Genomic DNA, 57,671 nt, shown 5'->3' on the forward strand with positions numbered 1-57,671 from the left:
CTGACGGAGCTGCGTGCACGGCCCCCCGGGCCGGGCGCGCAGCTCCGTCAGACGCCGACTTAAAGGCGATCCCGCCCGCGACGACGAAGTCGGCGCCATCAAACACAGCGTCCCGCCGCGCCGACGAAGTCGGCGCCAAAAACAGAGGATCGAGACATGCGTGTTCTTGGCTACTTGGACGGTTCCGTGGCCGACCCGGACGACCCGGCGATCAAGGTCGCCGACCTCGGCCTGCTCCGCGGCGACGGGGTGTTCGAGACGGTCCTGATCGAGGACGGCGAACCGCGGGAACTGGACCTGCACCTGGACCGTCTGGCCCGGTCGGCCCGGATGACGGAGCTGCCCGAACCGGACGACGCGCAGTGGGAACGGGCCATCCGCGCGGTGATCGACCACTGGCCCGACGACAGCGAAATCGCGATGAAACTCATCTACACCAGGGGATTGGACGCCGAGCCCGACTCCCCGCCGACGGCCTTCGCGCTCGGGCTCGAGATCAGCCCGAGGATGATGCGCGAGCGGACGGAGGGGATCGCCGCGATCACCCTGGAACGAGGCGTCGAACCGGGCCTCGCCGAACGTGCGCCGTGGCTTCTGCTGGGCGCGAAGACGTTGTCGTACGCGGTGAACATGGCCGCCCTGCGCGAGGCCGATCGTCGTGGCGCGTCGGACGTCATCTTCACCGCGACCGACGGTTCGGTGCTGGAAGGCCCGACGGTGTCGGTGGTGCTGGTGCGCGGCCGGACGCTGTACACGCCGCCGCCGATCATCGGCATCCTGCCCGGGACGACGCAGGCCGCGGTGTACCGGGGTGCGGAGAGGGCCGGTTTCACCGCGAAGATCGAGACGCTGACCGCGGACGATCTGTTCTCGGGGGACGGGGTTTTCGTCGCGTCGTCGGTGCGCAAGCTGACCCGGGTGCACACCCTGGACGGCAAGGTGCTGCCCGACTCGACCGAATTGCACCGCGAATTGAGCGCGGCTTACGAATCGGTGTACCGGTAAGGATCTTGCTTGCCCGGCGTCGGTGCGGGCAAGATCGGGAAGGACAATTTCGCCCGCTTCGGGATTCCCGGCGGGCGGCGGGGAGGGAATATTCCGGTTGGCCTCGACGCGACTGCCGCTCCGGTGCGGTTCCGACGGCATTCGCGTCCGGGGCGGCTCGGGGAGACTCGGGGAGGGGATTCGATGAGCGACCCGGTTCTGCGGCGTGTCTCCGGTGCGCTGGGGCTTCTCGGTGCGGGGGCGCAGACCGTTCCCAGTCTGCTAAGGGGTCCCGGTGCGGGGCGGCGGGCCGTTCCGTGTTGAGCGGGAGTTCTCGGTGCGGGGCGGCAAGCCGTCCTCTGTCGGGCGGGGGTTCTCAGTGTCGGACCGCAAGCCGTCCTCTGGCGGCCGGGGTTTCTCGGTGTAGGGCCGCAGACCGTCCCCTGTCGCCCGGAAATTCTCGGTGCGGGGTCCGTGCCGTGACCGCTCCTTCCGCCCCTGCGCCCTCCGCAGCTCCCGAAGGCGGCGCCCCGCTGCGTCCCGACCCGATCCTGGCCGTCGATCCGTCCGTGAGAACCGTTCCCCGCCAGCCGAAACGTCCCGTCGCGGAGGCCGCCTCATGACCGCCCGTCCCGCTCCCGCGCCTCCCCGCCGCGGGACCCCGTTGCGTCCCGCGCTCATCCTCGTCGGCGTGCTGCTGATCGCCACCAACCTGCGCGCCGCGATCACCACCCTCGGGCCCATCCTGAGCCTCGTCCAAGCCGACCAGGGGCTTTCTTCGGTAGCCGCCTCGGTTTTGGTCAGCGTGCCGCTCATCGCGTTCGCCGTGTGCTCGCCGATCGCGCCCAAGGTCGCCGCGAAGCTGGGGCTGGAGCGGGCGCTCGGCGCGGCGGTGCTGCTGCTCGCGGTCGGGATCCTGGTGCGATCCACGCCGCCGCAGGTGTTGCTGTGGACCGGAACCGTGCTGCTCGGGGTTGCGATCGCGATCCTGAACGTCTTGCTGCCCGCGCTGGTCAAACGCGATTTTCCCAGTCGGATCGGCCCGATTACCGGGACGTACACGGCGGTCCAGTCCGGGGTCGCCGCGATTGCCGCGGGGGTGGCGGTTCCGCTGGCCGGGCAGCAGGCCGGCGGGTGGCGGTTGTCGCTGGGGATCTGGGCCGGGCTCGCGCTCGTGGCGCTGGGGGTTTTTCTTCCGCGACTGCGGAGGTCCGCGGCCGCACCGGCGCTCGCGCCGGCGGTTGGTGCGGCACGGCCGTGGACGAGTGCCTTGGCTTGGCAGGTCACGGTTTTCATGGGTCTGCAGTCGCTGGCGTTCTATGTGCTGGTGACCTGGTTGTCTTCGATCGAGCACGCTGCGGGCATCAGTTCGGTGACTGCCGGGTTTCATCAGTTGCTGTTCAATCTTTCCGGGCTGGCCGGGAGTCTGGTGTGTTCCGCGCTTGTCCATCGGTTGCCTGATCAGCGGGCGGTCGCTGTCGCCGGGTCGTTGCTGTTGACGGCGGCGTTGACCGGGTTGCTGGTCGCGCCTGGGGCCGCGGTGGTGTGGGCGGTTCTGGCCGGGTTCGCCGGCGGGATCACGTTGGCGTTGGCCTTGTCGCTGTTTGGGTTGCGTACCAAGGATTATTCCGTCGCCGGGGCGTTGTCCGGGATGGCGCAGTCGGCGGGTTACACGCTTGCCGCGGTGGGGCCGATCGCTATCGGCGCGATTCACGACGCTACGTCGTCTTGGACGCCCGCTCTTGGGGTGTTGATCGCGTTGGCGCTGGTGCAGACGGTGTTCGGGGGGTTGGCTTCCCGACCTCGAACGATCGGGTGATCGTTGCGCTGAAGCAGGATCGCGGGGACGGTCCGGACAGGCGCGGTCTGCCGGATGGGTGGACAATAAGGACATGATCAACGTCCTCGTCGCGCATGCGGGCAAGCGCGGCGCTACGCGCGAGATCGCCGAAGTCGTCGGCGAGGAGTTGCGTGCCGCCGAGTTCGCCGTTGACGTGCGGGACGCTGGCGAGGTCGACCGAGTCACGGAGTACGCCGCGGTGGTGGTCGGCAGCGCGCTTTACTACGCGCGGTGGCGGCCCGAGGCGGTGCGGTTGCTGGAGCGCAACACCGAAGCGTTGCGGGCGCGGCCGGTGTGGTTGTTCCACAGTGGACCGTGCGGGCCGGGTGCGAATCTCGCCCGGGTGAGCTTGCCCGCTCGGGTGACGTTGCTGGCGGCCGCGATCGACGCGGGGCGCACCGAGACGTTCGGCGGGCGGCTTGACCCGGCGCTCGCGGACGGCGTCCTGGAGAAGCTGATGGCGCGGGGCAACCGAGCGGGGGACTTCCGCGACTGGGACCGGATTCGGGCGTGGGCGCGGGACATCGGGCGCCGGATTCTGTCTCGCGTCCCGATCTGAGCCGGGTCAGGACGCGCCGAGCACCCGTAACACCGTGGTGGACAGCTCTTTTTCGGCGTCCTCCGGGGAAAGCCGTCCCGCGTCGGCCTCTCCCGCGGCGGCGTGGCCCAGCTGGATGATGACCGTGACCAGCCAGTCCACGGGGGGCTGACGGTCGAACTCGCCGGCGAGCTGCCCGCGTTCGACGATCCGCCGCAATCGGTCGGCGACTGGTTCGTGCTGCTCGCGGCCGTCTTCCGCGGAGGATGCCGTCGAACCGAACCGGCGCAGCAGCATCGGGTATCGCGAGGACGCTCGGCGGGCGGCGTCGAGCACTCGCAAGATCGCGTCCGCCGCGGGTCCGGTGTCCGGGCCTGCGGCGTCCATCGCGTCGACGGCTTCTTCGGTGAGCCGGTCGAGTACGGCGGCCAGAAGTCGTTCGCGGGAAGGGAAATGGGCGTACACGGTCTGGCGGGTCACGCCCGCCGTCGTGGCGATGCCCTCGACGCTCGCGTCCGGATCGGCTTCCAGCACGCGGAGCGCCGCGTCGAGGATCGCGGCGCGGCTGCGCTGGGCGTCGGCGCGGAGTTTCGACATCTCTTACACCTTGTCAAATTTAGCTCGAGCGGATATCTTACAGTGTGTCAGAGTTCGCCTGGGAGGGGTTATGGACACGCTGGAACGCACCGATCCGCATGCTGATCCGAAGGAGTTCATCGCGCGCTTCTTCACGTCGTTCACCGACGATCTGGTGCGCACCGACGAGGACGCGGCGACAGTGGTCGATCGCTATCACACGCACGACGTCGTGCAGATCGCCGACGGGGTGCGGATCGACCGCGACCGGCTGGTCGCGCATTGCCGTCCGGTGCGGAAAAACCGGCCGGACAGCCGGATCGAAGTCCACGAGGCGATGGCCGACGGCGACCGCGTCGCCGCGCGGTACACGTTGCACGTACGTCAACGAGGAAAGGAGCTTGAGATCGAGGTGTCGTTCTTCGGGCAGTTCGCCGCGGACGGCCGGATGCGCGAGGCGCACCTGCTGACCCGTTCGGCGAAAACGTCCGAGTAACCCGATTCCTCCGCTTTCGCTTGGTATGTCAGGGATATCCTGAGTCCACATGCGACTCTTGCCTCGTCGCCACGCCGGGTGTAGACCAAGCCGGTGACCGAAAACGCAGCCGGGGGCAAGGAAAACGCAAGCTCAACGCCGATCAGCGAAACTCGTTCCTCGCCGCGTGGCTCGGCTGGAGCATGGACGCCTTCGACTATTTCCTGGTCGTGTTCGTGCTCGCGGACATCGCGAAGGACAAATCGTTCGGGGCCACCGCCACGCAGCTGGCGTTCATCACCACCGCGACGCTCGTGATGCGCCCGGTCGGCGCGCTGCTGTTCGGGCTGTGGGCGGACCGGTCCGGGCGGCGCATCCCGCTGATGGTCGACGTCCTGCTGTACTCGGCGGCGGGCGTGCTGTGCGCGGTCGCGCCGAACTTCACCGTGCTGCTGATCCTGCGGTTCATTTACGGCGTCGGCATGGGCGGCGAGTGGGGCCTGGGCGCGGCGCTCGCGATGGAGAAGATTCCGGTGGAGCGGCGCGGGTTCTTCTCCGGACTGCTGCAGGCGGGCTACTCCGCCGGGTACCTGCTGGCCGCGCTGGCGTACCTGCTGTTCCACACCGCGCTCGGCCTGGAGTGGCGGTGGATCTTCGTGCTGAGCATTTTCCCGGCGCTGATCAGCCTGCTGATCCGGGCGCGGGTCAAGGAATCCGAGGTGTGGGAGGCGGCGCAGGAGAAGATGCGCGTCACCCGGACGTCGGTCAAGGACGTCCTGTTCAACCCGAAGGTGCTGCGCCGGTTCGGCTACCTCGTGCTGCTGATGACCGCGTTCAACTGGATGTCCCACGGCACGCAGGACGTCTACCCGACGTTCCTGAAGGCGACCGACCACGGCGGCGCCGGCTTGAGCGCCGCGACCAGCACGTGGATCGCCGTGCTGTACAACGTCGGCGCGATCATCGGCGGACTGGTCTTCGGCTCGCTGTCGGAACGCTTCGGCCGCCGGATGACCATCGTCGGCGCGGCGGTGCTCGGCCTGCCGATCGTCCCGATCTTCGCCGTCGACCACGGGGCCGGGATGCTCGCGCTCGGCTCGTTCCTGATGCAGGTCATGGTGCAAGGCGCGTGGGGCGTCATCCCTGCGCACCTCACTGAGATGTCCCCGGACGCGATCCGCGGCTTCTTCCCCGGAGTCACCTATCAGCTGGGCAACCTGCTGGCCGCGCTGAACCTGCCGATCCAGCAGAGCATCGCGCAGTCGCAGGGTTACACGGCCGCGCTCCTGTGGACGGTGATCCCGGTGCTCATCGCGGTCGCCGTGCTGACCTCCCTGGGCAAGGAGGCGAAGTCCATCCGCTTCGGAGGGGAAGGCGCGACGACCGCGCCCGCCGGAACGTCCTGATCCTTTCCGCCTGCTGGTCCGGGCGACCTTGCCGTCGAACAATCGCCGATATATCGTGGGCATATCGGCGATCGTTCGACGACCAAGGAGGAGCACATGACAAGGACCGCAGGCGGAGGACACCTGTTCCAGGGCTTCGGCGGCCCGGAACGTTTCGGCGGACCCGGGATGCCGTTCGGCTTCGGCCGCCCCGGCCCAGTTCTCCCTGGTGACGGGGGCCGAGGCGCACCCTTCGACCAGCCGCCCCCGCGCGGTGACGGGAGTGGCCGACATCCGGGCGGGCCAGGGGAAGGACACGGATGGCCCGGGGAGGGCGGCCCGGGCGGGGAGCACGGGCACCCGGACGGGTTCGGCGACCTGGACGCCTGGTTCGGACGCGCGAGCGGACCCGGCTGGGCAGGATTGTTCGGCGGGCGAGGCCCGGGCTTCGCCCAGCACGCGGTGTTCGGCGGACCGGGTGCCAGGTTCGGCCAGACCGGGCTCTTCGGAGCACCTGGAATCAGCTTCGGCTGGCCCGGTCACCCGGGGCATGAGGGCGAGCCGGGCGACCGCCATGGCTGGCTGGGCGAACCGGGGGAGGGTCAGGCGCACCCCGGTCCTTCGGGGGAGCACTCCGGCCATTTGGGTGATGAGGGCGGGCACCCTGGGTCCCTCGGCCATCCCGGTCGTCCGGGCGAGTCGCCGCACCACGCGGGTCATCCCGGTGGTCCCGGCGAACCGGAGGAGGGTCACGCGCAGCCCGGTACTCCGGGGGAGCGCCCAGGCCATTTCGGTCATGCGGGCGGGCACCCCGGGCACCTGGGCCTTCCCGGTCGTCCGGGCGAGTGGCCCTATCACGCCGGGCATCCCGGTCATCCGGGTGAGCACCCAGGACATCCAGGGCACCTCGGCGGCGAGGAAGCCTGGGGCGACACCGTCTTCGAAGCCCGAGGCGGCTTCCCTCCGGGGCCTCCCGGTCCGCCTGGGCCTCCCGGGCCGCCGCATCGGCCGGGGTTTTCCGGGTTTCCGGGGTTCCCTGGCTTCCCCGGGTTTCCCGGCGGGCCAGGAGGACCCGGCGGCCCAGGCGGACCGGGAGGTCCGGGCGGCTTCTTCGGCGGCTCGCGGCACGGCGGACGAGGCGGGCGCGGGCCGGCCCGTCCGGTGCGTCCGGCCGTGCTCGCCTTGCTGGCCGAGGAGCCCCGTCACGGTTATCAGTTGATGCAGGAGATCCGGCGCCGCACGAATGACGAGTGGCGGCCCAGTCCGGGCTCCATCTACCCGATTCTGCAGCAGCTCGAGGACGAAGGCCTCGTCCGCACGGCGGAAGAGGGCGGCCGGCGCGTCGCGCATCTCACCGAAGCCGGGCGCGAGCACGTCGCCGGGCGGGAGGAGGAGTTCGCGGCGCTCTGGGAGTCTCCGGCGCGCGAGGAGGAACCGGGAGCTGACCGCTTCGCCGCGCTGTACCAGCAGATCGGCGAGCTGGGCGGGGCCGCGGCGCAGGTCGCGCACGCCGGCAGCGAGGCGCAGTTCGCGGAGGCGCGCAAGGTCCTTCGCGAAGCGCGCCGCCGGTTGTACGCGTTGCTCGCGGACGACGACTCCGAAGAATAAAACCGCGGCCGGATGAGTCCACAAAGGACTCATCCGACCGCGGTACCTCGGGGCACAACCAGTGGTGGTCCGAGCGCGCGTGTCGGTTGTTGGACGCCGCCGTAGTGCGACGGGTCCAATGCGGCCATGCCATCGTTTGTCCACCTGCACGTCCACACTGAGTACTCCATGCTGGACGGTGCGGCGAAGATCGGTCCTTTGTTCGCGGAGGCGGCCCGGTTGGGGATGCCCGCGGTGGGGATGACTGATCACGGGAACATGTACGGCGGGGACGAGTTTTTTCAGACGTCGAAGAAGCACGGGATCAAGCCGATCATCGGTATTGAGGCGTATGTGGCGCCGGAGTCGCGGTTTCACAAGAAGCCGGTGTTCTGGGGGCAGTCGAACCAGCGGGGTGCGGACGAGCTGGGCGAGGGCGGCGACGTCTCGGGTGCGGGTGCGTACACGCACATGACGATGCTGGCGGGGAACGCGACGGGTTTGCGGAATTTGTTCAAGCTGTCGTCGCTGGCGTCGATCCAGGGGTATTACCGGAAGCCGCGGATGGATCGGGAGCTGATCGCGGAGAACGCGGCGGGGATCATCGCGACCACGGGCTGCCCGTCGGGCGAGGTGCAGACGCGGTTGCGGCTGGGCCAGCGCGAGGCCGCGATCCAGGCGGCGTCGGATTACAAGGACATTTTCGGGGCGGGGAATTTCTTCCTGGAGCTGATGGACCACGGGCTGCCGATCGAGCGGTCGGTGCGCGAGGGCCTGCTGGAGATCGGGAAGCTGCTGGACCTTCCGCCGCTGGCCACCAACGACTCGCACTATGTGACGAAGGACCAGGCGGACACGCACTCGGCGTTGTTGTGCGTGCAGGCGGGGAAGACGTTGAACGACCCGACCCGGTTCAAGTTCGACGGGGACGGCTACTTCCTGAAGTCGGCGGAGGAGATGCGGGAGTACTGGGACAAGGAGGTCCCGGGCGCGGCGAACAACACGCTCCTGATCGCCGAGCGGGTCGAGTCGTACGAGGACGTGTACACGCACAAGGACCGGATGCCGGTCTTCGACGTCCCCGAAGGCCACACCGAAGCCACCTGGCTGCATCACGACGTAATGGCCGGGCTAGCGCACCGGTTGCCGGACGGGGTACCCGAAGAGTATCGGGAGCGCGCCGAGTACGAGCTCAAGGTCATTGTGGACAAAGGGTTTCCCGGATACTTCCTGATCACGGCCGACCTGATGACGCACGCCCGCGAGGCGGGAATCCGGGTCGGGCCGGGTCGCGGGTCGGCGGCAGGATCGCTGGTCGCGTACGCGCTCCGCATCACCAACCTCGATCCGATCCGGCACGGTCTGCTCTTCGAACGCTTTCTGAACCCGGAACGAGTGTCCATGCCGGACATCGACATGGACTTCGACGACCGCCGCCGCGGCGAGATGATCCGGTACGCCACCGAGAAATACGGCTCCGACCGGATCGCGCAGGTGATCACTTTCGGTACCATCAAAACGAAAGCGGCGATCAAGGACTCCGCGCGGGTCCACTTCGGACAACCCGGGTATTCGATCGCGGACCGGATCTCCAAGGCCTTGCCGCCGCCGGTGGCTGCCAAAGACATTCCGCTGGCGGGAATCGTGGACGCCAAGCACGAGCGTTACGCGGAGGCGGCCGAGGTCCGCACGCTGGTCGAGACCGACGAGGAGTGCAAGACGATCTTCGACACCGCTCGCGGCCTGGAAGGGTTGATCCGCAACGCCGGCGTGCACGCCTGCGCAGTGATCATGTCGAGCGAGCCGTTGCTGGACGCGATTCCGTTGTGGCGCAGGGACGACGGGTCGATCATCACCGGCTGGGACTATCCGTCGTGCGAGGCCATCGGCCTGCTGAAGATGGACTTCCTCGGCCTGCGCAACCTCACCGTCATCGGCGACGCGATTGACAACATCAAGGCCAACCGCGGCGAGGACGTCGACCTCGACCGGCTGGCGACCGACGACGCCGAGACCTTCGCTCTGCTGGTCCGCGGTGACAGTCTCGGAGTGTTCCAATTGGACGGTGGTGCGATGCGGGATCTGTTGCGCCGCCTGCGTCCCACCGGGTTCGAGGACATCGTGGCCGTCAACGCGCTCTACCGGCCGGGTCCGATGGCGATGAACACGCACAACAACTATGCCGACCGCAAGAACAAGCGGCAAGCCATCGAACCGATCCATCCGGAACTGGCGGAACCGCTGCGCGAGATCCTCGCCGAAACGCACGGTCTGGTGGTGTATCAGGAACAGATCATGCAGATCGCGCAGAAGGTCGCCGGATACTCGATGGGCCGAGCGGACGTGCTGCGGCGCGCGATGGGCAAGAAGAAAAAGGAAGTCCTCGAGAAGGAATTCGAGGGTTTCCGCGCCGGGATGATCGAAAACGGGTTCTCCGGCGAGGCTGTGCAAGCGTTGTGGGACACGATCCTGCCGTTCGCGGGCTACGCGTTCAACAAGTCGCACGCCGCTGGATACGCGCTAGTCGGATACTGGACGGCGTATCTGAAGGCGAATTACACCGCGGAGTACATGGCCGCGTTGCTGACGTCGGTCGGTGACAACAAGGACAAGTCGGCGATCTATCTGTCGGAGTGCCGGCGGCTGGGGATCAAGGTGTTGCCGCCGGACGTGAACGAGTCGGCTTTGCGGTTCGCGGCCGTCGGGAGCGACATCCGCTTCGGTTTGGGCGCGGTGCGCAACGTGGGCGCGAACGTGGTGGAGTCGATCATCAAGACGCGCGAGGAGAAGGGGAAGTACTCCTCGTTCACCGAGTTCCTGGACAAGTCGGAGCTGGTGGCCTGCAACAAGCGAGTGATCGAGTCGCTGATCAAGGCGGGCGCGTTCGACTCGATGGGCCACACGCGGCTGTCGATGATCCAGGTGCACGAGGACGCGGTGGAAGCCGTCGTCCCGCTCAAGCGCCAGGAAGCGATGGGCCAATTCGACCTGTTCGGCGGAGAAAACAAAGAACCGGCTTCGTCACCGTTGGCGCACGTGAAATTCACCGCTGAGGAGTGGCCGCGCAAGCAATTGCTGGCGCACGAACGAGACATGCTCGGACTCTACGTTTCGGCCCATCCGCTGGACGGTGCCGAGGGCGTCCTCCGCAAACACGCGCCGCGCACGATCGCGGCGATCATCGACAATCCGCCGAGAGAAGGCGAACTCGTCGTCGCGGGATTGATCACTTCGCTGGAGCGGCGGGTGAACAAAAAAGGCGAACCCTGGGCGATTTGCACGGTCGAGGATTTGGACGCGTCGCTGGAGGTGTTGTTCTTCGCCAAGTCGTACGCGTTGTGCGCGGCGGATCTGGTGGAGGACAACGCGGTGCTCGTGAAGGGCCGGGTGAACTGGCGGGAGGACAAAATGTCGGTCTTCGGGGCGGATCTGGCGCCGCTCGATCTGACGGAACTCGGGGATACGCCGCTGGTGCTGCACACGCGGGCGGAGAAGGTGACGCTGCCGGTGGTGCTGGAGTTGAAGCAGACTTTGCTGGCGCACCAGGGAAACACGCCGGTGCACCTGCATGTGGGGGAGCAGCGCTACGCCCTGGACGGGTACTCGGTCAAGGTGACCCCGGCGCTGCTGGGCGAGGTGAAGACGATCCGGGGAATCACCGTGGGTGCCGGTTGAGTACCGGCACCCACGGGAATCCTCAGCCCTTCAAGCCGTGCTCGATCGCCTCGATGATCCGCGGCCGAAGCTGCGCCGTGCTGACGATCGCGTCCACCGACCCGACCTCGACCGCGCGCTGAATGCTGTGCACCCGGTCGAACTCCGAAGCCACCGCGCCGAGCTTCTCAGCCCGCACCGAAGACGTCACCTCGGCCAGCTCAGCCGCACAAGCAGCCCGCTCGGCACCGCTCAGTTCGCCGAGCCGCTTCTGCAACTCGGCCACCCGCGGGTCATTCGCCGTCCGGGTCTTGACCTCACCCGCGAACACCACCGCCGCCGCGGGCGCGCCGCCCAGCACGGAGGCGAACGAACCCTCCAGCGCCAGCACCGTCATGTTCGGGTTCAGCGCCTTCGAGAACACCACGAACGCCCCGCCGTGGTAGCGCGAGATCACCGTGAACACGATCGGGCCCTCGAAGTTCACGATCGCGCGGCCGATCTCGGCCCCGTACTCCAGCTGCAGCTTCTTCATCGACTCCGGCGAGCCGTCGAAGCCGGACAGGTTCGCCAGCACCACCAGCGGACGGTTGCCGCTGGCCGCGTTGATCGCGCGGGCCGCCTTCTTCGACGACTTCGGGAACAGTGTGCCCGCGGTGAACGTGTCCGGGCCGTCGGTGGGCGGGAAGCCGCGGCGCGGCACCGAGCGCGACTCGATGCCCAGCAGACACACCGGCCGCCCGCCGATGTGCACGTCCTGCACCGCGGCGGTGTCCGCGTCCGCCATGCCCGCCCAGCGTTCCAGCACCGGGTGGTCCTGATCGGACAGCGCGCGCATCACCGTGCGGATGTCGAACGGCTTCTTGCGGTCCGGGTTGTGCTCGGCGGAGAAGATCTGGCCCACCGTGGCGAAATCGCTGCCGACGACGGCGTGCGGGTAGTCCGACACGTCGCGCCCGGCCGGGTCGGTGGTGACCGCCTGGCGCGGGCCCGCTTCGCCCGGCACCACATAGGTGTGCGCGTAGTGCGCCATCAGCACGTCGCGCGCCCCAGCGAGGTTCGGCGCCCAGTACTGCGCCTGCCCGTTCGGGCCCATCACGCGGTCGTAGCCGCCGATGCCGAAGTTGTCCTCGGCCGACACGCCGCCGGAGAAGTCCAGCGACTGCTTGCCGGTGAGCACCATCGCCGAATCCGGCGTCATCACCAGGATGCCCTTGGTGTGCATGAGCATCGTGGCCTCGGCGTTCCAGTACGGCTGCGCGCCCACGGTGATCCCGGCGACCACGATGTTGATCTCGCCGCCGTCCTGGGTGAACTCGACGATCCGCTTCAGCGCGGCCGCGACCCAGTCCATGTTCTCGGTGCCGGACTCCATCGAGATCCGCGCGCCGGAGGACAACGCGAACCATTCGACCGGAACTTGAAGCTCCTCCGCCAGGTTCAGCGCCGCGATGACCCGCGTGCACTCCGGTTCGGCCAGCGCGCCGAGCGACTTCGTCGGGTCGCCCAGCAGCACCACGCGCTTGACGCCCTCGGGCACGCGTTCGGTCGGCGTGCTGACCACGCCGGCCACCAGCCCGGCCTTGTTCTGCCCGCGCGGCCGGTCGACCGGGACCAGCACGCCGCTGTCGTCGAGGTCATGCTCCGCGAAGGAGCCGCCGCCGGCCAGCAGTTCGGTGAGCTCGTACGGGTACACCGTGTCGCGGCGCGCCGCGCGCAGCACCTTCTGCCGGTAGTCGTCCAGCGGCTGCACCGGTTCGGTGCTGGGAGCCTCGACTGACAGCCGCACGCCCGCGCCGACCTCGTTGCGGACCGTCACCGCGATGTCGGTCAGCTCGCCGGTTTCGGCGTTCCGCTGCCGCGCCAGGAACTGGATTTCCTCCAGGCCCGCGCCCGCGGTGGTCGGCAGCACACGGCGGGCGAGCAGGTTCAGCTCGTCCATCGTCAGCTCGCTCGTCGGCCACACGTAGATGACGATCCGGTTGGTGTCGAACCGGTTCTTCGCCGGACGCCGCGCCTGCGCGTTGCGGACCGCGTCGAGGCACGCGGCGAGCGTGTCCTCGGCCGAGGGCAGCGACACGAGCCTTCCGTCCGCCTCGCGCAGCGGCGTGAGGTCCCGGACCTGCGCCATCGCGATCAGCCGCTCGTCGGCCGGGTTCGCCTTCGCGGTGCCGGTGAACAGGTACACCTCTTCGTCCGCCGACGGCAGCCGCGTGAGGTCGAATTCCTGCAGCCGCTCCAGCTGCAGCCGCTCGGCCACGCGCGGGTGCAGCCCGCGGATCACCCGGTCCTCGGCGAACCCGGATTCGGTCCGGCGGAAGGTGAAGTGGTGGTGCATCACCGCGCCGCCGCCCCCGGCGACAGTGGTGACGACCCGGTCGACGTCCGCCGGAAGCGGTTGCGCGGCCACGATTTCGCCCAGCTTCGCGGCCATCGCGTCGCTGTCGGGCTGGTCGGTCCACTTCAGATAGACGTCCGCGGCGACCGGCACCCCGGCGTCGGCGGACAGCTCGGCCACCGCGCGCATCGCGTCCGGCAGCTGCGGGAAGTCGACCGCGGTGGTGACCACGCGTGCCGGTTCGGGGTGCTCCGCGGTGACGAACGAGCAGCCCGCGACCTCGCGCACGCGCACGTCGGTGAGCGCCTTGTTGCCGTAGTAGCGCCGGGTCAGCACTTCGAGCATCGGGGCCGGGTCCGCGCCCGGCCGCCCGATCCGCTGGCCGAGCAGCCGCACCAGCGGCTCGTTGCTCGACACCATGCCGGAGATCCGCTCGGCGCGGTCGGCCGCGTCCGGGTTGCGGTCCAGGTAGCTCAGGTGGCCGCGGATCTCGGCGTACACCTCGGCGCGGGCCCGGCGCAGCAGCGGCTGTGCGAACCAGCGGAACACCACGCCGCGGGCGAGGTCGCTGACCGCCGGGAAACGCAGCTGGGTGGCGGCGATCAGGTGCTCCAGCGCGAGCCCGGCCGTTTCGCGCAGCTCGGCCGAGGGCGGGGCCTCGGTCAGCCATTGCCGCAGCAGCGCGGAAACGATCGCGCTGTCGCTCGAAGCCCGTTGCTGGGCAAGGAAAATCCGGAAGACCGCCTCTTCCAGCTCCGGCGTGCGCTCCAGGTCGCCGACGCCGTAGTGGCCGAGCACGCGGCGCAGCCTGCCCTGGAATTTCTCCGGCAGCCCGGCCCGCTCGACGTCGAGGCTCTGCAGGTAGGTGTGGAAGTACTCGCGGGCGCTGTGCACCGGGCTCGACGCGCTGAGGTCGTCCGCCGCGGGCTTGTTCCGGCTCAGCTCGGACAGGTCGGCGAAGACGTCCAGCAGCCCGAGCTCGCCCTCCAGCGGACGCGACGGCAGCTCCGCGCGCGCCGCCAGGTAGCCGCTGAGCACGCGGCCCTGGTCGTGCGGGTCGACGTCGAAGCCGAGCAGCAGGCTGCGCAGATCCTGGCTGCCGCGCTCCACCAGGTCGGCCGCGCTGGTGCCGTCCTGCTCGGCGGGCAGGTCGATCTCGGCGGTCTCGGCTTCCGCGGCGGCCTCGTCCTCGGCCTCGTCGGCGAGCGGTTCGAGGCGCAGCAGCGGCGCGCCGGTCTCCACCTGGCTGCCGATCGACACCGGCAGTTCCTTGACCCTGGCCCGGAACGGCGCGCGCAGCACCGTCTCCATCTTCATGCTTTCGAGCACGAGCACCGGCGCGCCGGACTCGATCTCGTCGTCCACCGCGACCGGCGTGGCGACCACCAGCGCGGGCGCGGGGGAGCGGACGACGCCGCCCTCGTCGCGGCTGATCCGGTGCGTGACGCCGTCGACCTCGACCAGGTGGATCGGCCCGTGCGTGCCGGTGACGAGCCGGAACCGCGTGCCGTTGACGGTGATCTGCCCGCTGTACTCGTCGAAGCGCTCGATTTCGACGTCGGCCGGGTGCACGTCGCCGCCGCCGCTGACGCCGATCCGGAACCGCTTCGGCCCGGTGCGCGCGACCGTGACGCGGTACGAAGCGCCGCGCAGTTTCAGGTCCAGCGGACGGATTTCGTGGCGCACCTGCGGACGGCCGCCGAAAGCGGTGGACAGCAGCCGCTGCCGGCCGACCTCCTCGTCGTCCTCGTAGGCCTCGATCGCCGCCGCGGCGAGCGCGACCGCGGAGTGCCGCGTGGTGACGAGACGGCCTTCGGCGCGGACGCGGTCGATCCAGCCGGTGTCCGCGCTGGCGTCGATCACCTCGGGCTGGTCGAGCAGGTCGAGCACGAAGCTCTTGTTGGTGGCGCCGCCCTCGATGAGCACGGACGTCTCGGACATCGCCCGGCGCAGCCGCGCGAGCGCCTGGTCGCGGTCGCGGCCGTAGGCGATGATCTTGGCAATCATCGAGTCGAAGTCGGCGGGGATCGTGTCGCCCTCGCTGACGCCGGTGTCGACCCGGATGCCCGGGCCGGCGGGCAGCAGCAGCCGCGCGATGCGGCCCGGGGACGGCGCGAAGTCGCGGTCCGGGTCCTCGGCGTTGAGCCGCGCCTCGACGGCGTGCCCGGACTCGGCGGGCTGCTCGCCTTCGAGCTTGCCGCCGGACGCGACGTGCAGCTGCAGCCGCACCAGGTCGGTTCCGGTGGTGATCTCGGTGATCGGGTGCTCCACCTGGAGCCGGGTGTTGACCTCGAGGAAGGCGAACATCCGGTCGCCGGGGTGGTAGAGGAATTCGACGGTGCACGCGCCGCGGTAGCCGACCGCGACCGCGAGCCGCTCGGCCGACGCCTTCAGCTCGGCGGTCTGGTCCGCCCCGAGCACCGGCGACGCGGACTCCTCGATGATCTTCTGGTTGCGCCGCTGCACCGAGCAGTCGCGGACGCCGAGCGCCCACGCGGTCTCGCCGTCGGAGATCACCTGGACCTCGACGTGCCGCGCGCCGGTGACCAGGCGCTCCAGGAACACGACGCCGCTGCCGAACGCGCGCAGCGCTTCCTGGCTGGTGCGCTCGTACGCCTCGGTGAGGTCGCCCGCCGACTCCACCTTGCGGATGCCGCGCCCGCCGCCGCCCGCGGTGGCCTTGAGCATCAGCGGGTAGCCGATCTTGTCGCCGGCGGCCAGCGCTTCCTCGAGCGTCGCGACCTCGCCGCCGCTCCACGGAGCGACCGGGACGCCGACCTCCTCGGCGATCAGCTTCGCGCCGATCTTGTCGCCGAGCTTGCGCATCGCGTCCGCGCTCGGGCCGACGAAAACGACCCCGACCTTCTCGCACAGCTCGGCGAACGCCGGGTCCTCGGCGACGAAGCCCCAGCCGACCCACGCGGCGTCAGCCTTCGTGTCGACCAGCGCCTTCTCCAGCTTGGCGAGGTCGAGATACGGCCGCGCGGAGGCGGGGCCGAGCGAATACGCGACGTCGGCTTCGCGGACGAAAGTCGCGGTGGCGTCCGCGTCCGTGTAGAGCGCGACCGTCTCGATCCGTCGCCCGGTCTCGGCGGACAGGTCCCGGACGGCGTGGATCAGCCGCATCGCGGCCTCTCCGCGATTGACGATGGCGACGCGATTGAACACGGACAAAGCCTCCCAGCGAACCCAACTACACCCACGCACAGCAGGCGACGCCGGACCCGCCGGAACGTCGCCTGTCTTCGTCGTACACATTGCTCCCTTACCGCCGGGTACACCAATGTCGCGGATGACGCATGCCGCGCCTGCCGGTTTGTAGGAACCCGCCAAAAACGGCTCGTGTCACGTCGTCCGGACCTGATTTCTCGCGAGGTATGCCACAAATCACGCCCGGTTGGCCAGGGGCGGCGGCAAGTGGACGGCCAGGCGTTTCCAGGGGGTCGGTCAGGGGTTACCCGGAGTTCAGGCGCGGAACCCGGCGGGCGCCGGCCCGCTTCCGCAACGGTCCGTGAAGGGCTCCTTGAGGGAATCAGATTCCCTCAAGGAGCCCTTCACGGACCTTCGCCGATGCCCCGTGGGCAATGGGAAAATGTGACCCTTGACACCCTCCTGAGCTGGCCCTACCGTGCGGGTAATCGATTTCTCGACGTGGGGCGGGCCGAGAGGCGGGGCATGGGCGACGGCGGCGCGCTGGTCGAACTGGCCGGCGTCAGCAAGACCTACGGCGGGGTGCGTGCCCTGGGCGCGGTGGACTTCACCGCGGCGAAGGGGGAGGTGCACGCACTGCTCGGCGAGAACGGGGCAGGCAAGTCCACGCTGCTGAAGATCTTGTCCGGGGAGGTCGCCGCCGGGGAGGGGGCGATCCGGATCGCGGGGGAGGCGGTCCGGTTCGCCCGTCCGGCCGACGCGCGCCGCGCCGGGGTCGCGATGATCCACCAGGAACTCGACCTCGTTCCCGCGCTTTCGGTGGCGGAGAACGTCTTTCTCGGCCGCGAACCGCACACCCGCGGCGGCACGATCGACCGGCGGCGGATGGTCGCGGCCACGCGCGAGGTGCTGCAGCGCTCCGGTGTGGACCTCGACCCGCGCACGCCGGTCGAACGGCTGCGCACCGGCGAACAGCAACTCGTCACCATCGCGAAAGCGCTGTCGCTGGACGCCCGCATCCTGCTGATGGACGAACCGACGTCGGCGCTGTCGCCGCGCGAGGTGGAGCGACTGTTCACGGTGATCGACCAGCTGCGCGCCGATGGGGCGGCGATTGTTTATGTGTCGCACCGGATGGACGAGATCGGCCGGGTCGCGGACCGCGCGACGGTGCTGCGCAACGGCGAGGTCGTCGCGGAGTTCAGCGCGGCTGAGCTGACTGCCGAGCGGGCCGCGGAGGCGATGGTGGGCCGTCCGGTGCACCTGATGTTCCGCGCGGACAGCGTGTCCTCGCCGGATCAGGATGATGTGCTCCGGGTGGAGGATCTCGTGGTGCGGCCGCGCGCCGGGCGGCGGGAGCCGGACGGGATCAGCCTGACCGTGCGGGCCGGGGAGATCGTCGGTGTGGCCGGGTTGCTCGGTGCGGGGCGGACGGAGCTGTTGGAGACGCTCTACGGCGCTTCCGGCAGCAAGCTGTTGGGCGGAAGGATTTTCTTGCGCGGCAGGGAGTTCCGGCCGCGATCGCCGCGCAGTTCGCTGCGGTCCGGTATCGCGTTCGTACCCGAGGACCGGCGGATCGCGGGGCTGGCGCTGGAACATTCCGTCGTGGCGAACACCGTGTTGTCCATTGTGGAGCGATTGGCTCGGTTCGGGATCGTTCCCGGCCGTCGCGAACGGACGGTGGCGGGGGAGGAAGCGGGGCGGCTCGGGGTGAAACTGGGGTCGCTCGCCGATCCTGTGGGTTCGCTGTCCGGTGGCAATCAGCAGAAAGTGGTGCTGGGCCGGGCTTTGCTCACCGAACCGGTGTTGCTGCTGCTGGACGAACCGACGCGCGGGGTGGACGTGGGGGCGAAGGCGGAGATCTACCGGTTGCTCGGCGAGGCCGCGCGACGCGGCGTCGGGGTGCTGCTGGCGTCGTCGGAACCGGCTGAGCTGGTCGGGGTGTGTGATCGCGTGGTGGTGCTGCGCGGCGGACGCAGTGTGCACGAACTGGACACGGCCAGTGCCGGCGAGGCGGAATTGCTCGCCGCGTCGATGGGAGACGTCCGGTGAGGGGGCGCGCCGTGCTGGCCGCGGTGTTCCGGTTCCAGAGCGTCTTCGGGCTGGTGCTGGTCTTCGCCGCGGCGATCGTCTTTTCCCCGCATCGCGACGGGGAGCTGGTGTTTCTCGGCAGCGGCAACCTGTTCAACGTCGTCCGCGCGATCTCCGAGATCGGGATCATCGCGGTCGGCATGACGCTGGTGATCCTGGTCGGCGGCATCGATCTGTCGGTGGGCTCGGTGATGGGCCTGGCCAGCGTCGGCGTCGCGCTGCTGCTGCCCAGCGGCGGCTGGGGCCTCGTGCCGGGCGTGCTGATCGTTTTGGCGCTCGGCTTCGGTTTCGGTCTGCTGCAAGGGATCGCGAGCGCGCGGTTCCGGATCCAGTCGTTCATCGTGACGCTCGCCGGGATGCAGATCGCCCGCGGGATCGCCCGGATGTGGTCCGGCGGCGAGGGCGTTTCGATCACCTACGGCGACGGTCCCGGCCAGGCTCCGGTGCCGTTCTCACTGCTGGGCGAGCGGACTTTCGGCGGCGTGGTCCCGATTCCGGCGCTGTTCTTCGTGGTCGTCGCCGCGCTGGCGGTGCTGGTGCTGCGGGCGAGCGCGTTTTCCCGGCACGTGTACGCGATCGGCGGCAACGAAAAGGCCGCGGTGCTGTCCGGGGTGCCGGTGATCCGGGTGAAGGTGCTGGTCTTCGGTTTGTGCGGGCTGCTCGCCGCGCTGGCCGGGATCGTCCACGCGGGACAGTACAACTTCGGCGGGCCCAACGACGGCACCGGCTACGAGCTGAACGCCATCGCGGCCGTCGTGATCGGCGGAACCAGCCTGTCCGGCGGGCGCGGGTCGGTGTCCGGCACCGTCGCGGGCGCTCTGCTGGTCGGCGTGCTCGACAACATTCTCCAGCTCAACGACATCGATTCGAACGTCCAGCTGATCGTGGTCGGCGCGGTGATCGTGCTCGCCGCGGGCCTGCAGCGGCTGCGCCCGGCCACGGCATAAGGCGTTCGGGGAAAAGAGGAGCAGATGTCCGGCATCATCCGCGGCGGGTTGGTCCTGGCGGGGCTGGCCCTCGTCTCGGCCGTCGCCGCCTGCGGCACCACCCACGAGAACGCACCGGGTGCGTCGTCCGGCACCGCGCCGGCCGCGAAGCAGTGCCACGGCCCCAGCGGGAAATACAAGATCGGGATGAGCCAGGCGAATCTCGCCGAGCCGTATCGCGTGCGGATGGACGACGACGTCCGCAAGGCCGCGGCCGGCGTGCCGCAATTCAGCGTCAGCTACGCGGATGCCGCACAGGACAACGCGAAACAGGTCGAGCAGGTCAACACTTTCCTCACCCAGGGCATCGACCTGCTGATCATCAGCCCGAACGAGGCGACGCCGCTCACCAGCGTCGTGAAGAAGGCTTACGACCAGGGTATTCCGGTTCTGGTCCTGGACCGGAAGGTGGACGGCGACGGGTACACGTCGTTCATCGGCGCGGACAATGTGGACATCGGCCGTCAAGCGGGCAAGTTCTTCGCCGAGAAATTGCTGCCGCACGGCGGAAAAGTCGTCGAGCTGAAGGGGCTCGCCGGCTCGACTCCCGCCAAGGAACGCAGCGACGGATTCAACCAGGGCATCACTGACCGCAACATCACCGTCGTGGGCACCGCGGACGCGGACTGGTTGCGGGACAAGGGACAACAGCAGGCGGACGCGTTGCTGAAGGCGCACCCGGACGCGCAGGCGATGTTCTCCGAAAACGACCCGATGGCCGAGGGCGCGCGCATCGCCGCGCAGAACGCGGGCCGCGCGGACCTGCCGATCGTCGGCATCGACGGCTTGCCAGTGCCCGAAGGCGGCATCAAAGCGGTAGAGGCCGGCCGCCTGTCCGCGACGTTCATTTACCCGACTGGCGGCAAGGAAGCCGTTGCCGCGGCGAAAAAACTGCTCGTCGATTGCCAAACCGTGCCGAAGACGCAGACCCTGCCCACCCGCCTGGTGACGCGCGACAACGCGGCCCAGGTGTACGCCGAGCTGAACCGGAGCTGACATATGGCGCGAATCGGTGTCCTTGCCGTATCCGACGGTCGCGACCACGTGCACCGGCGGAACACCGGCTTCATCCGGTCCAAAGTGGACGATTTCACCGCGGCGCTGACCGCGGCCGGGCACGACGTCGTCACCGGGGGACTGGTCGCCACGAACACCACCGCGACCGCGGCCGCGCGCTCGGTCGCCGCGAGTTCGGTGGACGTGACGGTGCTGTACTACGCGGTGTGGGCGTTCCCGCACTTCACCATGTTGGCGGCGGACGCGACACCAGGCCCGTTGCTGCTGGTCGCGAGCACCGATCCCACTGAGCCGGGTTTGGTCGGGATGCTCGCCGCCGGGGGTGCGCTCGACCAAATCGGCCGCTCGCACACCCGGTTGTGGGGCGCGCCTTCCGACCCGGGGCTGATCGCCGACGTCGGCGCACACGCGAGCGCCGCGGCGGCCGTCGGTTCGTTGCGAGGCTCGACTTTCGGCCGTTTCGGCGGGCGGCCGATGGGGATGAACACCGCGGTGGCCAATACCGATCAATGGATGCGCCAATTCGGTGTGGACGTCGAGGAAATAGACCAGTACGAACTGGTCCGCCGCGCGGAATCCGGTTCTTCCGCCGAAGCCGTCAGCGGTCGAAAATGGCTGGAACAACATGCCACCGTGCATTACGATGGAGATCGGCTCACCCCGGAATTGCTGGAACGACAACTGCGCCTGTACCTGGCTGTGCGCGATGTCGCGGCGGAGCGGCACCTGGATTTCTCCGGTATCAAAGCACAACCGGAGCTGACAGAACATTTCGCGACGGCTGATGTCGCCGAGGCGCTGCTCAACGACCCTTACGACTGGAACGGCCCTAAAGCCGTGCATGTCACCGCCACCGAGGCGGACATGGACGGCGCGCTGACCATGCAGCTGATGCACCGGATCACCGGGACGCCAGTGCTTTTCGCCGACGTCCGGCATTACCACCCGGATCGGGACGTGTGGGATTTGTGCAACTCCGGCCAGCACGCGACGTGGTTCGCCGCGCGGAGCGAGGATCCGGCGGAGAATCTGGCCAAAGTGCACCTCTATCCGGAGGTTTTCTTCTTTCCGGCAGGAGGCGCCTCGGTACAGCACATCGCCGCCCCGGGCCGGATGACCTTGGCGAGGCTGAGCCGGTCGGACGGGGAATACCGGATGCAGTTGATGCTGGGGGAGTTCGAGAACTACGACGACCGGACGACGGAGGAATTGGTCTCGCGATCCACGCGGGAATGGCCGCATGCGTTCGCGCGCCTGGACGCGGCCGCGGAGACTTTCTTGTCGCGCTTCGGGGCGAACCACATCCACGCGGTGCCCGGCGATCGGCGAAAGGAACTGCGAGCGGCGGCCGGGTTGATGGGGGTGCGGGTGGAGGAGTGGAGCCGCTGACCGGTTGATCTTGCGGTGCCCGGGGTTTCCGCGGAGGGAACTGCGGGCGGGTTGATGGGGGAGTGGAGCCGCTGACCGGTTGATGTGCGGTGCCCAGGGTTTCCGCAGCGTCCTGCCTGCCTCGGCTCAGTGAGCTGGAATCATGTTCTGGCGACCGAACTTCCGCTCCCTTGAGGATTCCTGTTCCCAGGCTCGATGCGCGTCGGAGTGAAACGATGCGGATGGGGCCGGAGTGATGCGGTGGGCGGCTGGGATTTCGCCCCCCTGCGGCATTCCATCCGGCCCGTCGAGCCGGATGCAGAGAGGTCCGGAGCGATGCCCAGAGACCTGGAACGCCGCAGAGCAGAGGTCGGCACCCTGCAGCATCCCTGGCCCTGCCTGCCGCGCGGCGAGCTGGAGCGATGCTCGGTGTGGATACTGTGGTGCGGAGATCGGCTTCTCGCCGCCTCCGGCACACCCGCCTCGCCCCGGGGCCAGGTGCGCGGGGCTCGAGTGCCTTGGCCTCCCGGCCCCTGACCGGCTGGGCGCGGGGTTCTGCCGGGGACCGGTCCCGCTCTGGGCGGCTAGCTTCGCGGCATGGACGAAAAGCCGTCGACCAGGGCTGCGACCTCGGCGCTGGTGCTCAGCATTCTCAGCTGGCTCGTGGTCGTCGGGACCCATCCGAGCCGCAGCCGCAGCCTCGGGGACGCGCTCTACTGGGAGCCCGTTCCCGTTCTGGGGCCGCTGGTTCTTCCCCTGCTCGCGATTGTTTTCGGCCACGTCGGGCTGCGCCGGACCCGGCTCGGCAAGGGGCGCGGCAGGGCGGCGACGGCGCTGGTGCTCGGGTATCTGGCGCTTGCGTTCGGGGCGGCCCGGTTTGTCGGCATCGTGGCGGCCTTTTGAGCACCAACGTCCGCGGGGCGGCGGAGCATGCGTCGCCAATCGAGTCGTCGTTCGGGATTGAACCGATTCCGCCCTCTCGGTCTTAGCCATCGTTTTCGCGGCGGAAACCGACCTCCCCGCCGCCTCGGTCGGTTCGAGTTCGTCCGGTGCCACGATCGTGGCGATCCGTTTCCGCAGGTCGAAGGCGTCCGCACCCTGCTGGGGCACTGCCGTGTGCGCTGCCCGTTCCTGCTGTCAATGCTGCCCTTGCGTAGCCAACTGAGACGTAGATCTCCACCGTTGGGGTGAAATCTGCTCGGTCGGGCAGCTTAGGCTCTTACGGCGCGTTACTTATTGAGAAACATTCACTTCGGTCCGGACAGGTTCGCGACCGGGTAACGAAGGAGGCGCCGTCGTGGAAACCGAACCGCAGGTCGTCCGCGCGACGATCATCTTCGGGCTGCGCACGTTCGGGTCCGTCCCGCTGCCGGTGCGCGCCGATTTGGAATACGACCCGGCGGATCCGTTCGCGGTGTCGGTCGGCTACCACGCCGGCGGCGGCGTCGTGCGCTGGCTGTTCGGGCGCGACCTTCTCGCGGACGGCCTGCTCGCCCCGGCGGGCGACGGCGACGTCCAGGTGCGGCCGGCCGCCGACGACAGCCGCGTGCTCGTCGAGCTGAACGCGCCGGACGGGTCCGCGGTGCTGGAGGCGGCGGCGAACGAACTAGCCGACTTCCTCGACCGCACCTACGACGAGGTTCCTGTCGGCTCCGAAGACCGTTGCTTCGACTTCGACGAGGAACTGGCGAAGCTCGCCCTCCGCGACTGACGGTCCAAAATGGACAGCAGCCGCGCGCGGGCAGTTCCGGAGCAAGCGGACTGCTCTGCCGCGAGACTGCCCGGCAGTTGAGAGCCGGTCTCGATTGACGGCTGCGACACGCGGGAACGTCGCAGCCGAGTGAGTAGTCTGAGAGCCGCTTGCCACGAGAAATGAACCGCCGTCGCTGGGCGGTTCGACTCGGCCGCCGAGCATTGTGCGGCGGCGAGTGTGCGCCAGCGACGCCGAGCCGATGCGGCAAGCGCGGAGACGGGGCCGGTTCGCTGCTGCGATAAGGAAACGGCTGCCGGTGCGCGACGCAGCCGGTCGCTGTGCGAATTGACAGCCGCAATGCGAACGGCGAGATCGTGGCGGTCAATCTCGCCAAAGGCTCGCTGCGGGCAGGCATCCCCCAACCCGGTGCCCTCGAGTGAACGCCCAGTGAACGAACCCGAGCCCGCACCACAACCCGGCAAACCCGCCAACACCCGCCCATCCCGGGCCCATCCCCTGCGCACCCCGTCAACCCGCCGCCGACCAGGCGCCCCCGAACAGGCGGACTCGGCCGTCACGGGAGTGAACCTCCCCGGCACCCGGGTTGACCGCACTCGCAGAACGCGTACGGTCGCCTTTGTTGGCTGTTGTCCGGAACCATACTGCGGTCAGCGCCCCAAGCAGATCTCTGCGAAAGGAGCGCAAACCCCATGACTCCCCACATTCCCGGCGTCACCGCGCCGGTCGAATTGACTGTCCGCGCGGCTCGGCGGGCGGATGCGATCCATCTCGCCCCGGTCGGCGACCTCGACGCGGCCACCGCGCACGTTTTCGAAGAGGCGGTCGCACCGTTGACCGGGCCGGTGGTCGTCGACCTGTCCGGCGTCGCGTTCCTGAGCTGCGCCGGCGTCCGCGCCCTGCTCGCCGCGCACGAGCGGATCCCCCTGCTCACGGTCGTGCCCGGGCAGGCGCACGCGGTCCGGCGGTGTCTCGCGGTGACCGGCGCGGACGAAATCCTCGGGGTCCGCGAGACCGTCGCTGCCTGATCGAGCGAGTTTCGCCGCCGCCGGGCACGGGTAGGCCGCCGACATGACGATCGAGACGAACCGCGTTCCGCAGCTCGAACTCAACAACGGCGTCCGGATCCCGCAGTTCGGCCTGGGCGTCTTCCAGATCCCGCCGGAGGAAACCGCCGCCAGGGTGCGGGAAGCGCTGGAGGCGGGGTACCGGCACCTCGACACGGCGCAGATGTACCGCAACGAAGAGGGCGTCGGCGCGGGCATCCGCGATTCCGGCGTGCCGCGCGAGGAAATCTTCGTCACCACGAAGCTGGCGAACGACGCGCAGGGCCACGACAACGCGATCAACGCGATGGAAGGCAGCCTGCAACGGCTCGAATTGGACTACGTCGACCTCTACCTGATCCACTGGCCGCTGCCGAAGCAGGACAAGTACGTGGCCACCTGGCACGGCTTCGAGGAACTCCAGCGCGCCGGCAAGGCCCGCGCGATCGGGGTGTCCAACTTCCAGATCCCGCACCTGGAACGGCTGGCCGCGGAGTCGGCGACGGTGCCCGCGGTGAACCAGATCGAGCTGCATCCCGCGTTGCAGCAACCGGAATTGCGCGCCTACCACGAGGCGCACGGCATCGTGACCGAGGCGTGGAGCCCGCTCGCCCAAGGCGAGGTGCTCGAAGACCCGCTGCTGGCCGAGCTGGCCGGGAAACACGGCAAGACGCCCGCCCAGATCGTGTTGCGCTGGCATGTGCAGCTCGGCAACGTCGTGTTCCCGAAGTCGTCGTCGCCGAAGCGGATGCGGGAGAACATCGACATCTTCGACTTCTCCCTCAGCGACAGCGACCTCGACGTCCTCAGCGGCCTCGACGAGGGCCGTCGCACGGGCTTCGACCCGGACACCTTCGAAGGCTGAACCAGATCATCCGGTCGCACGTTGTCTCCAGTGAGGAAGGAGGCAGCGTGCGACTGTCCTGTTTCGTGGTCCCCGGCGACATCGACGACCGCGGCGTGCCCAGCGGCGGCAACACCTACGACCGCCGGATGGCCGAGCACCTGCGCGTGGGGCTGCGGCCGGTCGACGGCACGTGGCCGGACCCTGACGACCGCGCACAAAAGCAGCTGGACCAGGTCCTCGCGCAGGTCCCCGACGGCGCGAAAGTGCTGCTCGACGGCCTGGTCGCCTGCGGAGTGCCGGACGTCCTCGCTTCGCACGCGGACCGGCTCGACCTGGCTGTCCTCGTGCATCTGCCGTTAGCCGACGAAACTGGCCTCGACCCGCGGCGCGCGGCTGACCTCGATGCCCGCGAACGCGCAACGCTCCAGGCGGCCCGCCAGGTGATCGTCACCAGCGCGGCCGCCGCCCGGGCCGTCGAGGCACGCCACGGGCTCGCCACTGTCCACATCGCACCGCCTGGGACCGACCCGGCGCCGCAAGCGACCGGAACCGACGGGGTTTCCCAGCTGATCTGTGTTGCGGCGGTGACCCCGCGCAAAGGGCAGGACATCCTCCTGAACGCACTGTCCGAAGTGGACGATCTACGAGTGGACTTCGTCGGCTCGCGCACTCGAAACCCGGCCTACGCCAACGGCTTGAGCCACCCCCGAGCCCGCTTCACCGGCCCGCTCGACGGATCTGCGCTCGAAGCCGCCTACGACCGGGCCGACCTGCTGGTCCTGCCTTCGTACGCGGAGACCTACGGCATGGTCGTCACGGAGGCGCTCGCGCGCGGCATCCCGGTGCTGGCCTCGGACGTCGGCGGCATCCCCGACGCACTCGGCCGCACCCCGGACGGCGAGCGGCCCGGCCTCCTCGTCCCGCCCGGCGACGAAGCAGCGCTCGCGACCGCGCTCCGAAGCTGGCGCGACGATCCTGACCTGCGGAAACGACTTCGCGCTGCGGCTGCCGCGCGAGCGGGGACACTGGAGGAGTGGGCCGCCGCGGCGGCCCGGTTGCGCGGAATCTTGGCGGTGGGTTGATGCGGTGGCTGCGACTGCTGGCCGGGGCCGCGCTCATCGCCGCGCTGTGGTGGCGGCTGGGAACCGGGGCGTTCGCCGGTGGTCTGCGCGCCTTGGGCCCGGTTCCGATCGCGATAGCCCTGGTCATCGGGGTCGTGACGACGCTGGCGAGCGCGGCCCGCTGGCGGCTGGTCGCGGCGCGGCTCGGGCTGCATCTGCCATTCCGCGAAGCCGTCGGCGACTACTACGGCGCGCAATTCCTCAACGGCGTCCTGCCCGCCGGCGTCCTCGGCGACGTCCACCGCGCGGTGCAGCACGGACGACGCTCCGGCGACGTCGGCCGCGGCGTCCGAGCGGTCGTGCTCGAACGCGTCGCCGGGCAAACCGTGGTGGTGGTAGCCGGGCTGGCTGTCGTGGTCTTCCGGCCGGAGCTGCTGCCACGTCAGGTGCTGATCTGCCTGGGGATCGTGGTCGTGGCGCTGGTCGTCGTCGCGGTGGCGATGCGGCAACGGCTCAGGCACGTCTGGGCGGCCGACATCCGGACCGGCGTGCTCGGCGCGTGGCCCGGCGTCACCGGCTGGTCTGTGCTGGCGGTGGCCGGGCATCTGACGTTGTTCGTGGTCGCCGCCCGCGCGGCTGGCGCCACCGCGCCGCTCAGCGTCCTGCTGCCCCTGCTGGTGCTCGCGTTGCTGGCGATGGGCATGCCGCTCAACGTCGGCGGGTTCGGCCCGCGCGAGGGCACCGCGGCGCTTTCGTTCGCCGCCGCCGGGCTGGGCGCGGAGCAGGGCGTGACGGTCGCGGTCGGCTACGGCGTGCTCGGTCTGGTCTCGACGCTGCCCGGCGGCGCGGTTCTCGCGCTCCGCCGGATGATCCGGCGGCCGGACCCGGACGCCGGGCCGGTATCGTCCGGCCAGTGGCAGCGGCTTTTCGGGCGATTCGGCGACGGTGGTTCGCGGCGCTGGCCGTCGTCCCCGTTCTGGCCGCCTCGGCCTGCGCGGCTTCGGACGCGTCGATCAGCCGGGCAGGCGACGTCGTGCACACCGCCGCCGGCGCCGTGCGCGGGGACGTCACTCCCGATCACCGGCTCTTCCAAGGCATCCCGTACGCGGCCGCACCTGTCGGGCAGCGGCGCTGGCAGCCGCCCGCCCCGGTCGAGCCCTGGGCGGGGGAGCGCGACGCCACGAAACCAGGGCCCCGCTGTCCGCAGGCCGCCGACGGAGCCCTGACCAGCGAAGACTGTCTTTATCTCAACGTCTGGACCCCGCCGTCCGGACAGACCGGGCGGCCGGTCCTGGTGTGGCTGCACGGCGGCGCGTTCCTCACCGGAGGCGGCGACCGCTACGGCGCCGCCCGGCTCGTCGACCGCGGCGACGCGGTGGTCGTCACGCTCAACTACCGGCTCGGCGCGCTCGGCTTCCTCGCCGACCCGTCGCTCGGCCCGGAGCCGGGCAACTACGGCTTCCTCGACCAGCAACAGGCGCTGCTGTGGGTGCGCGACAACATCGAATCCTTCGGCGGCGACCCGAACCAGGTGACGATCGCGGGGGAGTCGGCGGGCGGGATGTCGGTGTGCGACCACCTCGTCGCGCCCGGCTCGCGCGGGCTGTTCCGGGCCGCGATCATCCAAAGTGGACCGTGTCAGGCGCAGGCGACGCTTCCCGCCGCCGAAAACAAGAGCGTCGAGTACGCCGCCGCGCGCGGCTGCACCGACCGCAAGACCGCCGCGGAATGCTTGCGTGCGTTGCCCGTCAAGAAACTCCTGGCCGCGCCGGCGTACGGCTCCATCGCGGGCATCGAGATGCCCGGACCGGTCACCGGCGGTTCGGTGCTGCCCGCCAAGGTCCCGGCGACTCCGGTGCCGGTCATGCTGGGCACGACGCACGACGAGTTCACGTATTTCCTCGCCGAGCAGGCGGCAGCCGGTCGCGAAGTCACGCGGCACGGGTATCCGCAAGCGCTTGCCGCCGTGTTCCCGCATGCCGACGCGGTTGCTCGCGAATACCCGGTGGATGCGTTCAGCGGCAACGCTTCTCTCGCGTACGCGGCGGCTGTCACCGATTGGGCGTTCTCCTGTCCGACCGCCAAGCTGGCCAGTTCGCTGCCGAGCGTATCGACGTACGAGTTCAACGACCCGACCTCGCCAGCGGCCGCCGCGCTCCGAGCGCCGTTCCCGCTCGGGGCCACGCACACCGCGGAACTGCCGTACCTGTTCGATTTTGCCGAGCAGCCAACAACGTTCACCCCAGCTCAGCAACGGCTCGCGGACCGGATGGTGGACGACTGGACGGCGTTCGTCCGCGGCGGTCCGACCGGCCAGTCGGTCGCGTACCGGCCGGGCGGCGCGCAGCCGCTGACCGGATTCGCGAAAGATCACCACTGCGGCTTCTGGGCTTCTCTACGCTGACCGCATGACCGTGCGCGCCGAAGACCTCGACGAAGCCCTCACCTGCGTTTCCGCCGCCCTCACTCCCGTCACCGGCGGCGACTGGACGCGGCCGGCGGGCGATCTCGAGTGGGATTGCCGTTACACCGCAGAGCACCTCGGCGACACGCTCCTGTCCTACGCCGCGCAGGTCGTGAGCCGCCCGGCCGACCGTTACGTGCGCTTCCTCGCCAAAACCGAGGACGACGCGTCCCCGGCCGAACTGCTCGAATTCGCGCTGACCGGCGGCCGTCTGCTCGCCGCCGCGGTCCGGGCCAGCCGGCCGGCCGAACGCGCCTACCACCCGACCGGCAACTCCGATCCGGCCGGTTTCGCCGCGATGGGCTGCGTGGAACTCCTGTTGCACGGCGACGACATCGCCCAGGGCCTCGGTGTCGCGATCGATCCGCCGCGCGAGGTCTGCGCCCGCGTCGTCGCGCGGCTTTTCCCTGAGCAGGAGCCGATTCCCGACGCTTGGGACGCGCTTCGCTGGTGCGCGGGCCGGATCGGCCTGCCCGGACGACCGCGGCGGACCGGCTGGAAGTGGCGGGGCAGCCCGCTCGAGGATCGCTCGATTCCCGAGGAGTGAACACGCCTGCCCGCGGGGTGGTCACATCCGGTAGTCTTGACCACCAGGTCGAGAGGCGCTGCAACGGACCGGTGGTCCGCCACGCTCGGCCGGTACCACCATCCAAGGGCGCCTCCGTGGACTCATGCGGAGGTGGCGATGACCCAGAACCTGCGGAACCTGCTCGACCAGCGCGTCGTCGTGCTCGACGGGGCCTGGGGCACGATGCTGCAGGGCGCCGGTCTCGCTCCCGAGGACTACCGGGCGGACTGGCTCGAAGGGCACGAGAAAGACGTCACCGGCGACCCGGACCTGCTGAATCTCACGCGGCCGGACGTCGTGCTCGACGTGCACCGCCAGTACCTCGCCGCGGGCGCGGACATCACCACCACCAACACGTTCACCGCCACCAGCATCGGCCAGGCCGACTACGGCCTGCAGGACCGTGTGCGCGAGATGAACCTGCGCGCCGCGGAACTCGCGCGCCAGGCCGCGAACGAGTTCGACAACCGGTTCGTCGCCGGGTCGATCGGCCCGCTGAACGTCACGCTGTCGCTGTCGCCGCGCGTCGAGGACCCGGCGTACCGCGCGGTCACCTACGAAGACGTCAAAGCCTCGTACGCCGAGCAGATCCAGGCGCTCGCCGACGGCGGCGTCGACCTGCTGATGATCGAGACGATCTTCGACACCCTCAACTGCAAGGCCGCCATCACCGCGGCCCGCGAGGTCGCGCCGCATCTGCCGCTGTGGATTTCGGTGACGATCGTCGACCTGTCCGGGCGCACCCTGTCCGGCCAGACCGTCGAGGCGTTCTGGACCTCCGTCGCGCACGCGCGCCCGATGGTCGTCGGTGTCAACTGTTCGCTCGGCGCCGCCGAAATGCGGCCGCACGTGGAGGAACTGGCGAAACTCGCCGACACCTACACCGCGTGCCACCCGAACGCGGGCCTGCCCAACGCCTTCGGCGGCTACGACCAGACGCCCGAGGAAACCGGCGGCATGCTCGGCGAGTTCGCCGGAGCCGGGATGGTCAACATCGTCGGCGGCTGCTGCGGCACCTCGCCCGCGCACATCGCCAAGATCGCCGAGGCCGTCAAGGGCCTTCCGCCGCGGCCGGTGCCCGCGCACGAGGCGAGCACGCGGTTTTCCGGCCTGGAGCCGTTCAAGATCGGCGCGGACACCGGGTTCGTGATGATCGGCGAGCGCACCAACGTCACCGGTTCGGCGAAGTTCCGCCGGCTCATCGAGGCAGGCGACCACCAGGCGGCGGTGGACGTCGCGCTGGAGCAGGTCCGCGGCGGCGCGAACCTGCTCGACGTCAACTTCGACGCCGACCTGCTCGAATCCGAGCAGGAGATGACGACGTTCCTCAACCTCATCGCCACCGAGCCCGAGGTCGCGCGCATCCCGGTGATGGTCGACAGCTCGCGGTGGAGCGTGCTGGAGGCCGGGCTGCGCTGCGTGCAGGGCAAGGGCGTGGTCAACTCGATCAGCCTCAAGGAGGGCGAGGGCCCGTTCCTGGAGCAGGCCCGGCGCATCCACGACTACGGCGCCGGCGTCGTGGTGATGGCCTTCGACGAGAAGGGCCAGGCCGACACGGTCGAGCGCAAGGTCGAAATCTGTTCCCGCGCTTACGATCTGCTCACTCGCGAGGCCGGTTTCGCCGGCGAGGACATCATTTTCGACCCGAACGTGCTCGCCGTCGCCACCGGCATCAGCGAGCACAACGGGTACGCGAAGGCGTTCATCGAGGCGTTGCCGCTGATCAAGGAACGCTGTCCGGGCGCGCACACCTCCGGCGGCATCTCGAACCTGTCGTTTTCCTTCCGCGGCAACAACGTCGTGCGCGAGGCGATGCACTCGGCGTTCCTGTTCCACGCCGTGCGCGCCGGGCTCGACATGGGCATCGTCAACGCCGGCCAGCTCGCGGTGTACGAGGACATCCCGAAGGACCTGCTGGAACTGGTCGAGGACGTCCTGTTCGACCGCCGCGAGGACGCCACCGACCGGCTCGTGGAGTTCGCCGAGACGGTCAAGGGCAGCGGCACCAAGCGCGTCGTCGACCTGTCCTGGCGCGAGAATCCGGTGGCGGAACGGCTTTCGCACGCGCTGGTGCACGGCATCGTGGACTTCATCGAAGACGACACCGAGGAGGCCCGGCAGAAGTTCGACCGGCCGCTCGAGGTGATCGAAGGCCCGCTGATGGACGGCATGAAGATCGTCGGCGACCTGTTCGGCTCCGGGAAGATGTTCCTGCCGCAGGTCGTGAAGAGCGCGCGGGTGATGAAGCGTTCGGTGGCCTATCTCGAGCCGTACATGGAGGCGGAGAAGGCCAAAATGCAGGCCGAGGGCCGCTTCGAGACCACTCGCGGGCAGGGCAAGGTCGTGCTCGCCACGGTGAAGGGCGACGTGCACGACATCGGCAAGAACATCGTCGGCGTCGTGCTGGGCTGCAACAACTACGAGGTGATCGACCTCGGCGTGATGGTGCCCGCGGCGAAGATCCTCGACACCGCGGTCGCCGAGCACGCGGACGTCGTCGGGCTGTCCGGGCTGATCACGCCGTCGCTGGACGAGATGGTGTCGGTGGCGCAGGAAATGCAGCGGCGCGGGCTCAAGCTGCCGCTGCTGATCGGCGGCGCGACCACGTCGAAGCAGCACACCGCGGTGAAGATCGCGCCGGCGTACGACCACACGACGGTGCACGTGCTCGACGCGTCGCGAGTGGTCGGCGTGGTGTCCGACCTGCTCGACACCGACCGTGCGGACGCGCTGGACACCGCCAACCGCGCCGAACAGCAGCGGCTGCGCGTCCAGCACGAAAACCGGCACTCGACGCCGATGCTGACTGTTGAACAGGCCCGGGCGAACGCCGAGAAGGTGTCGTTCGACGAGATCCCGACGCCGGAGTTCACCGGCGTGCGCGTGGCCGAACCGTCGATTCCCGAGCTGCGCGAGATGATCGACTGGCAGTTCCTGTTCCTGGCCTGGGAACTCAAGGGCAAGTACCCGGCGATCCTCGACCAGCCGGTCGCGCGCGAGCTGTTCGACGACGCGAACCAGCTGCTGGACGAGATCATCGAGAACGGCTCGTTCACCGCGCGCGGCGCGTACGCGTTCTGGCCCGCGCATTCCGAGGGCGACGACATCCTGCTCGACGGCGAGTATTCGGACTGGAAGTTCCCGATGCTGCGCCAGCAGACGCAGAAACCGGAGGGCCGCGCGAACCGGTGCCTCGCCGACTACATCGCCCCCGCCGGTTTCGGCGACCACCTGGGCGGATTCGCCGTCGGCATCCACGGCGCGGAAGACCTGGCTCGCAAGTACGAGGCCGAACACGACGACTACCGGGCGATCATGGTGAAGGCGCTGGCCGACCGGCTGGCCGAGGCGTTCGCCGAGTACCTGCACCTGGAGGCCCGCCGCCGCTGGTTCGAGCCGGACGTGCAGCCGGATTTGGCGGACCTGCACGCGGAACGCTTCCGCGGCATCCGCCCCGCGCTCGGCTACCCGGCGAGCCCGGACCACAGCGAGAAAAAGGACCTGTTCTCGCTGCTGGGGGCTGACGAGCTGGGGATCGGGCTGACCGAGTCGTACGCGATGACCCCGGCCGCGGCGGTGAGCGGGCTGATCTTCGCGCATCCGGACTCGCGGTACTTCACGGTCGGCCGCCTGGGCCGCGACCAGATGGAGGACTACGCGTCCCGGCGCGGCGAGGAACTGTCCGAAGTGGAGCGGTGGCTGCGGCCTAATCTGGCTTACTGAGCCTCTTGGGGGGAACGACCGGTGCGGTCGTTCCCCTTTTCTTCAGAGTTCTGGTGGTTCGCTCTGTGCCGTCAGGGGCAGTCAGGGCCAGCCGCAGGCTGGTCGCCTTCGACGGCGTGCAGGAACGCGTTCATGCCGGACGACGGGTTGTCGTGCGGAAATCTCGTGCCGTCGCGGCGATGACGCTTCTCCAGGACGACAGCGCGGCGTACGGCTTGCGTGCGCAACGGCAGGTACTGGGAAGCGTCGATGCTTTTGCCCGCCCGCTTGTCCAGCGCGCGGCTCGCCCGCTCGATGTCCGCGGTCGTGCAAAACTTGTCGAAGTCTTTGTGGTGCAGCACCAACCAGATTTCAAAGCACGGGTTCGAGATGGCCAGGCCGATGCCGTGCTTGCGGGCCAGGGAAACCGCGGTTTCGAGGTGCGGGTGATTTCTGGGCCATTCGACGTCGAAGATGCACCAGCACTCGTCGATTTCAGGATCCTTGCCACGCTCGACCGCTAGCCGAACGAGCGTGAGCGGCACTCCGTGCTGGGGATGCAACTCGAGGTTCAGCGCGACGTCGCGAGCGATGTGCGGAAGCCGCTTCAATCCGTTGACATAGTCCGGCTCTGAGTTCTTTCCTTCGGTGAAGACCGCGATTGTCCGCCGCTCCGGCCGCTTCGCGGTAGCACGCTTCAGTGATTTGGCTTGTGTTCTGCGGGGAGACAATGCCGTCAGCCGATCAGTCCGAGCGAGCGGAGGAAGTCTGCTTGGTCCACTTGCGGAAGTGCTCCGAATCGGCCGTGCAGATAGGCGGTCTCCAGGTTCTGCGACTTGCGGACTCGCTCTCCGGCGAATTCGGCGAGCGCTCCCAGCCGGGTGGCGCCGCGCGAGTTTTTCTCGGTGAGCCAGACCTCGTCCCGGTTGAGATGGTTGAGCAGGTTCGTGTCGTGGGAGGTGAAGACAAGCTGGGCGCCAAGCGGGTTGGTGCCCGGGTCGTGGAACAGTTGGACCAGCTGCGCGGACAGTGTCGGATGCAGGCTGGCGTCGAGTTCGTCGAACAACAGCAGAGATCCCTCGTGCAGTGCGGTCAGAACCGGGCCGATGAGATGAAACCAGGTTCTGGTTCCATCGGACTCCGCCGCGAACTCCAGCGACGCACGCTCGTCGGCGATGCGGTGCACGAGCCGGATTCGCCGGCTGAGCGGTTCGAGTCCCGTCTGGCCCGGATCGATCACGACGTCGTCGATGCCCAGGTCCGCGAGCCGCAAAAGCGCCAGCGCGCGTTCCCGGTCACTGTCGCTCCGGACATTCGGAAATGCGCCTTCCTCGAAGAGGGACGGTTGGTCGGATTCCTGGAAGAACCGAAAGGTCGATCGCAGCTGATGGGTGGATGGCGGCCTCCCGTCGCGATTTCGTGCAGTGCCGTGCCTGCGGACCGGCCCGAGGGTTTGCGTGCGCACGATTGTCCGCGAAAAGTCGGAAACCAGCGGCTCGTCGAATCGGCGTGCGATGGACAGGGCCAGCGTTCGCTCGGTCAGAAGCTCTCGGGTTCCGGAAAGCTTGCCGAGTCCGCGCTGGAGCTTCAGTTCCTGGCCCTCGCGCTCGAAAATTCGGCGCCGCTTCTTTTCCGGGTAGTGGAAGAGTCCCTCGTAGCGCACCTTGGCGGCATCCAACTCGAGCACGTACTCGAACCGTACTCCGTCGATCGTGGACTCCACTGTGAACTGGCTGGGAGCGGTGGGGCCGGTGCCGAAGGCGAACGGCTCGACCGGGATCTCCTCGTCCCATGTCCGCAGGGAATGCTGCACGGCGTCGCGAAGCCAGGCGAAGGCCGCGATGATGTTGGACTTTCCGGATGCGTTGGGGCCGAACACTGCTGCCACCGGCAGCAGGCTTTCGCCGAGCAGCGGCTCCTCCCTCGCGGCTTCGCGGTCCCGGTCGATCGCGACCATGGACAGCTCCACAGGGTCGTCGATCGACCGGTAGTTCGAGGCCTCGAAGCGGATCAACATGGACTCAGCATAGCTCCCTTCTCGCGGTAATGTTGCAGGAAGGACCCTGATTTCGTCAGATCAAGACGAATATGACCCTCTGTCGACACCTGTGGCGTCGTCAGGTTAGTCGGCTCAGGACAGCAGTTCCGCGAGCCGCTCGGTGTCGCGCAGGTATTGCTCGTACGGAAAACCCGCCTTCAGCAAGGCCTCGCGGAACTCGTCTCGGAGCGGCTTTCCGGTGTCGTGGAAGGCCGCGCGGCCCGCGTCGGTGAGGGTGACCAGCCGCCGTCGGGCGTGTTCGGGGTCTTGGCGCACCTGCACGAGCCCGGCCGATTCCAGGGGGCGCAGCGCGCGGCTGATCGCCGGGTCGGATACCGACATCGCCTGCGCCAGCTGATGCTGCGTCGCGGGTTCGATGTCTTCCACTGTGCCCAGCAGTCGGAGCTGGCTGTACGTCAATCCGCCTGAGCCGTCCGCGCGCTGCCGCGCGGCTTCGCCCAGGAGGAACACCACTCGATGCAGCGCTTCGGCAAGTCCGTCGTCCACGAGGGCGAGCCTACCAGGAGTGTTGACGAGTTAATATTAACTATGCAAGACTCATCGGCATGGAGATCCCTTACGTCGCTCAGACCCTGTTCCCCCTGATCTGGCCGCTGATCGCGGTTGTCGGTGCGCTGGTCCGCATCCGGAAGAGCCCCTCGCCGCAGGCCAGACTCGAAACCTGGCAGCGGTGGTGGGCCGTCGCCGCGCTCGGGTGCGGCAGCTTGTGGATGGTCCTCGCGTTCCTCGGCGCGCCGGGCGTGATGGCCGAGACGATCGGATTCGCCCCGTCGGCGTTCCAGTTCGAGATCGCGTTCGCCAATCTCGGGCTCGCGGTGATGGGCTTCCGCGCCGCCTCGGCCTCGGCGACCGCCCGGGAGCGCATCACCGTCGGCCTCGGGGCCGGGATGTTCCTGTGGGGCGCACTGATCGGGCACGTGTACCAGTGGTTCGCGAACGGCGACCACGCGCCGGGCAACACCGGCGGCGTCCTGGTCTGCGACCTGCTGTTCCCGGCGGTGCTGATCGTCCTCGCGGTTCGCTCGAAGCGGCTGGCCGCGGTCAAGCAGCCGGAGCTGGTCTAGCCGACCTGCGCGGCTTGGCGGCGGGGTTTAGTTTTTACGCCGTGGCAAGACTCAGTGTGGTCCGATTCGGACTGGTCGCGGGGCTGGCCGTGCTCGCGGCCGGGGCAGTGGCGCTCAGCGCGGCGGTGTTGGCGTGGTGGTGGTTCCTGGCGGCGCCGTTGCTCGTGCTCGCGGCGACCGGGGCGTACGACGTGATCCAGCGGCGGCATTCGGTGCTGCGGAACTATCCGGTGCTCGGGCACCTGCGGTTCTTGCTCGAAAGCATCCGGCCGGAATTGCAGCAGTACTTCGTGGAACGCAACTTCGACGGCCGCCCTTACGACCGCGACGTCCGGTCCATAGTGTATCAACGCGCCAAGGGAACGGCCGCGGAGGAACCATTCGGCACCGAGCGCGACGTGTACGCCGAGGGATACGAATTCCTCGTCCCGTCACTCGCGCCGGTGCCGGTTCCGGATACTGCGCCGCGGGTCCGGGTCGGCGGGCCGGACTGTACCCGGCCGTACGAGATGGCTTTGCTGAACGTGTCCGCGATGAGCTTCGGTTCCTTGTCCAGCAACGCAATACTCGCGCTGAACCAGGGAGCCGCCCGCGGTGGTTTCGCCCACGACACCGGCGAGGGCGGGCTGTCGGAGTATCATCTCCGCGGCGGCGGCGACCTGATCTGGGAAATCGGCACCGGGTACTTCGGCTGCCGAACCTCGGACGGCGATTTCGACCCTTCGACCTTCGCTGACAAAGCCGCGCATGACTCGGTGAAATGCGTTTCGCTCAAACTTTCGCAAGGCGCTAAGCCCGGGATGGGCGGGGTGCTTCCGGGAACCAAGGTGAACGCGGAAATCGCCCGGGTGCGCGAAGTTCCTTTAGGGGAGACCGTGGTTTCCCCGCCGTATCATCGGGTGTTTTCGACGCCGCGGGAGCTGGTGCTGTTTATTGCCCGGATGCGCGAGTTGGCCGGCGGGAAACCGACTGGGTTCAAACTGTGTGTCGGTTCGCGGGCGCAGGTGCTGGCGGTGTGCAAGGCGATGCTGGCTGAAGGGGTCACGCCGGACTTCATCGTGGTCGACGGCGCGGAAGGCGGCACCGGCGCCGCTCCACTGGAGTTCGCGGATCACCTCGGCACGCCGCTCACCGAGGGTTTGCACACTGTCCACAACGCACTGGTCGGCACCGGATTGCGGGACCGGATCCGGCTCGGGGCGAGCGGAAAGGTCGCGACAGGGGCGGACGTGGTGAAGCGGCTGATCCAGGGCGCGGACTACACGAACGCGGCGCGGGCGATGATGTTCGCGGTGGGGTGCATCCAGTCGCAGCGGTGCCATACGAACAAGTGCCCGGTGGGGGTCGCGACGCAGGATCCGCGCCGGGGGCGGGCGCTGGACGTGGGGGACAAGACCGAGCGGGTGCGGCGGTATCAGGAGGCCACGGTCGCCTCGGCGATGCGGATCATGGCGGCGATGGGGGTTTCGGATCCGGCGGAGTTGACGCCGCAGTTGCTGCGACGGCGGGTTGATGCGCGGACGGTGCTGTCGTATGCGGAGTGGTACGACTGGCTGTCGCCGGGGGAGTTGCTGGGGGAGCCGCCTCGTCAGTGGGCGGAGGAGTGGGCCGCGGCCGATCCGGACCGGTTCTCCTGAGTTCTCCCGAGCGGGGGATGGTGTGCGACAGTCCATCGGCTGGCTGACGGCGAGTCGGACACGCGGCCGCGCGGATGGCTGAGCACCGGCAAGCCCGCTCGCGGTACCGCGCCCGCACCTGAAAACCTCGACTGGGGTCGGGCACGTCGGCCGCGCTCGCGGCATCGGGTTCCCGGCAGGCGTGATGGGGCAATCGTTCCTGGCGGATCCCCGTGATCCCGTCGAGGCACCAGGTTCGGTCAGGCGCTCGGGTTGACGTGCGGTTCACCGCAAGTGGCGTGCGCCGGACCCGCTGATGGCCGAGCGGAGGCGCGGCCGGGCGGGGGTCTCGCGTAGGGGCCGACCGGCGGTCCGCTGGCGATCCGTCCTCTGATCGGGCAGGATCGGGGGCCGTGGCTTCGGCAGACGGGCAGGACATGGGCGACCTCGAGGTTTCCGTCCGGTGGCGGGGACCGGCTGCGGTCGTGACCGTGGGCGGGGAGATCGATCTGGTCACCGCGCCGGAACTCGGCGAGTTCGTGGGCGGGGTGCTCGAGCGGGAGCCCGGCGTGCTGGTCGTGGACCTGCGCGCGGTCGACTTCCTCAGCTCGTCGGGGCTCCAGGTGCTGGCCGGCGCGCATCGCCAGCTCGACGCGGGCGCGTTGCGGGTGGTGAGCACGTCCTCGATCACCTCGCGGCCGTTCACGACCACCGGACTCGACGAGTGGATCTCGCTCTTCCCCTCGGTCGACCAGGCGCTGGCCGGGGTGGCCGGAGCGGGCGGTTGACCATGGACGTGCAGGAGGACACCCGCGCACTGAGCTGTCACGGGATCGTGGCGGAACCGGGGGCGTTGCGCGCGTTGCGGCACCGGTTGCTGGCGTGGGCGTTGGAGTCGGGCATCCCGGACGACCGGGCGCACGACATCGTGCTGGCCGGGTACGAGGCGCTGGCGAACGTCGCGGATCACGCGTATCCGGGGGAGCCCGGGCTGGTGGATCTCGACGCGGTGTGCCGGCCGGGCAGCGTCGAGGTCGTGATCGCGGACCACGGCGAGTGGCGTCCGCCGGACGACGCCGAGGACGATCCGGTCTCGGTGCGCGGACGCGGGTTGCTGCTGGTGCAGGCGACGGCGGACCGGGCGGATGTGCGGACCAGCTCGGACGGCACGGTGGTCACGTTGGGATGGCAGCTGGACTGAGGACCGGTTTCGCCTGGTTCCCTCGGGGCGGGCGACGGTTGCGGCTGGACCAGGATCGGCTGGACGGGCTGGGTTTCGGCGGGCGGGCCGAGGAGCGCGGCATGGCGGTCGCATTGCGACGGCAGCTGGACCGAGGCGGTTCGGTTGAGGCGAGCGAGAATCCGGTTTCGGTGAGCGGGCCAGCGCGCGGAGAATTCAGCTCACCGGTTCGGCGGCGCGCCGTCGCAGCAGGTACCGCTGCACCTTCCCGCTCGGGTTGCGCGGCAGGTCCGGGATGAACTCCACCCGACGCGGGTATTTGTACGGCGCGGCAAGGGATTTCGCGAACTCCTGGAGTTCCTTCGCCTTCGCTTCGTCGCCGAGAACGCCGTCGTTGAGGACCACGTAAGCCGCGACAATCGAGCCCCGCGCGTCGTCCGGGGCGGCGACCACGGCGCACTCCAGCACGTCCGGGTGGCGCAGCAGCACCTCCTCGACCTCGGGACCGGCGATGTTGTAGCCGGACGAGACGATCATGTCGTCGCTGCGGGCGCGGTAGTGGAAGTAGCCGTCGGAGTCGCGGACGTAGGTGTCGCCGGTCAGGTTCCAGCCGTCCTCGACGAAGACGGTTTGCCGGTCGTCGGCCAGGTAGCGGCAGCCGGTCGGGCCTTGGACGGCCAGCCGGCCGGGGGTGCCGTCGGGGACGGGGCGGCCTTCGTCGTCGACGATTCGCGCGCGATAGCCCGGGACGGCGCGGCCGGTGGCGCCGGGGCGGGCGTCCTTGTCGGCGGCGGAGATGAAGACGTGCAGCATTTCGGTGCTGCCGATGCCGTCGATGAGCCAGTGGCCGGTCGCCTCGTGGAAGTCGGTCGCGACGGATTCGGGCAGTGCCTCGCCTGCCGACACCGCGCGGCGCAAGCCGGACAGCAACCGGCGGCGATCGGACGCCAGGATCGCCCGGTACGCGGTGGGCGCGGTGAACAGGACGGTCACGTGGTGCTCGGCGACGAGGTCCGCCAGCTCGGCCGGGGTGGCGCGTTCGATGAGCAGCGTCGCGGCGCCGGCGTGCAGCGGGAACACCAGCAGGCCGCCGAGACCGAAGGTGAACGCCAGCGGGGGTGTGCCGCAGAACAGGTCGGTTTCCTGGGGTTTGACCAGGTGCCGGGAGAACGTGTCGGCGATGGCGAGCAGGTCGCGGTGGAAATGCATGGTGGCTTTGGGACGGCCGGTGGTGCCTGAGGTGAAGGCGAGGAGGGCGACGTCGTCCGCGGCGGTGTCGACGTCCTCGAAGGTCTCGGGGCGGGTGGCGCAGCGGGCGGCGAGGTCGTCGGGAGTGTCGCCGCCGTAGAGGACCATCGGGAGATCGAAGGGCTGAAGTTCTTCGGGGTACCGGTGGTCGCAGAGGGCGATGACGGGCGAGCTGGCTTCGATGATCTTCGACAGCTCGTGCGCGCGCAGCATCGGCATGGTGGCGACGGCGACCGCGCCCGCTTTCAGGACGCCGAGCCAGCACGCGGCGAGCCACGGCGTGTTCGGCCCGCGCAGCAGCACGCGGTTCCCCGGCACGACGCCTTGCGCGGTGAGCTCGTGGGCGATCTGGTTGGCGCGGGTCAGAAGCTCGCCGTAGGACCAGGATTCGGTGGGGGACAGCAGCGCGGGACGGTCCGCTCCCCAGCGCGCGATCGTGTCGTCGAGCAGGCGAGTGGCCGCGTTGAGCCGGTCTGGGTACTGCAGTTCGGGCAGGTCGAACCACAACCGCGGCCACTGCTCGAACGGCGGGAGGTGGTCCCGGCAGAACGTGTCGACATGCGCACTCGGCTGGAGCTGCACCACGTGCCCCCAATTCAGACGACGGCCATTCACGCGTCCAGCTACTGTAATACGTTTTACGACCGTCAGGAAGACGCAACATCAGACGGCGCTCGCGGGGGCACGGAGCGCAGTCGGGACCCGGTTGGTTGGGGTTGCGGGCGGCTCTGGAACGGGGTGGTGGCCGGGCGCGGAGCTGCTCGAGGAATGCGGCCATCCGGTCGGCGAGCGAAGATCGCGCTGCGGGGCACGGCTGGTTGCGGACTTCGGGCGGGCTGCGCGGAGTGCCCTGGCCGCAGGGGGCCTCGCACCGGGCCGCAGCTGGTGCGAACTTCGCGGTGCCCGGGCAGGGGCGATTGCGGTGCGCAGGCCGGGGGCCAAGCTCTCGGCGCGGCCGCAGGTGGTCGGGCGGACGCGGATTGTGCCGGTCAGGAGCGGAGTTGCTCGCGGAACTTGGCGATGGGCTCGCGGAGGAGATGGTCGAAGTCCTCGGTAGAGGTGTCGATCGCCGCGATGACGCGTTCGAGCCGCTCGAGGTGGTCTGGGCGGGCGTGCCAGTGGGACGGCGGAACGCGCAGCGCCGACGCGAGAAGGTCGCCGGGATAGAGATCGCCTTCGCAGAGCGGGTCCTCCTCCAGCATCGTCAGCGCTCGCGGCAGGAGGACCGGCACGCCGACGTCCTGGCCGAGCAAGAGGCGGAGGTCCTCGGCGGTGAGCAGGCCGATGGGCTTGCGCCGCAAGCGATGCACGGTTTCGATCAGCCGGGTCGCGTCGGCGGGCGGGTCACCCCAGTCGGAGTTTTCGATCCGCTCCAGCGATGAGGCAGACCGGTCGGCTCGTCGGGACATGGCTCGATCACTCCCTGCCGGCGAGGATTTTCGCAGCGCGCGACAGGGAGAAGTCCGTGAGGGGAACCCCGAGGGAATCAGAGTCCCTCAGGGTTCCCCTCACGGCGCGCACAAAACAGAGCGGATCAGGCGTGGGCGTCCAGGTAGGCCGGGTCCGGGGGAGGGATCGGGACGTCCGGTTGTCCGGCCAGGAGCTGGTTCATCGCGGTGAAGTACGGCGGCGCGGCGACCGTGCCGCCGAACGCGCCGTGGCCGCAGTTGCCAAGGTGGACTGGGGTGCCGGGGCAGATTTCCTGGGGGTGGGGGCCGTCGGCGAAGACCATGGAGGACACCGCGTAGTGGTCGACCCCGCCGACGAACGCGACGGATTCGCTTTCCTGCGTGGTTCCGGTCTTGCCGATGTCCGGGTGGGTCCATCCGGCCGACTGGGCCGCGCGGGCGGACGTGCCGACGGTGGTGTCCTGGCTCAGCCCGGCCTCCAGCGTGTTCGCGACGCCGGGCGGGATCACTTGTTCGCACGCCTGCTGGTGCAGGGAGACCGGCTGGCCGTGGCGGTCGGTTACGGACAGGATGGGGTCGGGCGGGCACCACATGCCGCCGCTCATCAGGGTGGCCGAGACGTTCGCCATCTCCAACGGGCTAACCGGGCTGTTTCCCAGCGTGAAGGACAGCAGGTTCTGGAAGTACTGCGACTGCGGTTCGTTGTATTGCGGGTTCTTCGACCGCGCGTCGGACGGGTCGGTGATCGGCTTGCTGCCCGCGTCGTTGGTCGCCATCGTGTTGCGCAGGCCCAGTTTCCGCGCCATGTCCAGCACCGCGGGCATGCCCACCTGCGCCTCCAGGCCGACGAACGCGACGTTCGGCGACGTCGCCAATCCCGTGGCGAGAGAGATCGGGTTCGGGTAGCTCGTGCCGTCGTTGCTCACCGGATAGCAGTGCGTGTACCGGTTCATGTTGGGCGGGTTGAAACAGTCGCTGAACGGGTTCGTCAGCGGCGTGTTCAGGCCCGCTTTCCCGGTGACCATCGCCGCGGCCGAGGTGAAGATCTTGAACGACGAGCCGGCGCCGAACTTGTTGCTCGCGTCGGCCACGATGTTCGTCGACGTCTCGCCCTGGTCGGGATCGGTGCCGTAGTTGCGGTTCGCGACCATCGCGAGGACCTGGTGCCCGTCGCTGCCGGGCTGCACGATCGCGAAGGTGTTCGCGACGCCGTCCTGGGTGGTCGGCACGTTCGCGTTCACCGCGTCCTTCGTCACCTGGCTCACGTGCGGGTCCATTGTGGTCTTCACGGTGTACCCGCCGGTGTCGATCTGGTCGGCGGTGAGCCCGGACTGCACGAGGTAGCGCACCGCGTACGCGCAGAAGAACCCGGCGTCCGGGGCCGCGCCGAGGCAGGTGCTCGACGGCGCCTGCGGCCGCGAACCGCTGAGGCCCAACGGAGTCGCCTTCGCGGTCGCCCCGTAGGACGCCGGGATCGAGCGCGCGGACACCATCGAATCGATCACCAGATTGCGCCGTTGGAGCGCCTTGTCCGGATGCGTGTACGGGTTGTAGACGTTGGGGTTGTTCACCATCCCGGCCAGCAACGCCGCCTGCGGCACGGTCAGTTTGTCCGCTGTCGTCCCGAAATACGCCTGCGCGGCGGCTCCGACGCCGTAGACCGTGCCGGTGTACTCGACCACGTTCAGGTAGTCGGCCAGGATGTCGTCCTTGGACACGGTCTGGCTCAGCTGCACGGCGATCTTCGCCTCGCGCAGTTTGCGCGCCAGCGAATCCTCCTGATCCCGTTGCTGCGCCGCCTTGTTGTCGCGGTCCACGACGTTCACGAGGTAGTTCTTCACATACTGCTGAGTGAGCGTGGACGCGCCCTGCAGATTCCCGCCGGAACTGTTGTGCACCGCGGCGCGGAGCATGCCCTGCGGGTCGACGCCGCCCTCGCTGTAGAACCGGCGGTCCTCGATGTCGACGATCGCGGCTTTCATCGCCGGGGAGATCTGCCCGGAAGTGACCGGAATGCGGTACTGCGCGTACAAAGTCGCGATCGTCCCGCCGTTCCGGTCGGTGACCGTGGTGACGAGCGGCGGCTCCGCGTGCACGAGATCGGCGGAAATGGAGTCGACGGAATCGCTCACCTGGTTGGACAGCACGCCGGCTCCGATCGCGACCGGGGCCAGCGCGCCCGCGACGAGAATCCCGGCCAGCACGCACAATCCGAGGAACGGGGCTATCCCCCTGCGACGAGACACGGTTCCCACGTTATGCCTGTCCTCGTGAGAAACCGGTGTGCGGACGAGGGTGTTTCATCGAGCCAACCTTCCGAGCAGAGCCGAAGCGACCGCGATCGCCAACGCGGTCGCACCCACTAAGACGCCGAAGTCGGCTCCGAGGTTCGCAGGGGTGCCGATCAGGAGTCCCCGCAAAGCGTCGACTTGGTAACTGAGCGGGTTCGCGTGGCTCAAAACCTTGAGCCAGGACGGCATCAGGTTCACCGGATAGAGTGCGTTGGACCCGAAAAACAGCGGCATCGTGATCGCCTGGCCGATGCCCATCAGCCTTTCGCGCGAAAGCACCAAACCGGCGATAACGATCGAAAGACAGCAGAAAAAGGCCGAACCGAGCACAACGGCCACCGCGGTGCCCAGCAGCCGCAACGGATTCGCGGTGAGCCCGACGCCGAGCAGCGCGGCGAGAATCACCACGATGAACGCCTGCACGAGCGCGCGCACTCCGGCCGCGAACGCCTTGCCCGCGACCAGCGCCGCGCGCGGCGTGGGTGTGACGAGCAGCTTCGCGAGGACACCCGCGTCGCGCTCCCAGATGATCTGGATGCCGTAAAAGATGGAGATGAACAGCGCGGACTGGGCGAGGATCCCCGGCGCGAGATAGTCGAGGTACGGCACCGATCCGGTCGGGATCGCGCGCAGCCGGGTGAACGTTTCGCCGAAGATGAGCAGCCACAGCGCGGGCTGGATCGCCCGGGTGAGCAGTTCGGTCTGGTCGCGGCGGAGTTTCTGCAGTTCCACCAGGCACATCGCGCCGATCCGGGAGAACAGCACGCGCAGCTGTCCCAGCGGGCCGGGGTCAGCCGAGACGGCGGGCGGTGCGGCGAGCGGCACGGACATCGCGGATCCCTCCTGTGTCGAGCGCGTTCCCGGTGACGGTCCGGAAGACGTCGTCCAAAGTGGACTCCGGGCCGAGCCCGGCTTCGAGGTCGGCCGGGGTGCCGAGCGCGCGGATCCGGCCGGTGTGCATCAGCGCGACGCGGTCGCAGTACTGTTCGGCCTCGTCCATGTAGTGGGTGGTGACGAGCACGGTCATCCCGGTTTTGGCGCGGATCTCGGAAATCCGTTCCCAGACCGCCGAGCGCGCCACCGGGTCGAGGCCGATGGTCGGCTCGTCGAGGATCAGCAGACGGGGCGAGCTGACCAGCGCCTGCGCCAGTTCCAGCCTGCGGATCATGCCGCCGGAGTAACGCCCGGCCGGACGGTCCGCCTCGCTCTCCAGCCCGACCAGTTCGAGTGCTTCGCGCACTTGTGAAGCGCGCTGACCTCGTGGCACGTCGAAAAGCCGGGCGAACAGCGACACGTTCTCGCGGCCGGTGAGCGCGCCGTCGGCGGAAAGTTGTTGCGGGACATAGCCGATCAGCCGGCGGACGGCCATCCGGCGGCGGGCGACGTCGAGCCCGAAGACGCTGATGCGGTCCGCGGACACGGGCAGCAGCGTCGTGATCATCCGGATCGTGGTGGTTTTCCCGGCTCCGTTCGGGCCGAGGAGGCCGAAGACTTCGCCGGGCTCGATGGCGAGATCCACGCCGTCGACCGCGACCGTGGTGCCGAAAGTGTGCCGCAAGCCAGTGCAGCGGACAGCCGGTTCGCTCATGTCGTCGCCTCCTTGAGGACCTCGGTAAGCCGTTCGAGAGCGGGCAGCGCGGCGACGATCGCCGAGGTGTCCTCTTCGGACAGCTGGGTGAGCGCGGCGGAAACCAGGCCGATGCGAGTACGCCGCCAGGCCGCCATCCGGTCCCGGGCCGCGTCGGTGAGCTGCAGCCGCGCGGCCCGGCGGTCGGCCGGGTCGACTTCGCGGCGCAGCAGGCCCGCTTCGGTGAGCACGTTCACGAGCGTGCTCACCGAATTCCCGGCCAGGCTCAGTTCCCGGGCCGCCGCCGCGACGCCGATTCCCGGGTTCCGGTGCACCACGCGCAGCAGTTCCACCTGCGAGCCCGGCAGGTGCGGGCCGGGCAGTTCGGCGCGCACCCGGCGGCGCACGACGCGGCGTACGCCCAGCACGGCGGTGAGGACGCGTTCGGCGAGGTCGATCCGGGGAGCGGGCATGCCGCCAAGTTAGCTCTGACTCAGAGTCATTAGCAACACTAAATGTCTCGTTCGCCGGAAGCCTGCCGGTTCATCCCCGGCGCAGAAGCAGAGCGACGCCCAGCGCGATCATCGTCGCCGCGATCACGCCGTCGAGGATCCGCCAGGCCGCGGGACGGGCGAAGACGCCGGACAGCCGCCGCGCGCCGAGGCCGAGGGCGCTGAACCAGACCGCGCTCGCGACCACCGCGCCGATGCCGAACAGCCAGCGGCTGTCGCCGTGTCCGGCCGCGACGGAGCCGACGAGGAGAACGGTGTCGAGATAGACGTGCGGGTTGAGCCAGGTGAGCGCGAGGCAGGTGAGGAGCGTGCGTTTCGGGGAGCTCAGGTCCGCGGGCGAGACGGTCAGCGTGCCCGGCCGGAAGGCGCGGCGCGCGGCGAGGATCCCGTATCCCACAAGGAAGAGCCCGCCGACGATGGCGATCGCCTTGATCCCTGACGGCCACCGCTGCAGCACCGCCCCGATCCCGCTTACCCCGGCGGCGATGAGGATCGCGTCGGACAGCGTGCACACGAGGATCACCGGCACGACGAGCCCGCCGCGCAGTCCTTGGCGGAGCACGAAGGCGTTCTGCGCGCCGATGGCGACGATGAGGGACATGCCGGTGCCGAACCCGGCGCTGAGCGCAGCGATCACCTGGTCGACGTTAAGAGCCGGGCCGACCATTATTCCAGGTAAAGATTCTGAACTAAGATAAGCGATCGTGATGTCCGATCTTCCGCTCGACCAGGTCCGCACCTTGCTCGCGGTGGTGGACGAGCAGTCGTTCGACCGCGCCGCGGCGGTGCTGCACGTGACGCCGCCCGCGGTGAGCCAGCGGGTGAAAGCGCTGGAACAGCGGATCGGCCGGGTGCTCGTGCTGCGGTCGAAACCCGTGCGGCTCACCGAATCCGGCGAGGTGCTGGTGCGGTTCGCGCGGCAGCTGACCCGGCTCGAAGCGGACACGCGCGCGGAACTCGGCCTCGGCGGTCCCGGCGTGGCGACGACGCTGCCGATCGCGGTCAACGCGGACTCGCTGGCCACCTGGTTCCTGTCCGCGCTCGAAGAGGTGCCTGCCGAACCGCCGGTCTCGTTCGACCTGCGCAGCGACGACCAGGACCACACCGCGGCCCTGCTGCGCGAGGGGCTGGTGATGGCCGCGATCACGGCGACGCCGCAGCCGGTGCAGGGTTGCACGGTCAGCCGGCTCGGCACGATGCGGTACCGCGCGGTGGCGTCGGCGGAGTTCGTGCGGCGCTGGCTCGACGGCGGTTCGCTGGCGGATCGGCTGCCTGCCGCGCCCGCGGTGCTGTTCGACCGAAAGGACGATCTGCAGGACCGGTTTCTGCGCCGCCTGACCCGCCGCAAGCTGCCGGGCCGGGTGCGGCACTACATCCCGGCTTCGGTGTCCTTTGTGGACGCGGTAGCCGCGGGGCTGGGCTGGGGAATGGTGCCGGACCTGCAGTTGTCCGGGCGGGAACTGGTCGATCTCGCGCCGGACCGGGCGGTGGACGTGGCGCTGTACTGGCAGCAGTGGAAGCTCGACTCGCCGCCGCTGGCCGCGGTGGCGGAGGCGGTGGGCCGGGCGGCCGGGCGCGCGCTCGGGCCGTGACCGCGGATCGGCAGACAGAACCTGTCCGGACCAGGCATGCTGTGCGCGGGCTTTGCGAAGGAAAGGGACTCCCGTGACGGAACCGGCCACCGCCGAGGCGATCGACCGGCTGAGCGACGACTGGAAGCTGGACGAGGCCGAGGAACTGGGCCGCCGGGCGGTGCGGGACTTCCCGGACGACCCGGCGCGGTGGATCGCGCTGGGGAAGGTGCAGCTCATCCAGTACCGCCGGGAGGAGGCGCTGGAGTCCTTCGCGCACGCGGTGAACTGCCCGGAGTCCCCGGCTCTGGCGGCGGCGTGGCTGGTGGCCGCGTTGAGCCAGCTCCGCCGGTTCGAGGAGGCGCACGAAGCGGCCGAAGCGGGGCTGATCCGGTTCCCGGACGACGCGGAGATCCTGCACGCCCGGGCGCGGATTTACTGCGATCAGGAGGATTGGGCGAGCGCGCTGCCGATCTTCGAACAGGCGCTGGCGGCGGATCCCGGGCGCATCGACACGGAGCGCTGGCGAGTGATGGCGCTGGCTTCGCTGAACCGGTACGAGGAAGCGGAGGCGGCCGGCCTGCGGGCGATCGAGCGGCATCCGGGAGAGCCGGATCCGCTGACGACGATGGGCTGGATGGAGGACCAGCGGGACCGCGACGAAGAGGCGCTGGCCTGGTACGAACGCGCGCTGGCGGTCGATCCGCGCAGCGAGTGGGCTCTGCGGTCGAGGATCAGCGCTCTCTGGTACCTGGACCGGGCGGAGGAGGCGGAGGACGCGGCCAAGGCGGCGCTGGAGCTGCTTCCCCGCGAACCGCGGCTCCTGGCCGAGATGGGCTGGGTGGCCGATTACCGGGAGCGTGACGAGGAGGCGTTGACCTGGTTCGAACGAGCGCTGGAAATCGCTCCGCGGTTCGGCGTGGCTCATCGGTGGCGGGTGCGGAAACTGCGGCTGCTGAAGCGGTTCGGCGAAGCCGAGACGGCCCTGCGGGACGCGCTCGAAATCCGCCCCGACGACCCGGACCTGGTGAAAGAGGGCTGCTGGCTGGCCAAGGACCAGTCGCGCTTCGAGGAGGCGGTGGGCTGGGCCGATCGGCTGCTGGCGGTCAAACCGCGGGACAAACTCACCTTGCTGTCGAAGGTGGACCTGCTGTGCAAGCAGCGGAAGTTCGCCGAGGCGGAGGCTGCCGCCCAGGAGGCCATCGACCTGCTGCCGGGCGACGTGGGCGGCCTGCTGACGGCGGGCGAGGTAGCCGAGGACCAGTTCCGCTTCGAGGAGGCGCTGAGCTGGGCCGAGCGGGCGTTCGCCGTCGATCCGCAGGACCTGAGCGTGCTGCAGAGCCGGGTGTTCGCGCTCCGCGGGCTGCGGCGGTTCGAAGCGGCCGAGGAGGTCGTGCGAGAGGCTGTCGGACAGCATCCGGACGACCCCGCTCGCTGGGTGCTCGCCGGGTGGGTCGCCGGGGATTTGCTCCGGCACGAGGAGGCTCTCGAACGCTACGACCGGGCGCTGGCGCTGGAGCCCGCGCATCTGCCCGCGCTGCGGTCGAAAATCGAGACTCTGCGCGACCTGCGCCGTTATTCCGACGCCGAAGCGGCGGCGGAGGACGCGATCGCGCGCTGTCCGGAGAACGCGGACCTGCTGGTGCACCGGGGCTGGGTCTGCAGCGAACAGCACGAATACGACCGGGCGCTGGACTGGTTCCAGCGAGCCGCCGACCTCGACCCCGGGTCCTCCTGGGCTTGGCGGTCCCGGATGTCGGCACTGGTTTCGCTGCGCCGGCACGACGAGGCCGAGGCGATCTTCGCGGAAGCGGTCCAGCACTGCCCGGACGAACCGGAACTGCTGATGCAACGGGCCTGGCTGGCGACCGATCGGTTCCGGTTCGACGAGGCGCTTTCGTGGTGCGAACGGGTGCTGGAGTTCGACCCGGCGCACGCTCGGGCGCTGGGGGAGCGCGTGGCTTCGCTGCGCCAGCTGCGGCGGTTCGAGGAGGCCGAAGCGGCGGCGAACGAGGCGATCGAGCTGCGTCCGGACGAGCCGGACCTCCTGGTGCAGCTGGGCTGGATGCGCTACGACCAGTCCCGGTTCGAGGAGGCAGTGGACGCGTTCCGCCGGGCGCTGGACCTCGATCCGGGACGGGCCTGGGCGTTGCTGGCCCTGTCGGTGGCGTGCTTGCGGCTGCGCCGGTTCGACGAGGCGAAGGAGAGCGCACAGACGATCCTCGACCGGCAGCCGGGCAACCCCGCCGGCCTGATGCAGATGGCGGCGCTCTGCCGCACCCACGGCAGCGCCGAGGAAGCTCTCCAATGGTACGACCAGGTGCTGGCGGTCGACCCGAAGCACGCCAGCGCGCTGGAATGGCGGGTGACCGCGTTGCGTCGGCTGCGGCGGTTCGGCGAAGCGCGGGCCGCGGTGAAGGAAGCGATCGCGCTCTGCCCGGATACCCCTGACCTGCTGGTGGAACGCGCCTTGCTGCTGGGCGACGAGGGCCATTTCGAGGAGGCGCTGGAAAGCATCCGGCAGGCCCTCGACCTCGATCCGTTGCACAGACTGGCGCTGGAATGGCGGGTGACCGCGCTGCGGCGTCTCCGCCGGTTCCCGGAGGCTGAAGAAGCGGCGAAGGAAGCGATCGAACGGCGTCCGGACGAGCCCGACCTGCTCGTGGAAATGGGTCTGCTGCACGACGAACAGCTGAAGTACGAGGAGAGCATCGGCTGGTTCGACCGGGCGCTGCGGATCGATCCGTTCCTCGTCGACGCGATCACCGGACGATCTGCCGCGCTGCGCTCGCTGCGCCGCTTCGACGAGGCCGAGCGGGGCGTCGCCGAGGCGCTGGAACGGATGCCGTGGAGCCGGTCGCTGCGCGAGGAACTCGTCTGGATTTACCACGACAGCCGTCGGCTTGACGAAGCCGACCAGCAGCTCGCGTTGTTGCGGGCCGATGCCCGGAATTCCGGCGAGGAGGCCGAAACCGCGGCGCAATCGGGGTGGATCCGGTTCGCCGCGGGGGATTATCCCGCCGCTGAGGAACGGTTCCGCACCGCGTGCGAGAAGGAGCCGGACAGTGCTGATCACCAGTTCGGTCTGGCCTGGTGCCTGGTTCGGCAGGCTACGCCGCAGCGTCGGGACGAAGCTGAGAAGCTGTGTTTCTCCGTGCTGGAGAAGGAAAAGCAGTATCACGCCGCGCACACTTGCCTTGGGGTGCTCAATTTCCAGCGGCGGCAGTTCGCTCAGGCGGAGCAGCATTTCCGCCGTGCGGTCGAACTGGATCACCATCACGCCAGCTACGTCGATCTCGGTGCGCTTTACTCCCAGCTCGGCCGGTTCGACGAGGCGGAAGCGCACCTCAACGCGGCGCTGGAACGCGATTGGTTCGACGCGCAGGCGCACGTCGAACTCGGGTATCTCCATCTGCAGCGGGGAATCGACGATCCGGCGGGCAAACCGAGCGCCAGTGCCGCGCGGCATTTCCGGCAGGCGCGGCAGATCGATCCGGCGAACGGAAGCGCGAGTCTCGGGCTCGCGGTCGCGCTGATGCGGTCGGCGGGGGATTTCGTCGAGGGCGAGGACGTGCTGCAGCAAGCGTTGCGCCGCGACGACTGTGACCTGCCGCGGTGGCAATTGCTGGTGGCAGTGGCCAAATTGCTCATCGAACGCGGCGACGCCACCCAAGGACGGCAGTTCCACGCCGACGCGCTCGCTCGTGCGCAGGAGGCGATTTCCCTTGCCTCGAACGAAGCCGAACCGTATTTCGTCGCCGCCGTCGCGCGGTACAAGCTGGCTGAGTCCGCCGGGGACTTTCCCGCGAAGCCGATGCAGCGGCGCAAGGCGATCCGCGATCTGCGCCGGTGCGTGAAACTCGATCCGGGGAACGTCGAGGCGCAGCGCAGCCTGCAGATCATGGAGGAAAGCCTGCGGATCACCCGGAGCAGCACGGCGGGCAGCGTCATCGTGGTGGTCGTCGGGATCGCCGCGCTGATCGCGTTGTGGGTCGCGTTCTTCTTGTCGGACAAGATCACCGGCGTCATGCTGACGACGCTCACGCCGGTGCTCGTCGGGCTGATGGTCGTGGGATTGGTGCTGCCGTTCTTGATCCGGTTGAAGCTGCCCGGCGGGGTCGAGGCGGATCTGAGCGCGAGCATCCGGCAGATCTCGTCCGGCCCGACCGGCGAAGAGACCTTCGGACCGGGCCGGTTCAGCGTCACCGCCGCCGCGTCGAGCCCCGGGCCGCAGGGGCAGCTGGCGCGGTTGTGACGGTTCAGCCTTGGGTGATGGGCCAGAGGTCGTCGTTGAGGAGGCGTTTGACGATTTTTCCGGTGGCGTTGCGGGGGAGTTCGGGTACGAAGTAGACGTCGCGGGGCACGGCGAACCGGGCGAGTTTCTGGTGGATGTAGTGCCGGACGTCTTCGGCGTGCATGCGGGCGCCGTGGCGGAGCACGACGTACGCGGCGAGCCGTTGGCCGAATTCGTCGTCGGGAACCCCGACCACGGCCGCGTCGGAAACGCCGGGCAGCGCGGCCAAAGCTTCCTCCACCGGACGCGGGAACACGTTCTCGCCGCCGGACACGATCATCTCGTCGGCCCGGCCGGTCACGAACAGCCGGCCCGAGGCATCCTGGTAGCCGACGTCTCCGGTGGCCATCAGGTCGTGGGCGCGCGGGACGCTGGAACCGTTGGTGTAGCCGTCGAAGAGCATGTCGTTGCCGACGAAGATCTGGCCCTCGTCGCCGGGCGGGACCGGGCGGCGGTCCTCGTCCAGGATCGCCACCTGGGTGCCGGGCGGGCAGCGGCCGGCGGACGTCGGGGCGGCGCGCAGGTCCGCGGGGTCGGCGATGCTCGCCCAGGAAACCTCGGTGGAGCCGTAGAAGTTGTAGAGGACGTCGCCGAAGGTGTCCATGAACGACGTCACGAACGCGCCCGGCATCGCCGACCCGCTGCTCGCCACGATCCGCAGCGACGACAGGTCGTAGCGGTTGCGCACGCGTTCGGGCAGGTCGAGGATCCGCTGCAGCATGATCGGCACCGCGAACAGCGCGTCGCAGCGGTGTTCGGCGATCGTGCGCAGCGTGTGCTCCGCGTCGAACCGGCGGATCAGCGACAGTTCCGCCCGCAGCGCCATGCCGAGCTGCATCGCGGCCAGTCCCCAGCTGTGGAACAGCGGGGCGGCCACGGCGATCTTGTCCCTGGCCCGCAACGGGATTCGCGACAAAACGGTCGCCGACGTGCTCACGCCCTTCGGCGTCGGACGGCGCGCGCCCTTCGGTGCCCCGGTGGTGCCCGAGGTCAGCACGACGATCCGGCCCTCGCGTTCGCTCGGCTTCGGGCGCGCCGTCGGGGCGTCCTGGAGCAGCTCGTCCAGCGTGCGGTAGCCCTGATCGGCGTCGTCCCACGTGCTCACGCGCGGGAACTCGCCGGGCACTGAAGCGATGATCGGCGCGAACTCGTCGTCGGCCAGTACCGCTGCGGGCGGGTGTTGCGTCAGCACTTCTTCGACGGCGGCGGGGGAGAGGCCGGTGTTGAGGAGGACGACGTCGACGCCGAGCTTGCTGCAGCCGACGAACGCCTCGACCATCGCCGCGTGGTTGCGGCACATCAGCGCGACCCGCGAACCGGCCTCGACGTCGAGTGCGGCCAGCGCGTTGGCCAGCTGGTTGCTGCGTTCGTCGATCTCGCCGAACGTGCGCGTGTTGCGCTCGTCGTGCACCGCGATGTCGTCCGCGCCGCGGGCGGTCGCGGCGAGGTATCCGCCGGCCAGTGTCGCGCCCCAGCGGGCGAAAGAACTGAGCTGCTTGACCATTTTGTCCGGCCGTCCCGCCGCCAGCACGCCTGCGCGGACCAGCGTGTTCGCCGTGCGCATCGCCGTCGCCGGCTCGTGCTCCGGCGGGTCGCCGGGCAGGCCGGACAGCTGCTGCCCGATCCGCTTCGACAGCTGCTTGAGCAGGCCTTTCACCGTGCCGCGGGCAAGCAGGCCGGAGTGTTCCGGCGGCAGCGACGGGAGCATCATCCGCAGCACGATCTCGGTGCCGCCGCGCGGGACCGGGCGCAGTTCGACCGACACCCACGTCCGCTCGTCCGGCAGCCCGCACCAGACGACGTGCTCGCCCGGCCGGTACACCGCCGCGTGGATGGTGCCCTCGGTCATGGTTTCCCGGTCCGGGGCCAGCCGGATCAGGCAATGCGGGCCGCGGCCGCGTTCGGCGGGCACGGTGACCTCGCACCAGCTGATCGCCGGGACGAACCTCGGGTAGAGCTCGGGGGTGCCGACGATCTGCCACACCTGGTCGGGCGAGTGCCCGACCACCGCACTCGCCTCGACTACATCGTCTCGCATCGCGATCCGCCTCGCCGCCGCACGCGTGTGGGCTCCCCGGTCCTTTCCGGACGCGTGTGTTCAGGTTGCGGGGACGCTACCAGGCACGAGAGGCCTGGGGTACTCCGAAAGACCGGAAATCCAACCAGGTGGGAATTTTCTTGCGGCGTTTTCCGCGCCGGCGACGGGCGCGGCCCGGCGGGTTCCGGCGCCACGGACATAATGGGCCGGGTGGAGCAACTGGTCGAGGAATACGGACCCAGCTGGGACCCGGGCCCGTACGAACGGGGCACCGACGGACCGCGCGTGATCCTGGTCGGCGCGGACACGTCGCCGACCGGGCTGCGGGCGACGGCTTACGGCGGCGGTCTCGCCCGGAGGCAGCGCGCGCGGCTGGTCGTCGTGTACGTGGCGGCCCCGACGGTGTGGACCGGGCTCGCCGCGGCCGCGGTCGTCGACGTGCAGCAGCAGACCTTCGAGGAGGAGATCGAGCAGCTGCGTGCGGAACTGCGCGACCGGGCGGCCGACCTGCAGGTGCCGGTCACGTTCGTGGTCCGTCGCGGCGAGACGTTCCCCGAACTGCGCCAGGCCGCGCAGGAGGTGAACGCGGACATGGTCGTGGTCGGCGCGTCCGAACAGGGCGGGCACCGGCTCGTCGGCTCGGTCGGGAACCGGCTCGTGCGCGCCGCGACCTGGCCCGTCGTCGTGGTGCCGTAAGGCTCGTGAGTGGCCGTGAGTGGCAGTGCCGGTTCTAACCGGCATAACCACGCACGAGGCTCCGACCAGGTGGAGGCACAGTGGATTTCGTCGAGGTCGTCGCGCGCTTGCGGGCCGCCGGATGTGTCTTCGCCGAGGACGAGGCCCGGCTTCTGCTGGGCCAATCGGGCGATCTAGCCGGGATGGTCGAGCGGAGGGTCGCCGGGGAACCGCTGGAGTACGTCCTCGGCTGGGCGGAGTTCGCCGGTCGCCGGTTCGTCGTCGCGCCGGGCGTCTTCGTGCCCCGGCACCGCACCGAACTGCTGGTGCGGCTGGCCGTCGGATTCGCGCACGATAAAGCAGCGGTGCTCGATCTGTGCTGTGGTTCCGGTGCACTGGGCGCAACGGTCGCGGCTGAGCTGCCCGGGATCGAGCTGTACGCCGCCGACGTCGAGCCCGCCGCGGTCGACTGCGCTCGGCAGAACGTGCCTGGTGAGGTCTACCAAGGCGATCTCTACGCCCCGCTTCCGGCTAGTTTGCGCGGGCGCGTGGACGTGCTGATCGCGAACGTCCCGTACGTCCCGACCGACGACGTCGCGCTCATGCCGCCCGAGGCGCGCGACCACGAACCCCGCGTCGCGCTCGACGGGGGAGCCGACGGTCTCGACGTGCTCCGTCGCGTCGTCGCCGAGGCTCCGGCGTGGCTCGCGCCGGGCGGGCACGTGCTTTTCGAGGCCAGCGAACGCCAATCCGCCGCCGCTGTCGCCGAGGTACGCCGGGCGGGGCTGGCCGCGTCCGTCGAAGAGGATGACGAACTCGGCGCAACGGTCGTGGTGGGACTGCGCGAACACTGAACGGCGAACCGGATTCGCCCGCTTTCCGTACTGCGTGCGGCCGGTGGGGCCGTCTAGGGTCGACGCATGAAGGTCGGCCTGCTCACCCGGGAGTATCCGCCGGACGTGTACGGGGGAGCGGGGGTGCACGTCGAGTTCCTGGCAAGGGAACTGCGGTCGCTGGTCGACCTGGACGTGCACTGCTGGGGCCCGGACCGCCCGGACGGCGCGCACGGGCATCGCGACGCGCACGGTTACGCCCAGCCCGCGTTCGCCACGATGGACATCGCGGTCTCGATGGCCGACGCGCTCGCCGGCCACGATCTCGCGCACAGCCATACCTGGTACGCGAACCTCGGCGGCCATCTGGCGAAGCTCGCGCACGGCATTCCGCATGTCATCACCGCGCATTCGCTCGAACCGCTGCGGCCGTGGAAGGCCGAGCAGCTCGGCGGCGGCTACCGCGTGTCGTCGTGGATCGAACGCGATGCGTACGAGGCGGCGGACGCGATCATCGCGGTCAGCTCCGGCATGCGGCGCGACGTGCTCGCCGCGTACCCGAACGTCGATCCGGCGCGGGTGCACGTGGTGCGCAACGGCATCGACACCGAGCTGTACCAACCTGATCCCGGCACCGACGTGCTCGAGAAGCACGGCATCGATCCGAACCGGCCGTACGCGTTGTTCGTCGGGCGGATCACGCGGCAGAAAGGCGTGCCGCATCTCGTGCGCGCCGGGGCGGCTTTGGACGAGGACGTGCAGCTGATCCTGTGCGCGGGCGGCGCGGACACGCCGGAGCTGGACGCCGAGTTCCGCGGGCTGGTCGCGGACCTGCAGGAAAAGCGGTCCGGCGTGCACTGGATCCCGGAAATGCTGCCGCGCGCCGAAGTCGTCCAGTTGCTGACGCACGCGCTGGTGTTCGTGTGCCCGTCGGTTTACGAGCCGCTCGGCATCGTGAACCTGGAGGCGATGGCGTGCGGCACCGCGGTGGTGGCCAGCGACGTCGGCGGCATCCCGGAGGTGGTCGCCGACGGCGAGACCGGGGTGCTGGTGCATTACGACGAGACCGAGCCCGGCGCTTTCGAGGCCGGGCTCGCGCGCGGGATCAACGACCTCGCCGCCGACCGAGAGCGAGCCACCCGGCTGGGCCTCGCCGGACGGGACCGCGCGGTGGGAGAGTTCGGCTGGGCAGCGATCGCCGCCGCGACGGTCGGGGTTTACGAGGCGTGCGGGAGGGTTTCGTGATCGACGGATCCGATGTGCTGGGGATCGTCCTCGCCGGGGGCGAGGGTAAACGGCTGATGCCGCTGACCACCGACCGCGCGAAACCCGCGGTCCCGTTCGGCGGCGTGCACCGGCTGATCGACTTCGTGCTGTCCAATCTGGTGCACGGCGGGATCCGCCGGATCTGCGTGCTGACGCAGTACAAATCGCATTCGCTGGACCGCCATATTTCGACGACGTGGCGGCTGTCGTCGCTGACCGGCGAGTACGTCACGCCGGTGCCCGCGCAGCAGCGGCTCGGCCCGCGCTGGTTCCAGGGCAGCGCGGACGCCATCCACCAGAGCTTGAACCTGGTGCACGACGAATCGCCCGCGTACATCGCGGTGTTCGGCGCGGACAACATCTACCGGATGGACCCGCGGCAGATGATCGACGCGCACATCGCGTCCGGCGCGGGCGTGACGGTGGCCGGAATCCGGGTGCCGCGCGCGGAGGCCCGTTCGTTCGGCGTGATCAGCACCGAGGACGGGACGAAGATCGACGCGTTCCTGGAGAAGCCCGAGGACCCGCCGGGCCTGCCGGATTCGCCGGACGAATCGTATGTGTCGATGGGCAATTACGTCTTCACGACGCAGGTGATGCTCGACGCGCTGCACGCGGACGCCAAGAACCCGGCGTCCAAACACGACATGGGCCGCGACA

Annotated in this window: 42 protein-coding genes, 1 pseudogene and 1 riboswitch (1 of these 44 running past the window's edge); of the genes and pseudogenes, 30 read left to right on the plus strand and 13 right to left on the minus strand. The window is 69.4% G+C overall.

Features of this window, described 5'->3' with window-relative positions; translation table 11 throughout:
• Nucleotides 1–156 precede the first annotated feature (156 nt).
• The 3 genes from ACFXI3_RS25035 to ACFXI3_RS25045 all read left to right on the plus strand — a co-directional run bounded on the left by ACFXI3_RS25035 (nt 157) and on the right by ACFXI3_RS25045 (nt 3,383).
• On the plus strand, nt 157–1,005 hold the full coding sequence (locus ACFXI3_RS25035; protein ID WP_378402554.1) for an aminodeoxychorismate lyase: 849 nt from the start codon (nt 157–159) through the stop codon (nt 1,003–1,005).
• A 598-nt stretch (nt 1,006–1,603) separates the two neighbouring features.
• A complete protein-coding gene (locus ACFXI3_RS25040; RefSeq protein ID WP_378402556.1) occupies nt 1,604–2,803 on the plus strand; it encodes a CynX/NimT family MFS transporter in 1,200 nt (399 codons plus the stop codon).
• Nucleotides 2,804–2,876: 73 nt separating this feature from the next.
• Complete coding sequence (locus ACFXI3_RS25045) at nt 2,877–3,383, plus strand: flavodoxin domain-containing protein (RefSeq protein WP_378402558.1); 507 nt, start codon at nt 2,877–2,879, stop codon at nt 3,381–3,383.
• Between the two features lie 6 nt (nt 3,384–3,389).
• Here the strand turns inward: ACFXI3_RS25045 and ACFXI3_RS25050 are convergent, their stop codons facing one another.
• Nucleotides 3,390–3,959, minus strand: coding sequence for a TetR/AcrR family transcriptional regulator (locus ACFXI3_RS25050; protein WP_344278160.1), 570 nt, complete (start codon nt 3,957–3,959; stop codon nt 3,390–3,392).
• Nucleotides 3,960–4,029: 70 nt separating this feature from the next.
• Here ACFXI3_RS25050 and ACFXI3_RS25055 point away from each other — a divergent pair, with 70 nt between their 5' ends.
• From ACFXI3_RS25055 to dnaE, 4 genes are all read left to right on the plus strand, one after another.
• Complete coding sequence (locus ACFXI3_RS25055; protein WP_378402560.1) at nt 4,030–4,434, plus strand: nuclear transport factor 2 family protein; 405 nt, start codon at nt 4,030–4,032, stop codon at nt 4,432–4,434.
• 182 nt (nt 4,435–4,616) lie between these two features.
• A complete protein-coding gene (locus ACFXI3_RS25060) occupies nt 4,617–5,819 on the plus strand; it encodes an MFS transporter (protein ID WP_344278972.1) in 1,203 nt (400 codons plus the stop codon).
• 168 nt (nt 5,820–5,987) lie between these two features.
• Nucleotides 5,988–7,406, plus strand: coding sequence for a helix-turn-helix transcriptional regulator (locus ACFXI3_RS25065; RefSeq protein WP_378402638.1), 1,419 nt, complete (start codon nt 5,988–5,990; stop codon nt 7,404–7,406).
• A gap of 126 nt (nt 7,407–7,532) precedes the next feature.
• The gene (gene dnaE / locus ACFXI3_RS25070) at nt 7,533–11,060 is read left to right on the plus strand and encodes a DNA polymerase III subunit alpha (RefSeq protein ID WP_378402562.1); all 3,528 of its coding nucleotides are present in this window, start codon (nt 7,533–7,535) and stop codon (nt 11,058–11,060) included.
• A gap of 22 nt (nt 11,061–11,082) precedes the next feature.
• Here dnaE and ACFXI3_RS25075 read toward each other — a convergent pair whose 3' ends face one another.
• Nucleotides 11,083–16,545: a biotin carboxylase N-terminal domain-containing protein gene (locus ACFXI3_RS25075; RefSeq protein ID WP_378402564.1), complete on the minus strand. Its 5,463-nt coding sequence runs from the start codon at nt 16,543–16,545 to the stop codon at nt 11,083–11,085.
• A gap of 507 nt (nt 16,546–17,052) precedes the next feature.
• Between ACFXI3_RS25075 and ACFXI3_RS25080 the strand changes: the two genes are divergently transcribed.
• The 13 genes and pseudogenes from ACFXI3_RS25080 to metH all read left to right on the plus strand — a co-directional run bounded on the left by ACFXI3_RS25080 (nt 17,053) and on the right by metH (nt 33,409).
• Nucleotides 17,053–18,579: a sugar ABC transporter ATP-binding protein gene (locus ACFXI3_RS25080; RefSeq protein WP_378402566.1), complete on the plus strand. Its 1,527-nt coding sequence runs from the start codon at nt 17,053–17,055 to the stop codon at nt 18,577–18,579.
• The gene (locus ACFXI3_RS25085; protein WP_378402568.1) at nt 18,576–19,565 is read left to right on the plus strand and encodes an ABC transporter permease; all 990 of its coding nucleotides are present in this window, start codon (nt 18,576–18,578) and stop codon (nt 19,563–19,565) included. The genes ACFXI3_RS25080 and ACFXI3_RS25085 overlap by 4 nt, the downstream gene beginning before the upstream one ends.
• A gap of 24 nt (nt 19,566–19,589) precedes the next feature.
• Nucleotides 19,590–20,600 (plus strand): substrate-binding domain-containing protein, encoded by a 1,011-nt coding sequence (locus ACFXI3_RS25090; protein ID WP_378402570.1) that lies wholly within the window; start codon nt 19,590–19,592, stop codon nt 20,598–20,600.
• A gap of 3 nt (nt 20,601–20,603) precedes the next feature.
• Nucleotides 20,604–22,010: an L-fucose/L-arabinose isomerase family protein gene (locus ACFXI3_RS25095; protein WP_378402572.1), complete on the plus strand. Its 1,407-nt coding sequence runs from the start codon at nt 20,604–20,606 to the stop codon at nt 22,008–22,010.
• Nucleotides 22,011–22,586: 576 nt separating this feature from the next.
• Complete coding sequence (locus ACFXI3_RS25100; protein ID WP_344281318.1) at nt 22,587–22,892, plus strand: hypothetical protein; 306 nt, start codon at nt 22,587–22,589, stop codon at nt 22,890–22,892.
• A gap of 394 nt (nt 22,893–23,286) precedes the next feature.
• Complete coding sequence (locus ACFXI3_RS25105) at nt 23,287–23,700, plus strand: SsgA family sporulation/cell division regulator (protein ID WP_037818751.1); 414 nt, start codon at nt 23,287–23,289, stop codon at nt 23,698–23,700.
• 692 nt (nt 23,701–24,392) lie between these two features.
• Nucleotides 24,393–24,728 (plus strand): STAS domain-containing protein, encoded by a 336-nt coding sequence (locus ACFXI3_RS25110; protein WP_378402574.1) that lies wholly within the window; start codon nt 24,393–24,395, stop codon nt 24,726–24,728.
• 43 nt (nt 24,729–24,771) lie between these two features.
• A complete protein-coding gene (locus ACFXI3_RS25115) occupies nt 24,772–25,611 on the plus strand; it encodes an aldo/keto reductase (RefSeq protein WP_378402576.1) in 840 nt (279 codons plus the stop codon).
• A 47-nt stretch (nt 25,612–25,658) separates the two neighbouring features.
• The gene (locus ACFXI3_RS25120) at nt 25,659–26,675 is read left to right on the plus strand and encodes a glycosyltransferase family 4 protein (protein ID WP_378402578.1); all 1,017 of its coding nucleotides are present in this window, start codon (nt 25,659–25,661) and stop codon (nt 26,673–26,675) included.
• Nucleotides 26,675–27,436: pseudogene (locus ACFXI3_RS25125) on the plus strand (lysylphosphatidylglycerol synthase domain-containing protein); the annotation flags it as partial. The gene ACFXI3_RS25120 and the pseudogene ACFXI3_RS25125, both read left to right, overlap by 1 nt.
• A gap of 251 nt (nt 27,437–27,687) precedes the next feature.
• A complete protein-coding gene (locus tag ACFXI3_RS25130) occupies nt 27,688–29,058 on the plus strand; it encodes a carboxylesterase/lipase family protein (RefSeq protein ID WP_378402580.1) in 1,371 nt (456 codons plus the stop codon).
• A 4-nt stretch (nt 29,059–29,062) separates the two neighbouring features.
• A complete protein-coding gene (locus tag ACFXI3_RS25135) occupies nt 29,063–29,665 on the plus strand; it encodes a maleylpyruvate isomerase N-terminal domain-containing protein (RefSeq protein WP_378402582.1) in 603 nt (200 codons plus the stop codon).
• A gap of 44 nt (nt 29,666–29,709) precedes the next feature.
• Nucleotides 29,710–29,786: riboswitch (S-adenosyl-L-homocysteine riboswitch) on the plus strand.
• A gap of 17 nt (nt 29,787–29,803) precedes the next feature.
• The gene (gene metH, locus ACFXI3_RS25140) at nt 29,804–33,409 is read left to right on the plus strand and encodes a methionine synthase (protein WP_378402584.1); all 3,606 of its coding nucleotides are present in this window, start codon (nt 29,804–29,806) and stop codon (nt 33,407–33,409) included.
• Between the two features lie 71 nt (nt 33,410–33,480).
• Here the strand turns inward: metH and ACFXI3_RS25145 are convergent, their stop codons facing one another.
• The 3 genes from ACFXI3_RS25145 to ACFXI3_RS25155 all read right to left on the minus strand — a co-directional run bounded on the left by ACFXI3_RS25145 (nt 33,481) and on the right by ACFXI3_RS25155 (nt 35,933).
• Nucleotides 33,481–34,119: an RloB family protein gene (locus tag ACFXI3_RS25145; protein WP_344281341.1), complete on the minus strand. Its 639-nt coding sequence runs from the start codon at nt 34,117–34,119 to the stop codon at nt 33,481–33,483.
• A gap of 5 nt (nt 34,120–34,124) precedes the next feature.
• Nucleotides 34,125–35,405 (minus strand): ATP/GTP-binding protein, encoded by a 1,281-nt coding sequence (locus tag ACFXI3_RS25150; RefSeq protein ID WP_378402586.1) that lies wholly within the window; start codon nt 35,403–35,405, stop codon nt 34,125–34,127.
• Between the two features lie 114 nt (nt 35,406–35,519).
• A complete protein-coding gene (locus ACFXI3_RS25155; RefSeq protein WP_344281346.1) occupies nt 35,520–35,933 on the minus strand; it encodes a MarR family transcriptional regulator in 414 nt (137 codons plus the stop codon).
• 59 nt (nt 35,934–35,992) lie between these two features.
• On the opposite strand from ACFXI3_RS25155, the gene ACFXI3_RS25160 reads away from it, so the two are divergent.
• The 4 genes from ACFXI3_RS25160 (at nt 35,993) to ACFXI3_RS25175 (ending at nt 39,328) form a co-directional block, all read left to right on the plus strand.
• Nucleotides 35,993–36,511, plus strand: coding sequence for a DUF6790 family protein (locus ACFXI3_RS25160; RefSeq protein ID WP_378402588.1), 519 nt, complete (start codon nt 35,993–35,995; stop codon nt 36,509–36,511).
• 41 nt (nt 36,512–36,552) lie between these two features.
• Nucleotides 36,553–38,148 carry an FMN-binding glutamate synthase family protein gene (locus ACFXI3_RS25165; protein ID WP_378402590.1) on the plus strand — a complete coding sequence of 532 codons (1,596 nt, stop codon included), beginning with the start codon at nt 36,553–36,555 and terminating at the stop codon, nt 38,146–38,148.
• Between the two features lie 392 nt (nt 38,149–38,540).
• Nucleotides 38,541–38,915: an STAS domain-containing protein gene (locus tag ACFXI3_RS25170; RefSeq protein WP_344281352.1), complete on the plus strand. Its 375-nt coding sequence runs from the start codon at nt 38,541–38,543 to the stop codon at nt 38,913–38,915.
• Between the two features lie 2 nt (nt 38,916–38,917).
• A complete protein-coding gene (locus ACFXI3_RS25175) occupies nt 38,918–39,328 on the plus strand; it encodes an ATP-binding protein (protein ID WP_378402592.1) in 411 nt (136 codons plus the stop codon).
• A 195-nt stretch (nt 39,329–39,523) separates the two neighbouring features.
• On the opposite strand, the gene ACFXI3_RS25180 is transcribed toward ACFXI3_RS25175, so the two are convergent.
• From ACFXI3_RS25180 to ACFXI3_RS25210, 7 genes are all read right to left on the minus strand, one after another.
• Complete coding sequence (locus ACFXI3_RS25180; protein WP_378402640.1) at nt 39,524–41,137, minus strand: AMP-binding protein; 1,614 nt, start codon at nt 41,135–41,137, stop codon at nt 39,524–39,526.
• A 407-nt stretch (nt 41,138–41,544) separates the two neighbouring features.
• The gene (locus tag ACFXI3_RS25185; RefSeq protein WP_378402594.1) at nt 41,545–41,964 is read right to left on the minus strand and encodes a contact-dependent growth inhibition system immunity protein; all 420 of its coding nucleotides are present in this window, start codon (nt 41,962–41,964) and stop codon (nt 41,545–41,547) included.
• A 125-nt stretch (nt 41,965–42,089) separates the two neighbouring features.
• Nucleotides 42,090–44,219, minus strand: coding sequence for a transglycosylase domain-containing protein (locus ACFXI3_RS25190; RefSeq protein ID WP_378402596.1), 2,130 nt, complete (start codon nt 44,217–44,219; stop codon nt 42,090–42,092).
• Nucleotides 44,220–44,264: 45 nt separating this feature from the next.
• Nucleotides 44,265–45,086 carry an ABC transporter permease gene (locus tag ACFXI3_RS25195; RefSeq protein ID WP_377870688.1) on the minus strand — a complete coding sequence of 274 codons (822 nt, stop codon included), beginning with the start codon at nt 45,084–45,086 and terminating at the stop codon, nt 44,265–44,267.
• A complete protein-coding gene (locus ACFXI3_RS25200) occupies nt 45,046–45,843 on the minus strand; it encodes an ABC transporter ATP-binding protein (protein ID WP_378402599.1) in 798 nt (265 codons plus the stop codon). Before ACFXI3_RS25200 ends, ACFXI3_RS25195 begins: the two co-directional genes overlap by 41 nt.
• A complete protein-coding gene (locus ACFXI3_RS25205; protein ID WP_344281370.1) occupies nt 45,840–46,295 on the minus strand; it encodes a MarR family transcriptional regulator in 456 nt (151 codons plus the stop codon). Before ACFXI3_RS25205 ends, ACFXI3_RS25200 begins: the two co-directional genes overlap by 4 nt.
• 70 nt (nt 46,296–46,365) lie before the next feature.
• The gene (locus ACFXI3_RS25210) at nt 46,366–47,001 is read right to left on the minus strand and encodes a LysE/ArgO family amino acid transporter (protein WP_378402601.1); all 636 of its coding nucleotides are present in this window, start codon (nt 46,999–47,001) and stop codon (nt 46,366–46,368) included.
• Between the two features lie 40 nt (nt 47,002–47,041).
• On the opposite strand from ACFXI3_RS25210, the gene ACFXI3_RS25215 reads away from it, so the two are divergent.
• Together ACFXI3_RS25215 and ACFXI3_RS25220 are read left to right on the plus strand one after the other, a co-directional pair.
• The gene (locus tag ACFXI3_RS25215; protein WP_378402603.1) at nt 47,042–47,926 is read left to right on the plus strand and encodes a LysR family transcriptional regulator ArgP; all 885 of its coding nucleotides are present in this window, start codon (nt 47,042–47,044) and stop codon (nt 47,924–47,926) included.
• A 73-nt stretch (nt 47,927–47,999) separates the two neighbouring features.
• Nucleotides 48,000–52,160 (plus strand): tetratricopeptide repeat protein, encoded by a 4,161-nt coding sequence (locus ACFXI3_RS25220; protein WP_378402605.1) that lies wholly within the window; start codon nt 48,000–48,002, stop codon nt 52,158–52,160.
• A 4-nt stretch (nt 52,161–52,164) separates the two neighbouring features.
• Here ACFXI3_RS25220 and ACFXI3_RS25225 read toward each other — a convergent pair whose 3' ends face one another.
• Nucleotides 52,165–54,237 (minus strand): AMP-binding protein, encoded by a 2,073-nt coding sequence (locus ACFXI3_RS25225; protein WP_378402607.1) that lies wholly within the window; start codon nt 54,235–54,237, stop codon nt 52,165–52,167.
• Nucleotides 54,238–54,438: 201 nt separating this feature from the next.
• Here ACFXI3_RS25225 and ACFXI3_RS25230 point away from each other — a divergent pair, with 201 nt between their 5' ends.
• From ACFXI3_RS25230 to glgC, 4 genes are all read left to right on the plus strand, one after another.
• Nucleotides 54,439–54,933 carry a universal stress protein gene (locus ACFXI3_RS25230; RefSeq protein ID WP_037713536.1) on the plus strand — a complete coding sequence of 165 codons (495 nt, stop codon included), beginning with the start codon at nt 54,439–54,441 and terminating at the stop codon, nt 54,931–54,933.
• 80 nt (nt 54,934–55,013) lie between these two features.
• Complete coding sequence (locus tag ACFXI3_RS25235; protein WP_378402609.1) at nt 55,014–55,766, plus strand: putative protein N(5)-glutamine methyltransferase; 753 nt, start codon at nt 55,014–55,016, stop codon at nt 55,764–55,766.
• A 66-nt stretch (nt 55,767–55,832) separates the two neighbouring features.
• Complete coding sequence (gene glgA / locus ACFXI3_RS25240; RefSeq protein ID WP_378402611.1) at nt 55,833–56,990, plus strand: glycogen synthase; 1,158 nt, start codon at nt 55,833–55,835, stop codon at nt 56,988–56,990.
• Nucleotides 56,987–57,671 carry the 5' portion of a glucose-1-phosphate adenylyltransferase gene (glgC, locus tag ACFXI3_RS25245; RefSeq protein ID WP_344281394.1) on the plus strand. It continues 533 nt past the right edge of the window, so the window shows 685 of its 1,218 coding nt (coding positions 1–685); it begins with the start codon at nt 56,987–56,989; the stop codon falls past the right edge of the window. The genes glgA and glgC overlap by 4 nt, the downstream gene beginning before the upstream one ends.

Origin of the sequence: Amycolatopsis sp. NPDC059235 (assembly GCF_042754125.1) — a bacterium.
Lineage (GTDB): Bacteria > Actinomycetota > Actinomycetes > Mycobacteriales > Pseudonocardiaceae > Amycolatopsis > Amycolatopsis albidoflava.

What these genes read in the sequence shown, in the direction of transcription:
- ACFXI3_RS25035 (WP_378402554.1), top strand. Translation starts at nt 157, where the DNA reads ATGCGTGTTCTTGGCTACTTGGACGGTTCCGTGGCCGACCCGGACGAC.
- ACFXI3_RS25040 (WP_378402556.1), top strand. Translation starts at nt 1,604, where the DNA reads ATGACCGCCCGTCCCGCTCCCGCGCCTCCCCGCCGCGGGACCCCGTTG.
- ACFXI3_RS25045 (WP_378402558.1), top strand. Translation starts at nt 2,877, where the DNA reads ATGATCAACGTCCTCGTCGCGCATGCGGGCAAGCGCGGCGCTACGCGC.
- ACFXI3_RS25050 (WP_344278160.1), bottom strand. Translation starts at nt 3,959, where the DNA reads ATGTCGAAACTCCGCGCCGACGCCCAGCGCAGCCGCGCCGCGATCCTC.
- ACFXI3_RS25055 (WP_378402560.1), top strand. Translation starts at nt 4,030, where the DNA reads ATGGACACGCTGGAACGCACCGATCCGCATGCTGATCCGAAGGAGTTC.
- ACFXI3_RS25060 (WP_344278972.1), top strand. Translation starts at nt 4,617, where the DNA reads ATGGACGCCTTCGACTATTTCCTGGTCGTGTTCGTGCTCGCGGACATC.
- ACFXI3_RS25065 (WP_378402638.1), top strand. Translation starts at nt 5,988, where the DNA reads ATGCCGTTCGGCTTCGGCCGCCCCGGCCCAGTTCTCCCTGGTGACGGG.
- dnaE (WP_378402562.1), top strand. Translation starts at nt 7,533, where the DNA reads ATGCCATCGTTTGTCCACCTGCACGTCCACACTGAGTACTCCATGCTG.
- ACFXI3_RS25080 (WP_378402566.1), top strand. Translation starts at nt 17,053, where the DNA reads ATGGGCGACGGCGGCGCGCTGGTCGAACTGGCCGGCGTCAGCAAGACC.
- ACFXI3_RS25090 (WP_378402570.1), top strand. Translation starts at nt 19,590, where the DNA reads ATGTCCGGCATCATCCGCGGCGGGTTGGTCCTGGCGGGGCTGGCCCTC.
- ACFXI3_RS25095 (WP_378402572.1), top strand. Translation starts at nt 20,604, where the DNA reads ATGGCGCGAATCGGTGTCCTTGCCGTATCCGACGGTCGCGACCACGTG.
- ACFXI3_RS25100 (WP_344281318.1), top strand. Translation starts at nt 22,587, where the DNA reads ATGGACGAAAAGCCGTCGACCAGGGCTGCGACCTCGGCGCTGGTGCTC.
- ACFXI3_RS25110 (WP_378402574.1), top strand. Translation starts at nt 24,393, where the DNA reads ATGACTCCCCACATTCCCGGCGTCACCGCGCCGGTCGAATTGACTGTC.
- ACFXI3_RS25115 (WP_378402576.1), top strand. Translation starts at nt 24,772, where the DNA reads ATGACGATCGAGACGAACCGCGTTCCGCAGCTCGAACTCAACAACGGC.
- ACFXI3_RS25135 (WP_378402582.1), top strand. Translation starts at nt 29,063, where the DNA reads ATGACCGTGCGCGCCGAAGACCTCGACGAAGCCCTCACCTGCGTTTCC.
- metH (WP_378402584.1), top strand. Translation starts at nt 29,804, where the DNA reads ATGACCCAGAACCTGCGGAACCTGCTCGACCAGCGCGTCGTCGTGCTC.
- ACFXI3_RS25150 (WP_378402586.1), bottom strand. Translation starts at nt 35,405, where the DNA reads ATGTTGATCCGCTTCGAGGCCTCGAACTACCGGTCGATCGACGACCCT.
- ACFXI3_RS25160 (WP_378402588.1), top strand. Translation starts at nt 35,993, where the DNA reads ATGGAGATCCCTTACGTCGCTCAGACCCTGTTCCCCCTGATCTGGCCG.
- ACFXI3_RS25175 (WP_378402592.1), top strand. Translation starts at nt 38,918, where the DNA reads ATGGACGTGCAGGAGGACACCCGCGCACTGAGCTGTCACGGGATCGTG.
- ACFXI3_RS25185 (WP_378402594.1), bottom strand. Translation starts at nt 41,964, where the DNA reads ATGTCCCGACGAGCCGACCGGTCTGCCTCATCGCTGGAGCGGATCGAA.
- ACFXI3_RS25195 (WP_377870688.1), bottom strand. Translation starts at nt 45,086, where the DNA reads ATGTCCGTGCCGCTCGCCGCACCGCCCGCCGTCTCGGCTGACCCCGGC.
- ACFXI3_RS25200 (WP_378402599.1), bottom strand. Translation starts at nt 45,843, where the DNA reads ATGAGCGAACCGGCTGTCCGCTGCACTGGCTTGCGGCACACTTTCGGC.
- ACFXI3_RS25205 (WP_344281370.1), bottom strand. Translation starts at nt 46,295, where the DNA reads ATGCCCGCTCCCCGGATCGACCTCGCCGAACGCGTCCTCACCGCCGTG.
- ACFXI3_RS25210 (WP_378402601.1), bottom strand. Translation starts at nt 47,001, where the DNA reads ATGGTCGGCCCGGCTCTTAACGTCGACCAGGTGATCGCTGCGCTCAGC.
- ACFXI3_RS25215 (WP_378402603.1), top strand. Translation starts at nt 47,042, where the DNA reads ATGTCCGATCTTCCGCTCGACCAGGTCCGCACCTTGCTCGCGGTGGTG.
- ACFXI3_RS25225 (WP_378402607.1), bottom strand. Translation starts at nt 54,237, where the DNA reads ATGCGAGACGATGTAGTCGAGGCGAGTGCGGTGGTCGGGCACTCGCCC.
- ACFXI3_RS25230 (WP_037713536.1), top strand. Translation starts at nt 54,439, where the DNA reads ATGGGCCGGGTGGAGCAACTGGTCGAGGAATACGGACCCAGCTGGGAC.
- glgA (WP_378402611.1), top strand. Translation starts at nt 55,833, where the DNA reads ATGAAGGTCGGCCTGCTCACCCGGGAGTATCCGCCGGACGTGTACGGG.